This is a genomic window from Cupriavidus sp. WKF15 (genome assembly GCF_029278605.1).
Lineage (GTDB): Bacteria > Pseudomonadota > Gammaproteobacteria > Burkholderiales > Burkholderiaceae > Cupriavidus.
In genome coordinates this window covers 1007090-1062423 of sequence record NZ_CP119572.1, presented here as the reverse complement: position 1 = coordinate 1062423, position 55334 = coordinate 1007090, and the positions used below count along the sequence as shown (strand labels likewise).

The following is a 55334-nucleotide window of genomic DNA, read 5'->3' as shown; positions in this document are numbered from 1 at the left end:
TCGCCGAAACGGGACTCCAGCTCCAGATCGGCGTCCACATCCACTTCGTGGACGATAAACGGGAATTCGCGCTGGAGCGGCTCCAGCGCGACCCGCATATCCTCACACAGATGGCAATACGTCCTGCCGTACAACGTGAGCTGCAGCATGTCGGACGATCAGCGGGCGGCAGTGGCTCCCGGACGCAGCGTCAGGACCTGGGTCGCATCGCCACGGCGCACGAACACGGCGGCAATACGATTCTTGTCCAGCCCTTTGACCAGATCGTTGAACTGGCGCGCGCCGGTCACATCGGTATCGCCCAGGCGCAGGATGATATCGCCCGGACGAATACCGGCACGCATGGCCGGGCCATCCGCGACTTCGACCTCCACCCCCGACTTCACCTTCAATTCCTTCAGGCGGGCATCCGGAATGTCGTTGACGATCAGCCCCAGCGCATTGGGCTTGGGCGCCTGGGCGATACTCTCGTCCTTGGACGACGGCGTGCTGCGGGCCTTCGCGCGGGTTTCCGGCTCCAGCTCCGTCACCGTGATCGTTACGTCGCGCGTAGCGCCCTTGCGCCACAGCTGCAACGGCACCTTCGTACCCGGCTTGGTATCGCCGACCATGCGCGGCAGGTCGGACGCCTTTTCGATCTCGCGGCCGTTGAACTTCAGGATGATGTCGCCCGGCTCGATGCCGGCTTTCTCCGCCGGACCGCCCGGCTCGACGCTGCCGACCAGCGCGCCGCGCGCACGGCCGAGGCCAAGCGAATCAGCCACCTCCTTGGTCACATCGCCGATCGCCACGGCAATCCGCCCGCGCGTGACGCGACCCGAGAGCTTCAGCTGTTCGGTGACGCGCATCGCCTCGTCGATCGGAATGGCGAACGAAATGCCCATGTAGCCGCCGCTGCGGCTGTAGATCTGCGAGTTGATGCCAATGACCTCGCCACGCAGATTGATCAGCGGCCCACCCGAGTTGCCGGGGTTGACCGCCACGTCAGTCTGGATGAACGGCAGGTAATCGCCGGTATCCCGGCCCTTTGCCGACACAATGCCGGCCGTCACGCTGTTATCCAGACCGAACGGCGACCCGATCGCAAGTACCCACTCGCCCGCGCGAACCTTGTCGGAGTCTCCCAGTACCAGCCGAGGCAGACCCGTCGCATCGATCTTGAGCAGTGCGACGTCCGTGCGCTTGTCGGCGCCGATCAGCTTGGCCTTGAATTCGCGCTTGTCGGGCAGCGTGACGTAAATGGTTTCCGCATCCGCCACCACGTGAGCATTGGTCATCACGTAGCCGTCCTGGCTGATGATGAAGCCTGAACCGACACCGCGGCTCTGCTCCTCGCCCTGCGGCGGCTGACCCTGCGGCGGCTGGCCGCGCCGTGGCGCGCCCGGCGCCGGGGCACCTGGCATCGGAACGCCAAAGAAGCGCCGGAAGAACTCGGCCATCTCATCGTCTTCACTGCCCTGGCCGCCGCGCGAGCGCACGCGTTCGGTGGTCCGGATATTGACCACGGCCGGGCTGGCCTTTTCCACAAGGTCGGTGAAGTCGGGCAGGTTGTAGTTGGAAGCCGCGGCCTGGGCGTGGCCCACTTCGGCAACGGCCGGGCCGAGAATCAACATGGCAGCCATGACCACGGCACGCGCCAGGGCTGGGGATCTGAACGTCATCGACAACTCCCGGGATTCAGCAAATGATGAGGTACTGATTGGGACAAGAAGCCGGGAGCCGCCCACTAGGCGGGCCGAAGCGAGGGCGAGAGAAGCCCCGCATCCGGCACTTGTACGCACTCAGTGTAACGCCTTGGGAGGGCGATATTCCACGGCCGACGCGAACTGCCGTACCGTGCTGGCGGGCACCTCGCCCACCACAGTGATCCAGTAATCCGAAATACGGCGCACCACAACCTGCGTGGCGCCAAGCGACGCGACCCCTTCACGGCGTACGCGCTGCTCGGACACGGGTTCGATGAACACTGACAATCCGGTCAGCCCGTCGCTGTACACCACCTGAAGCACCTCGAATACCTGCCCGCGCCCGTTACCCTGCGCAGGCGCGCGCAGTTCGCCGAGCGGACGGCGCACTTCGCGGATCTTCTGAAAGCCCTTCAATGGCACAGTGATGTTCCAGCCTTCGTCCGCTACGTTGGTCGGCTGATAATTGACCTCATAGTGATTCCAGGAGCTGGAATTCTTGATCGCCCCCAGAATGCGCTGCTTGTCGGATGGCACGCCGATATCGACCTGCGAAAAGGCAACCTGCTCCAGCACCTTGCCGCCTTCGCCGATGGTCTGCGCGCGCATCAGCAGGCCCGAATTCTTCTCGGCCCACAAGCGTACGGCATAGCGTGCCGTGTCGTGCGGCTCCAGCGAAAACACCTCGCATTCCACCCCGGCCACACGTTCGCCGGGCAGCTTGCGCATGTCGTAGAGATCGAGCACATCGCTCTTGTTGGTGGCCAGCAGCGCCGGGAAGCGGTCCTTCGCCTCCTGCTTCTCCACCACCACCAGCTTGGCTTCGGGAATCAGGCTGTGGACCACGTCATTCTGCCGCAGCACTTCGCGCGGCTTGCCGTCCAGCGTTTCCAGGCGTTCATACTCGTTGTGCACGAGATCGCTGTAGTGCTGGATCTTGGACGCATGCATCACGCTGCCGCGCTGGTAGATCAGCGTGCCAACATAGTTCTCGCGCTGCGCGGCGCGGTGAATCTTGCTGAGCCAGGCGGAGGCATCGCGCCGGTTCAGCGAACTGTCCGAGGGCTGGGCCGTTGCCGCCGCCGCGCTCAGACACAAGGCCAGAAAAAAGGACCTACGCAGGGCCCTCATTCTCGGTGCGCCCGCTACGTTGGCGGGCGACCATCCTTTGTGCATGTCCGGCATTATTCCTGCGAATTGTCCTGAGAGAAGTTGGCGCCGTTGGCGACCGTACGCATGGTCGGCACGAACGCCTCTGTTGCGACCGAGGTGCGATGGGCACGCAGGTATTCGTCCAGCCGGGGATCGCGGATCATCTGGGTGCTTTCCGCCGCGACGGTAACGAGGTTCGCGGGCTTGGCGGCCGCAGGCTGGTCGGCTCGCGCGACCACGGCATCAGGCGTGCCCAGGTCAGCCGGTCCGCGCAGTTGCGGCACCACGACCCAGCTTACTGCCGCCACCGCCGCGGCGATGGCCGTGCCGGGCATGACACGACGCACCCAGGACGGACGCACCAACAGGCGCTGACGTATGCCCGCGGCCTGGGCCACAGCCGGCACTAGCACATGAGGTTCGTCGTCCAGACGCGAGGAGAAGCGGGCAAGGAAATCGTCGGTCGAACCCGCATGACTCAGTTCTTCCGAGCGCAGCGTATCGCCGATCATCTGGAACACCGTCCAGTTCGCCATGCCGGTTTCGCTCTTGGCGAGCGCCACCACGGCATCGACCTCATGCGGCGACAGCTCGCCATCCATCAGGACGGAGATCTGCTCCGCCGCTTCGACTACATGAACCGACTGCTTATGAGCCTGACCCATTTCCCACCCCAAGACATTCCAATTCCATTGAACACCGATAATCCCGTCACTTGCTGTCGCTTATCGATGCAGGAACAGGCTGCAACGCTGGCCGCACGACATTCTTCTCACTACCATCGCTTGCCCTCTGCCGTTCCCAGCAGCGGGCGCAATTTCTCGGCAATCGCCTCGCGCGCACGGAAGATGCGCGACCGCACCGTCCCGATCGGGCAACCCATCGCCTCGGCGATTTCCTCATAGCTGAGGCCTTCGATCTCGCGCAGGGTGATGGCGGTACGCAATTCTTCCGGTAGTGCCTCCATGGCGCGGTTCACCGTCTCGGCAACCTGGCGCGTGTGAAGCATCGACTCCGGCGTATTGATATCCCTTAGTTGCTCACCGTCCGCAAAAGTTTCAGCCTCTTCCGTATCGATGTCGCTGGACGCCTCGGGCCGCCGGCCCTGGATAGCCAGGTAGTTCTTCGCCGTGTTCACGGCGATCCGGTACAGCCACGTGTAGAAGGCGGATTCTCCGCGGAACTGGGGCAAGGCACGGTACGCCTTGATGAAGGCATCCTGCGCCACATCCTCGACCTCGGCGGGATCCCTCACGAGGCGCGAAATCAGGCGGATGATCTTCCGGTGGTACTTTGCCACCAGCAGCTCAAAGGCCCGCTTGTCGCCCTGCTGGACGCGTTCAACTAGGAGCTGATCGGCTTCGCGTTCGCTCACGTATGGCTCACCTGCAGTGTATCTCTTGGTTTGGTCGTCACGACGAACGTTGTATTTTACCTACGAACCACCGAGCGTCCGGTGCTTCAAAGTGCATCCTGTGACCGCTGCCTAACAATAACGTTCCCGATCACTTTGCGCAGGCTGCACCGCTCGCGCACTCGCCAACGCCAGCCTGGCCATGCGCACCACACGCGACGAGCGCGCCTGAAAAGGCAATACCAGCAGCCCGCGGCGTCTGCCGGGGCCGTATGCCAGGCACAGCAAAAGAATGCCGCCGATATTCCAGCTGCCCGTCACGATGGCGGTTTCGCTACCGGCACCGGGCCTGCGCACTACGACGCGGGGCATGCCGTACCGCTGTGGCGACGGCAATACTGCGGAACATGACTGCCCGGTCCATGACCACCAGCCGCGCGAAGCCCGGATCAGCAGGACGAGCGCGCCCAGCCACGCCACACAAATCAAGAGGGAGAAAACGCCGCCCGGCCCGTAGCGGCCTGGCTCGCCCAGGCACAGCCGTGCCATCAGGCTCAGTGCAACTGCCTCGCCGGCCCAAAAAACAAGCAAGGCCCACTGCAAGCGAGTGAGCCCGCCAGGTCGAAGGCCGGCGAGGCGCTTCCGTAGCACCGGATCAGGCGCGGCGGAAGACAAGCGTGCCGTTGGTGCCACCGAAGCCGAAGTTGTTCTTCACGGCTACATCGATCTTCATTTCACGTGCCGTGTTGGCCACGTAATCCAGGTCGCATTCCGGATCCTGGTTATCGATGTTGATGGTCGGCGGCGACACCTGATGATGCAGGGCCAGCACGGTAAAGACCGATTCCAGGCCGCCGGCGCCGCCCAACAGGTGGCCGGTCATCGACTTGGTCGAATTCACAACCATCTTGTAGGCTTGGTCGCCAAAGGCCGCCTTGATGGCGTCGGATTCGTTCTTGTCGCCAAGCGGGGTCGACGTGCCGTGCGCGTTCAGGTACTGGACCTGGTCCGCATTGATGCCGGCATCCCGGAGCGCGTTGACCATGCAGCGGCGCGGGCCGTCCATGTTCGGCGCGGTCATGTGGAAAGCGTCTCCGCTCATGCCGAAGCCCACGAGTTCGGCATAGATACGCGCACCGCGCGCCTTAGCCGATTCGTACTCTTCCAGCATCATGACGCCAGCGCCCTCGCCCAGCACGAAGCCGTCGCGATCCTTGTCCCACGGACGCGAAGCCGCAGCCGGATCGTCGTTGCGCGTCGACAGGGCTCGCGCGGCAGCGAAGCCGCCAATGCCCAGCGGCGACACCGTCGACTCGGCGCCGCCAGCCAGCATGGCGTCGGCATCGCCGGCCTGAATCAGGCGGGCGGCCAGGCCGATGCTGTGCAGGCCGGTCGTGCACGCCGTCACCACGGCGAGGTTCGGACCCTTCAGCCCGTGCATGATCGACAGGTGACCCGAGATCATATTGATGATCGAGCCCGGCACGAAGAACGGCGAGATGCGGCGCGGACCCCGCTCGGTCAGCGTGGCATGCGTGTCCTCGATCATCGGCAGGCCACCAATGCCCGAGCCCACCAGCACGCCGACGCGCTCGGCGTTGGCCTCGGTCACTTCCAGGCCGCTATCCTTCAGCGCCTGTGCGCCGGCCGCGATGCCGAAGTGGATGAAGGTATCCATATTGCGGGCTTCCTTGGCGGGGATGTAATCCTCGGCATTGAAGCCCTTCACTTCACCGGCAAAGTGCACGGAAAGCGCGGAATGATCGAACTTGGTGACGGTGGCGATGCCGGACTTGCCGGCAACCAGGTTGGCCCAGCCTTCGGCAACCGTGTTTCCGACCGGAGACACAAGGCCAAGCCCAGTGACAACGACGCGACGACGGCTCACTATGATTTCCTACGGGTGCGTGATGCAGGATCAGAAACAAATGCTGGCGGCAACTCTGACCAGCAGGTCAGCGCCGCGCAGCGCGCTTCTTGATTCTGCGTCTTCGAACAGACGAAAGCCACAGAAAACAGCAAGGCGCCACCGCAATGGTGCGCCCACCCGCCTTCTGTGGCTCGGAATTCAGATACGACTGGCTCAGGCCTTGACGTGCGCGGTGGCGTAGTCGATAGCCTGCTGCACGGTCGTGATCTTCTCGGCTTCCTCATCAGGAATTTCCATGCCGAATTCATCTTCCAACGCCATCACGAGTTCAACCGTGTCGAGCGAGTCCGCACCGAGATCGTTCACGAACGACGATTCGTTCTTGATGTCTGCCTCGGCCACGCCAAGCTGTTCTGCCACGATTTTCTTGACGCGTTGTTCGATATTGTCCATGTAACCCTCCAGGGAAGTTCGACAAAAAGTGGGCGCATTTTAGCAGGTTTGAGGCGTCAGAAATGCCGCCTGCCAAGCTTTGCAAGGATCGCGCCCGATTGGTTCGGAAAACTACTACTTCAGGCAGCTTCTTCCTTCTTCTTCTCCGAAAAAGCCGCCCAAAAATCCATTAATTCATGTACATGCCGCCGTTCACATGCAGCGTGGTGCCGGTGATATAGGCCGCCTGCGGACCCGCCAGGAAGGCCACCGCATTGGCGATATCTTCCGGCTGCCCCAGGCGGCCGAGCGGAATCTGCTGCTTGAGCGAAGCATGCTGCTCTTCGGACAGCGCCTTGGTCATGTCGGTATCGATAAAGCCCGGCGCGACGCAATTGACCGTCACGTTTCGGCTGCCGATTTCGGCGGCCAACGACCGGGTCATGCCCGCCACGCCTGCCTTGGCAGCCGAGTAGTTCATCTGGCCCGGGTTGCCCACGGAGCCCACTACCGAAGTGATATTGATGATGCGGCCCTGGCGCGCCTTCATCATCGGGCGCAGCACTGCGCGCGACAGGCGGAAAACCGAGGTCAGGTTGGTCTGGATGACCGCCAGCCAGTCCTCGTCCTTCATGCGCATGGCGAGCTGGTCCTGCGTGATACCGGCATTGTTGACCAGCACGCTGATGCCGCCGTGGCCCTTCACGATCTCGTCGATCAGGGCATCGCAGGCGGCAGCGTCATTCACATTCAGCACCGCGCCCTTGCCCTTCAGTCCTTCGGCGCCAAGGTATTCGGTGATGCCCGCAGCACCAGACTCGCTGGTGGCGGTGCCGATCACAGTGGCACCCTGGCGGGCCAGCTCCAGCGCGATGGCGCGGCCGATGCCACGCGAGGCGCCAGTGACGAGCGCGATCTGGTTGTCGAGGAGTTTGGTCATGCGAATTGTCCTTTCTTGCGATCGCTTACTTCAGCAGCGCCAGGGTTTCCTGCAGCGAGGCAGGATCGAAGATCGCGCCGCCAACCAGGTTGCCGTCGATGCGCTTGGTCATGCCAGCCAGCACCTTGCCCGGACCGCATTCGATCACGTGCGTGACGCCTTCGGCGGCCATCTTCTGCACGCATTCCACCCAGCGCACCGGCGCGGCGGCCTGGCGCACCAGCGCGTCCTTGATGGCGTCCGGATCGTTGACGATGGCGACATCCACGTTGTTGACCAGCGGAATGGCAGGGGCCGAGAACGTCAGGCCGGCCATGCGCTCACGCAGGCGGTCCGACGCCGGCTTGAGCAGCGACGAATGGAACGGTGCCGACACAGGCAGCGGCAGCGCACGCTTGGCGCCCTTGGCCTTGGCGACTTCGCACGCCTTCTCGACGCCTGCCTTGCTGCCGGCAATCACGACCTGCGACGGCGCGTTGAAATTGACGGCCTCGACCACGCCGGCGACCGATGCTTCGGCGCACGCCGCGCGCACGTCATCGTCCGACAGGCCCAGGATGGCAGCCATACCACCCTCGCCAACCGGCACGGCCTCCTGCATGGCCTGCGCGCGGAAGCGCACCAGGGGCACGGCATCCGCAAACGGGATCACGCCTGCCGCCACCAACGCCGAGTACTCGCCCAGGCTGTGCCCGGCCACCAGGGCAGGCACCGGGCCACCGGCGTCGAGCCAGGCGCGGTAAATCGCCACGGCGGCCGTCAGCATGACCGGCTGCGTGTTCGTGGTCAGGTTCAGTTCTTCAGCCGGACCTTCGGCGATCATGCGGCCGATGTCCTGACCCAGGGCGGTCGAGGCTTCCTCCAGGGTCGCACGCACCACCGCGTTATCGGCGAACGCATTGAGCATGCCGACCGATTGCGAGCCCTGGCCAGGAAATACGAAAGCAAATTTCATCGAAGTGCTATCCCAGAATTTGAATACCGGTAGCCGCGCGGCCGGCCTTGCCTGCCGCGCCAGCCGTTGTTACATGCGCAGCAGCGCAGCACCCCAGGTGAATCCACCACCCACGCCTTCCAGCAATACGGTATGTCCCGGGCGGATGCGGCCGTCCCGTACGGCGGCATCAAGCGCCAGCGGAATCGATGCCGCGGAGGTATTGCCGTGCTCGTGGACGACAGCCACCATGCGTTCGGCGGGCAAGCCGAGCTTGCGCGCGGTGCCCTGCATGATGCGGATATTGGCCTGGTGGGGAATCAGCCAGTCGACCTGCTCGGGCTGGATCTCCGCCGCGGCCATCGCCTCGCGCGCCACCTTGTCCAGCACGTTCACGGCAAGCTTGAACACTGCCTGGCCGTCCATGTGCAGGAAAGCATTCCCGGTGACGGCGCCGCCGGCGACGTTGCCCGGCACGCACAGGATGCCCACGTGGCTGCCGTCAGAGTGCATGGCCGTCGACAGGATGCCCGGTTCGTCAGAGGCCGTCAGCACGACCGCGCCTGCACCATCGCCGAACAGCACACATGTCGTGCGGTCGTTGAAGTCGAGAATCCGCGAGAATACTTCTGTGCCGATCACCAGCACATTGCGATGCGAGCCACTCCGGATGAACTTGTCAGCGGTGGCCAGCGCATACACGAAGCCCGAGCAGACCGCCTGCAGGTCGAATGCTGCGCACTGGTTGTCGATACCAAGCTTGTTCTGCACGATGCACGCAGTGCTCGGGAACACGAAGTCAGGCGTCGACGTCGCCACGAGGATCAGGTCGATGCTCTGGCGGTCAATGCCAGCCGCCTCGATCGCCTTCTCGGCAGCCTTGACGGCCAGGTCGCTGCTTGCCACGTCGGGCTCGGCCCAATGCCGGGCCGAAATGCCGCTGCGCGAGAAAATCCACTCGTCGCTGGTCTCGATGCCCTTTTCGGCCAACTGCACCGCCAGATCATGGTTGGTCACGCGCCGCGGAGGCAAGTAGCTCCCGGTACCGATGATTTTTGCGTACTTGGTCATGTAGTGTCGGATCGATTTGTCCGTATGACAGCCTCAGGCGCCGGCCCGGTCCATCAGGCGGCGCGGGTGCTGGGGTGCGGGGTCGGTGTGGTCTCCGGGCTGGCCGGCGCAGCGCCCGCAGCGCTGGTCTTGTCGGCAAATGCCCTTGCTATGCGTTCGATGACGCCGTTCTTGGCGGCATCATACCCGCGTTTGATCGCCCATTCAAAAGAATGGGCATCGGCCGACCCGTGACTCTTGATCACCAGCCCGCGCAGGCCGAGCAGCGAGGCGCCGTTGTAGCGCGCGGGATCCAGCCGCTTGGCCAGGCGGGACAGCACAGGCATGGCAATGCCCGCCAGCAGCTTGGTGAACCAGGACCGGGTGAATTCTTCTTTGATCATGCCACCGATCATCTTCGCCAGGCCCTCGGTGCTCTTGAGCGCTACGTTGCCGACGAAGCCATCGCATACGACGATATCGGTCGTACCCTTGAAGATGTCGTTGCCTTCCACGTTGCCATGGAAATTCAGCCCCGAGGCACGCAGCAGTTCACCCGCGCGCTTGACTACCTCGTTGCCCTTGATCACTTCCTCGCCGATATTGAGCAGGCCTACCGTCGGGTGTTCCTTATGGTCCACCACAGCGACCATGGCCTCCGCCATGCGCGCGAACTGCAGCAGGTGCTCCGGTTCGCAATCGGCGTTGGCGCCGAGGTCCAGCACCGTGGTGCCCCAGCCCTTCTCGTTGGGAATGGTGGTGGCAATGGCCGGGCGCTCGATGCCTTCGAGCGTCTTGAGCACGTAGCGCGACACCGCCATCAGCGCGCCGGTATTGCCGGCGGAAATGCAGGCACCCGCCAGGCCTTCCTTGACCTGGGTCACCGCGACCCGCATCGAGGAATCCTTCTTCTTGCGAAGCGCCACCTCCACCGGGTCATCCATGGTGATGACCTCGGTCGCCGGCACGATGCTGACGCGCGCATGGTCCTGTGCGTGCAGCTTCTTCAGCTGCGCCTGGATGGCATCGGGCAAGCCGACCAGCACCACCTCGGCATCGTCGTGGCTGGAAAGAAAACTGATCGCCGCCGGGACAGTCACGGATACGCCGTGGTCGCCGCCCATGCAGTCGATAGCGATTTTGATCGTCATTGTTCCGGGTACGGATTACGCATCGGCGCCGGCGACAAGCCGGTTCGCATCGCAAGCGCCCAACAAAAAAGCGGCAACGATCTTGCCGCTTTTTTGTTTCTGACCTACAGGCATGCGCGAGCGAGACGCAACGTCACGCCGAACGAAGCGATCAGTCGTTCTTGGTCTTGATGACCTTGCGACCACGGTAGTAGCCGTTCGGGCTCACGTGGTGGCGCAGGTGGGTTTCGCCGGTGGTCGGCTCGACTGCCAGCGGGGCGACCGACAGGTGGTCGTGCGAGCGATGCATGCCGCGCTTGGACGGCGACTTCTTGTTCTGTTGAACAGCCATGATGACTCCTTCGAGAATTTTTCAATATTAACACACGCACCCTGCACTAGGCGTAGCCGGGGCCCGGCCGGATGCTTCAACCACTACCCGCAAGACTTTGCGTGACACCGCCGCGCGGCATCAATGCTTGGTCTTCAGGCCGGCCAGCGCCGCAAAGGGCGACGGCCGCTTTTCCTCTTCTTCCGGTGCAGCCTCAGGCTCCACCTCGCCGTCGGCGCCAGTCACGAGACTCTCGTGCACTACCGGACAGACGGCATGCTTGGGTGCCGCAGGCAGCGCCAGCAACACCTCATCTTCAATCAGTTCAAGCAACGAAAAGCGCTTGGAGCCGACAATCGCGTCAAGCTCGTCATCGTCCATCGGCGCGCTGTCGGCCGCCACATCGCTGACGAACACCTCAAAGCGCATGGACGTAGCGACGGGTTCCGCATAAACCTCCAGGCAACGCTGGCAGTTCAGCCAGACGTGGCCATTCACGGCAAGGTCCAGGAACAGGCGCTGCGCCACCGGCGCACCGGGCTCGGAAGCCTCTTCGCGCGCAAACCCGGTAGCCGTATAGGCGAAAACCTCACCTGCCGCCGAAGCTGGCGCTTGCGCGGCCGTCTCGGCTAAGATGCGCGGCAAATCCCGCACCGCCACCTCGCCAGCTGCGCTACCGCCCTTGCGGCAGAAAGCAAAGAGATCTAGCTCGCGCAGGTCGATCGACTGGGTCATATGGCTGCTCATGCTTGGCTCGCCACATCCTGGACCAACTGGCCCTCGGGCGGCATGGCAAGCCATGCTCGGATGCAGCGAAACGCGGGATTATAAGATGAAAATTGCTCCCTGGTCAAAGACCTTGAGTGCGTTACCCTTTGAATTCCTGTTCCGCTTCAATCACTTATGCACTCACAACCGCTTCCCAGACTGATCCTGGGCTCCAGTTCGCCCTATCGTCGCGAGTTGCTGGAGCGGCTGCGCCTGCCTTTCGAGGTGGCGGTACCCGACATCGACGAAACCGCGCTGGACAGCGAAACGCCGGAGGCTACCGCTCTGCGCCTGTCGCTCAACAAGGCCCAGGCCATCGCGCAACGCCAGCCCGGAGCCCTGATCATCGGTTCGGACCAGGTGCTGACACTCGACGGCCGACAGATGGGCAAGCCCGGTTCCCACGACAAGGCGCGGGAGCAACTGCGCCTGATGCGGGGCCGTACCGCCACTTTCCACTCCGCGCTCTGCCTGCTCGATGGACGCACCGGCCAGTCGCAGCTTGCCGATGTGCAGACGCGCGTCACCATGCGCGACCTCAGCGACGCCGAGATCGATGCCTACCTGCACCTGGAAAGGCCGTACGATGTCGCCGGCAGCGCCAAGTCCGAAGGCCTGGGCATTGCGCTGCTGTCGCGGGTTGAGTCCGACGACCCCACCGCGCTGGTCGGCCTGCCGCTGATCGCGCTCACGACGATGCTGCGCCAGGCCGGTTACCCATTCTTTGCCGCATGAGCGGCACCTACACGATGAGCGGCACCCTTTACCTGATCCCCAATACACTCGGCAAGCGCGACGACGCCGATCCGCTGCCCGACGTCATCCCGGCGGGCGTCCAGCAGGTCGCCGCGCGGCTGGACTACCTGGTGGCCGAAAACGCCAAGACCGCACGCGCCTTCCTCAAGAAGCTGGGCGAAACATGCCCGCTGGCGCGGCCGATCCAGCAGATCGAAATTCGTGAACTGAACGTGAACACCCGCGCCGATGCGCTGGCCGAACTGCTCGCGCCGCTGGCCGGCGGCCGTGACGGCGGGCTGCTGTCCGAAGCCGGCGTGCCCGCCGTTGCGGACCCGGGAGCCGAACTGGTGCGGCTGGCCCATGCACGCGGCATCCGCGTACGCCCGCTGGTCGGCCCCAGCTCGATCCTGCTCGCCGTGATGGGCTCCGGGCTGAACGGCCAGAGCTTCGCCTTCAACGGCTATCTGCCGGTGGACCCCGACGAGCGCGCGAAGCGGCTGCGCGAACTGGAACAGCACTCGCGCAAGTTCCGCCAGACCCAAGTCTGGATTGAAACGCCTTATCGCAACGGCGCCCTGCTCGACGCGCTGCGCCAGCACTGTGCCGGCGCCACGCTGCTGTCCGTGGCAGTGGATCTCACACTGCCGACCGAGACTATCGTCACGCTGCCGCTTGCGCAGTGGCGGCCGGACCGGCTGGACCTGCACAAGCGCCCCGCCATCTTTTCCTTGCTCGCCGGCTGAAACGGCGCAAAAACGGGAAGGACCGTGATGGAACGGGCCCGCAGGTTCCTGGCGGGCTCCAGCGCTTGGCGGATACCGGCCGTCCGCGAGTACGCGCTTACCGCATACCCTGCAGACCGGTGCTCCAGAGCATCGTCTTCATCGCTGCCGTGCCCACCGCGGCGCCGAAGCGCTTGGCCACACGTTCGGCGATGTTCTCCTTGACGGTATAGTCCACGATGTCCTCGGCCTTGAACAGGTCGCGCGCCACGTAGTCGGCACCCCCGAGACCATCGGCAAGGCCCAGTTCGACGCTGCGCTCACCCGACCAGAACAGGCCAGAGAACAGCTCCGGATCATCCTTGAGGCGATCGCCGCGCCCTTCCTTCACGACGTCGATGAACTGCTGGTGGATCTCCTTGAGCATGGTTTCCGCATAGGCTTTCTGCCTGGGCACCTGCGGCGAGAACGGATCCAGCATGCCCTTGTTGGCACCTGCCGTGTACAGGCGGCGCTCCACGCCCAGCTTGTCCATCAGCCCCGTGAAGCCGAATCCATCCATCAGCACACCGATCGAGCCGACAATACTGGCCTTGTCGACGTAGATCTTGTCCGCGGCGGCGGCCACGTAGTAGCCGCCAGACGCGCAGATTTCCTCGACGACCACATAGAACGGCTTGGACGGGTACAGCGTACGCAGACGATGGATCTCGTCATTGATGATGCCCGCCTGGACCGGCGAGCCGCCGGGCGAGTTGATCTTGAGGATCACACCGGCTGCATTGCTGTCGGCAAAGGCCGCCTGCAGCGATGCGTTGATCGATTCCGCACTGGCTGGCGTCCCGGCAGCGATCTCGCCCTCGAGGGAGACCATGGCCGTGTGCTTGCCGGTGCCGATGGCACTCTCGCCCTTGAAATCAAACACGGCAAGGAAGATCACCAGCAGGACCGCCAGCCCGGCAAACCGGAAGAAGATACGCCAGCGGCGGGCGGCACGCTGTTCGCGCAATGTCGCCATCAGCACTTTTTCGAGCACATCGCGCTCCCAGCCAGCACCTCCGCCGACCGGCCCGCTGCCCTTGCTGCCCTCTATGCGCGCCTTGCGCTCGCCGGCCTCACGGCGTGCCGCATCATCGGAGGCACGCAGTTCTCGCTCGAGCGGATAGTCCGCCTTCTGCGCGGTCTCGAGGCGTTCCGCCTCGCCCGTACCGCTCGCCGGACCTGGCGCCGCGGCAGGGCCGGCACCCCCTTGTTCATCCGGCTGACCCGATTCGCCCAAAGGCGGCTTTTGCTGTTCTGTCATGCAAGTGGCTCGTGGAAAGGCTCTTGGAAGGGGCGGATGTCAGGCAATGATCAAGGTGACCCGTTTACGCATTATCCGCCGGCTCCGCCAGGCGGTATGGCGCGTCCGGCACCCAGAATACCTTGCCGTCGCGCTCTTCGATACGCAGCTTGGCCAGGGAGGCACCCCGGCACGGGCCGCCGACGCACAGGCCGCTGTCGGGCTCGTACATCGCCCCATGTGTCGCGCAGATCAAGTATAGGCCCGAGGACTCAAAAAACTGTCCCTCCTGCCAGTCCAGCTCCATGGGCACGTGGGCGCACTGGTTCAGGTAGCCGTGCACCGCGCCATCAAAGCGCACCGCAAAGGCTGCCAACCGGCGGGCATTGAACTCGACGGTGAAACGCACGCCGGCACCGCCGTCGACCAATGTCTCTGCGGAGCACAGGAACTGCGCAGCGATGCCGTCAATCATGGCCTCAGGCATTGGCCAGCAGCCATTCCGTCAGGTCGCCGATCGAACCCGCGCAGTGGACGGGAGCCATGGCACGCAGCGAATCCCCGGGATGCGCCCCGTACGACACACCAATGCCGTAGGCGCCGGCATTGGCAGCCATCTGCAAGTCGTGCGTGGTATCGCCGATCATGACCGTGCGACCCATGTCCTGACCCAGTTCCCGGGTCAGTTCCTGCAACATTGCCGGATGCGGCTTGGAAAAGCTCTCGTCCGCGCAGCGCGTGGCGTCGAATCGCTGCGTCAGGCCGCTGGCGGCCAGCGCACGCTGCAGGCCGACGCGAGTCTTGCCGGTCGCCACACCGAGGAAATAGTGCTCCCCGTGCAGCGCCTCGAGCATCTCGCGCACACCATCGAACAGCACCAGCTCGGCGTCTCGCGTGAGGAAGTGGAAGCGGTAGCGCTCGGCCAGGCGGGGATAATCGGCCGGATCCAGGGTCGGGACAGCATAGGACAGGGCATCTTTCAGGCCCAGGCCGATGACATGGCTGGCAGCGCTGTCGTCCGGTACCGGCAGCCCCAGATCCCGGCTGGCCAGCTGGATGCACTTGGCGATGGTCGGGGTGGAATCCATCAGGGTTCCGTCCCAGTCGAAGACGATCAGGTCAAATCGTTGCCTGGCCATTGGTTTCCTTGTTGGCGTGACGGCCGCCCGACTCCGGGGCGTCCTGGTTTTTCTGGCTGCGCAATTGTTGCAGGAATCCGGTGCAATCGTCCGGCAGCGGCGCCACCACCACAAGGGGCTCGCCCGTCGCCGGATGGACAAACGTCAGCTTGTGCGCGTGCAGGAACATGCGCTTGATGCCCGGCCGCGCACCCGCCCGGGCCAACTGCTTGTTGAGCGTAAAGTCTCCGTACTTCTCGTCGCCGACGATGGGAAAGCCGGAATGCGCCAGGTGCACGCGAATCTGGTGCGTGCGCCCGGTCTTCAGTTCGGCCTCCAGCAGCGTGAAGCCGGGGAATGCCTCGACCCGGCTGAATACCGTGTGCGACGCCAGGCCGTCCGCCTGCACGCGCACGCGACGCTCGCCGTCCGGCGTGCTGTATTTATATAGTGGCAACCGGACATGCTGGCGGTTATTGGGGAACGCCCCGGCCACGCAAGCGAAGTAGCGCTTGTCCATGCTGTTGCCGCGGATCTGCTCGTGCAGGTCGACCAGCGCCGAACGCTTCTTGGCCAGCACCAGGATGCCGGAGGTCTCGCGGTCCAGGCGATGGACCAGCTCCAGGAACTTGGCCTGCGGCCGCGCCTTGCGAAGTTGCTCGATCACGCCGAAGGCCACGCCGGATCCACCATGTACGGCCACGCCCGCCGGCTTGTTGATGACAAGCAGGTGCGCGTCCTCGAACAGCACCGGGAAATCGGCCGCCGGGACGGGCTGCCGGCCGGCCGCCTGTGAAGATTCCGCCACCCGCATCGGGGGAATGCGTACCACGTCGCCAATCTGCAGGCGATAAGTGGCGTCGACGCGCCCTTTATTGACACGCACCTCGCCAGAGCGCAGCACCCGGTAGAGATGGCTCTTCGGCACCCCCTTGGAAATCTTCAGCAGGAAGTTGTCGATGCGCTGCCCTTCGGCGCCTTCGTCGATCGTGACATACGCCACCTGGGGACTCGCCGGCGCAGACTTTGCCCCTGTTTCAATTTGATGGCGTAACTCATTCATTTTCAATATAATTTCCTCGCTGTTTCGGCCAATGACCGGCAGCACAAGGCCTGTGTAAGCGATTTATCGCATTTTACACTTGGGGTCGCCGTCAGCCCTTCCGTCTCCCGCTTATTCGCGTAACCCGCAGGCGCCAGACGGGCAAATGGCGGCAAAGCAGCACGCGCGCAATTGCCGGCGCGCAGGAAGTCGCCCATAGGTGGCTTCGGCAAGGCCGGCAATTTCGTGGGAACAAAGTGTTCAGGTAATACAGAATTTGAAGGCGGATGCCAGGTGGCATCCGCTTCGGTGAGAGAAAGTCCCGCCGCACCAGGAAACGGTGCCGGCCGGCAGGCGAGCCTGCCACCTGACTAGAAATACCGGCGCCCGGTCGCAGAACTCCAAGAAGTAGTAGGTGCGCCCGCCAGGAGATGTCAGGTAGCAATGGATCGCCGTGCCGCGTCCGAAAAACTTGCTCTTTGACGCGTCTAGGCCTTCCGTGGCCGGCCGCGATGCCGCCGGCGCCCGTTGCGCCGGCCCCGCATCGCCACCGGCATCCGGGAACACGCCGGATTTCTGCGACAAGAGCAGCAGCCGGTGTTCTCTCCCGCCATGCGGACGTCCTCGCAGGCGTCGTCGCCTTTCTTTCACCCGCGCCCAGCCGGTTGCGTCTTGACGCAATCTGGCGCTTTTCGGCAATTCTCGCGCCTCGCTTCGCTCCCTTGCGTGCTTCATCGATCGCCGCGGACACCGCTTGACGGTGCCATCCGCGACACTGGAGTGAGGTATTGCGATGAAACGCATGCTGTTCAACGCGACGCAACAGGAGGAGTTGCGCGTCGCCATCGTCGACGGTCAGAAACTGATCGATATCGACATCGAAACCGCCGGGCGCGAACAGCGCAAGGGCAACATCTACAAGGGTGTCATCACCCGCATCGAACCCTCGCTGGAAGCCTGCTTCGTCAATTATGGCGAGGAACGCCACGGCTTCCTGCCCTTCAAGGAAGTCGCCCGCGCCTTCTTCAAGGAAGGCATCGACGTGCGCAATGCGCGCATCCAGGATGCCCTGCATGAAGGCCAGGAACTGATCGTCCAGGTCGAGAAGGAAGAGCGCGGCAACAAGGGCGCTGCCCTGACCACGTTCATCTCGCTGGCCGGCCGCTACCTGGTACTGATGCCGAACAACCCGCGCGGCGGCGGCGTGTCGCGCCGTATCGAAGGCGAAGACCGCCAGGAACTGCGCGAAACCATGGCGCAGCTGACCGTGCCCGATGGCATGAGCATCATCGCCCGTACCGCCGGCATCGGCCGCTCGGCCGAGGAACTGCAGTGGGACCTGAACTACCTGCTGCAACTATGGAAGGCCATCGACGGCGCCGCCGGCGACAACAAGGCCCCGCTGCTGATCTACCTGGAATCGAGCCTTGTCATCCGCGCGATCCGCGATTACTTCCAGCCGGATATCGGCGAGATTCTGATCGATACCGACGAGATCTACGAACAGGCCCGCGCCTTCATGAGCGTGGTGATGCCTGACAACATGAACCGCGTGAAGAAGTACCGGGACGACGTGCCCCTCTTCTCGCGTTTCCAGATCGAGCACCAGATCGAGTCGGCCTATTCCCGCATGGTGATGCTGCCGTCCGGCGGCGCCATCGTGATCGACCACACCGAGGCCCTGGTCTCGGTCGACGTGAACTCGGCCCGTGCCACCAAGGGCGCCGACATCGAGGAAACCGCGCTGCGCACCAACCTCGAGGCTGCCGACGAGATCGCCCGCCAGCTGCGCCTGCGCGACCTGGGCGGCCTGATCGTGATCGACTTCATCGACATGGAGTCGGGCAAGGCCCAGAAGGATGTAGAAACCCGCCTGAAGGATGCGCTGCGCCACGACCGCGCACGCGTGCAGATGGGCAAGATCAGCCGTTTCGGCCTGATGGAGCTGTCGCGCCAGCGCCTGCGTCCGTCCCTGTCCGAGGGCTCGCACATCACCTGCCCGCGCTGCAACGGCACCGGCCATATCCGCGATACCGAATCGTCCGCCCTGCAGGTGCTGCGCATCATCCAGGAAGAGGCGATGAAGGAAAACACCGCCGCCATCCACTGCCAGGTGCCGGTCGAGGTTGCCGCTTTCCTGCTGAACGAGAAGCGCCAGGAAATCAACCTGATCGAGCTGCGCTTCAAGGTCAATGTGCTGCTGATTCCGAACAAGCACCTGGAAACGCCGCACTACAAGCTGGAACGTCTGCGCCACGACGATCCGCGCCTGGAAGAAGGCATGGCCAGCTACCGCATGGCGGAAGCCGCCGCCAAGGAGTTGGAAGCCGACACCAGCTACAGCAGCCGCAAGAAGGAAGACGCCAAGCCGCGCCAGGAAGCCGCGGTCAAGGGCATTACGCCGGAACAACCGGCACCGGTGTCGGTACCGCGCCCCGAGCGCGCCCCGCGCCCGGAAGCCGCTCCCGCAGCCCCGCCTGTCCCGGCAACCAGGCCGGTGGAAGGTGGCGGCTTCATCGCCTGGCTGAAGGGCCTGTTTGGTGCCCGCCCGGCGGCACCGGTGGTGGTCGAGCCGGCCAAGCCTGTTGCCAGTGAAACGCGCAGCGCCGATGGGCGTCGTGAACGTGGCCAGCGCGGTGAAGGCCGCGGCCAGGGTCAGCGTGGCGAACGCGCCGACCGTGGTGAACGCGGCGAGCGCGGTGAGCGTGGTGAGCGCCAGCGTGGCGAACGCGGTCCGCGCGGCGAACGTGCAGAGCGCCAGACCGGCGAGCGTCCTGAGCAACGCGAGCCGCGCGGCGAACGTCAGGGCCGCCAGCCGCGCCAGGGTGACGCACAAGCCACCCCCGCAGTAGCCCGCCAGGCCGACGCCGCTCAAGGCGAACGCACGGAAGGCCGCCAGGAAGGCCGTCGCGACCGCAACCAGGAGCGCCGTGAACGGCAGCGCGAGCGCCAGCGTGAACGCGGCGACACGCGTGAAGCCGAAGCCGGCGAAGCCGCACCGGCGGAAGCTGTTGCCGCGATCCAGGCCGCCGCCAACCTGCCGCGGGCAGCGCTCGAGGAACCGCAAGCCGAGGCATTGCGCGCCGACCTGCCGGAAGGCGCTGAAGCAGCGACCGAAGGTGGAGACGGCGAAGAACGCCGCCGCCGTAACCGTCGCGGCCGCAACCGCTATCGTCGCGAGCGCGACGATTCGGTGCAGGCCTCGCAGGATGACGCCGAAGCCGCCACGGCCTCGGACATCGCCGCTGAGGCGACCGTGGCCGTCGCCGCCGAGGCTGTCTCCGCGCCGGCTCCGGCCGCTGCGGTAGCCGATGTACGTGAAACGGAAGCCGCCGCGCCGGTCGCTGAAGTGCCCGCCCAGCCCGTCGAACCTGTTGCCGCCGTCGTGGCCGAAGCCGCGGCCGAACCGGTTGTGACGCAGGCGCCTGCCCCTGTGGTTGCAGAGGCTCCGGCCATTGAAGCTACGCCGGCGCCCGTGGTCGTCCAGCCGGTGGCCGTGGCCGCCGAGCCCGTACAGGCCCCGCAAGCCGAGCCGGCCGCGCCGGTCGTGCAAGCCGCCATCGCACCCGCGGTGGTTGAAGCGCCGGTGGCACCCGTAGCCACCGCGGCCGCTGCACCGGCAACCCCGGCTCCTGCCGTGGTGACCAGCCCGTCGGCCGCGTCGCCGCTAGCGATGGAAAGCCTGCAACCGATGCTGGCCACGGCCGGCCTGGAATGGGTCAACACGGACAGCGAAAAGCTGCGCGCAGCCCAGGAGGCCGCCGCACGCATCGTGCCCGCTCCGCGTGTGCCGCGTGAGCGCAAGCCGCTGCCGCCGATGCAGCAAGGCCCGATGATCCTGGTCGAAACCGGCGGTCGCGAAGTCGAAATGGCCGCACAGCAGTAAGCGCCACATTTCCTGCCAGCAGGAATCGAAGGGGACGGCTCAGGCCGTCCCCTTTTTTCATGCATGGTCAATCCGGATGCCGGCAGCCGGCCTCGGATAGAATGGCAACAGAATGCGTCCGGTCCCCGAGCCCCGCTCTCCGGACGCGTCGCCCACCCACAGGCCATGACCGAAACCGTCATTCCGATCTTCGATCTGCGCGATCATCGCTACCGCTCGATGACGCCCAGCATCCCCGAAACGCTGCTTGAGCCTTCCGGGCTGGTCGCCGATACCCGGGCGCGCCCGCTGCACGACCTGCGCATCTCGGTGACAGACCGCTGCAACTTCCGCTGCGTGTATTGCATGCCGAAGGAAGTCTTCGACAAGGACTACACCTTCCTGCCGCATTCGGAGCTGCTCAGCTTCGAGGAAATCGAGCGTACGGCGCGCCTGTTCGTCAGCCTCGGCGTAGAGAAGATCCGCCTGACCGGCGGCGAGCCGCTGCTGCGCAAGAACATCGAAAAGCTGGTGGAAATGCTGGCGCGCATCGAAACCGCCTCTCGCAAGCCGCTGGACCTGACGCTGACCACCAATGCCTCGCTGCTGGCGCGCAAGGCGCGCTCGCTGCGCGATGCCGGCCTGAGCCGCGTGAGCGTGAGCCTTGACGCCATCGACGACGCCACCTTCCGCCGCATGAACGACGTGGACTTCGCCGTGGCAGACGTGCTGCACGGCATCGAGACCGCCCAGGCCGTGGGGCTCGCGCCGATCAAGGTCAATATGGTGGTCAAGCGCGGCACCAACGATGCCGAGATCGTACCGATGGCCCGCCACTTCCGCGGCAGCGGCATCATCGTGCGCTATATCGAGTTCATGGATGTCGGCGCCAGCAATCACTGGCAGATGGACGAAGTGCTGCCGTCCGCCGAAGTCGTGCGCCGCATCGACGAGGCCTTTCCGCTGGAGCCGGTACAGGCCAACTACGCCGGCGAAACCGCCGAGCGCTGGCGCTATCGCGACGGCGGCGGCGAGATCGGCGTGATCTCCAGCGTGACCCACGCCTTCTGCGGCGACTGCAGCCGCATCCGGCTGTCGACCGAAGGCCGCCTCTACCTGTGCCTGTTCGCGACCGAGGGTTATGACCTGCGCGCCCTGCTGCGCGGCGGCTACAGCGACCTGCAGGTGTCGAACGCCATCGCGCAGGTATGGCAGGGCCGCACCGACAACTACTCCGAGCAGCGCAGCAACCCCGCGGTGCGGCAGGCGCGCGCCGAACGCAAGATCGAAATGTCATACATCGGCGGATGACACCCCGCCGGACCCAATCCTTCCGATGATTGCACGCGACGACATTACCGGCCTGGTCCTGGCAGGCGGCAGGGGCAGCCGCATGGGCGGCACCGACAAGGGCCTGCAGCCCCTGCACGGCACGCCCATGGCCATGCACACCATGATGCGGCTGACGCCGCAGACCGGCGCGCTGATGATCAATGCCAACCGGAACCTGTCGGCCTACGAATCGTTCGGCGTGCCGGTGGTGACCGATTCGGTGCCCGACTTTGCCGGGCCGCTGGCCGGTATGCTGGCCGGGCTCGAGCAATGCCAAACCGGCTGGATGGTCACCGCGCCCTGCGATTCACCGTTCCTGCCCACCGATCTGGTGCAGCGGCTCGGCGACGCCATCGAGGTTGAAGGCGCCGAACTGGCGATCCCGGTCACGCTCGACGAGACCGGCCGCCGCCAGCTCCAGCCGGTCTTCTGCCTGATGCCGGTCAGCATGCTGGACAGCATGGTCGCCTACCTGAACGGCGGCGGCCGCAAGATCGAAACCTGGGCGACCTCGCACCGGCTCGCGGAAGTCCTGTTCGATGACGCCGGCGCCTTTGCCAATATCAACACCCTCGACGAGCTGCGCACGCACGAAGCCCGCTAACGGCCCGTTCCCACCATGCCATCCCTGCAAACCGTCATTTCCTGTCTCTCCGACTACGACCCCACTGCCCTGCCCGTGGCCCACGCCAACCGCATCATCGGCGAGGTGGTGGAACCGGTGCGCGGCATCGAGCAAGTGCCCATCCGCAGCGCGCTGGATCGCGTGCTGGCCGAGGACATCATCTCGCCGATCGATGTCCCCTCGCACGACAACTCGGCGATGGACGGCTACGCCTTCGCCAGCAGCGCACTGCAGTCGGCTGCGGGGCACGTGGAACTCGAAATCGCAGGGACCGCATTCGCAGGGGGCGGCGCCAGCAGCCAGCCGGGCGCGGGCAAGGCGGTGCGCATCATGACCGGCGCGGTCATGCCAGAGGGCTGCGACACCGTGGTGCCGCAGGAGTTTGTGGAAGCGTCAGCCGACGGCAGCCGCATCCGCTTTGCCGCCGACACGGTACGCGCCGGTGACAACCGCCGCCTGCGCGGCGAAGACCTGGCGCGCGGCCAGGCCGCGCTGTCGGCCGGACGCATCATCCAGCCGGCGGACCTGGGCTTGCTGGCCTCGCTGGGTTTTGCCGAAGTACGGGTGCGCCGCCGCCTGCGCGTGGCCTTCTTCTCCACCGGCGACGAGCTGCGCTCCATCGGCGAGCCGCTCGATGCCGGCTGCGTCTACGACTCGAACCGCTACACCCTGCACGGTATGCTGCGACGCCTGAACGTCGAGCTGATCGACATGGGCGTGGTGCGCGACGACCCCGCTGCACTGGAAGCCGCGTTCCGCTCGGCCTGCGAGAACGCCGACGCGGTCATCACCTCGGGCGGCGTTTCGGTCGGCGAAGCGGACTACACCAAGCAGATCATGGCCAGCCTGGGCGACGTCACGTTCTGGAAAATCGCGATGCGTCCCGGGCGGCCAATGGCTTTCGGGCGCATCGCCTCGGGCGGGCGCGATGCGCTGCTGTTCGGCCTGCCGGGCAATCCGGTGGCCGTCATGGTGACCTTCTACCACTTCGTGCGCGCCGCGCTGCACCGTCAAATGGGGGCTAGCGTGCCGCCGCTGCCGCTGATGCGCGTGCGCAGCGCCCAGGCGATCCGCAAGAAGCCGGGCCGGACCGAATACCAGCGCGGCATCCTGGCGCCGGGCCAGGGTGGCGACTGGGAGGTGCGGATTACGGGACAGCAAGGCTCGGGCGTGCTGCGCTCGATGAGCGAAGCCAACTGCTTCATCGTGCTGGCCCATGAGCAGGATTCGGTCCGCGCCGGGGACATGGTCGACGTGATGCTGTTCGACGGACTGGTCTGAGCCCCTGCCAACGGGTGGCCCGGGCGGCGCCAATGTGTCGTTTTTGCGCTGCATATTGGCGGCTGGCATGGGCCTGCTGCGTGTGAAATGCACGCCACGCCGCTGTCGGGCTATGCGTCGGTCCGGGCAGTCGCTACACTTGCCGCACGATTTTGAAACATTGCCCTCCCCAGTCATGAATCAGGAGATTGCCTACCTCCACCCGGTCAAGACCGCGCGCGCGCTGGTGCTGGTCTACCTGTGCTTTTCGGTACCGATCGTCTCGCTGGGCCTGTTTGTCGCGTTCGTGCGCTACGGCGACCTGCCCGGCATCACCGTATTCACTGCGCTGATCCTGAACGCGCTGATCGGATTCGGGCTGCTGTGGCTGGCCTGCAAGGCCTATAACTGGGTTGCCGCGCGCTTCGGCGGTATCGAAGTCCACGTGCGCGAACTGGCTCCCGAAGAGCCGAACTGATCCAATTTCGGGCTGGCGCGCGCTGCGCCGCCAGCTTCAGCCAACCCCGTCTTCCGACACTTCCGGCACTTCCGGCACTTCCGGCACTTCCGGCACACCAGTGCCCAGCAACTGCCGTGCCGCCTCGCCGGGCAACGCTTCCACTGTTCGCAGCTTGCGCGCCATCTGGCGCGTGCGAACCTCGGCCTGCTCGATATTGCGTGCCGCGCGCTCGAGCGTGTCGCGGGTCTTGGCCAGCACTTCCCCGAATTTCCCGAATTCTGTCTTGACGGCGCCCAGCACCTCCCAGACCTCGCTGGAACGCTTTTCCAGTGCCAGCGTGCGAAAGCCCATCTGCAAGCTGTTGAGCAGTGCCGTCAGCGTGGTCGGCCCGGCCACCGTGACGCGGTAGTTCCGCTGCATCACGTCGGTCAGGCCCGGCCGGCGCAATGCCTCGGCGTAGAGCCCCTCCGTCGGCAGGAACAGGATGGCGAAATCGGTGGTGGCAGGCGGCGACAGGTATTTCTCCGAGATGGTCTGCGCCTCGCGCCGCAACGCCATTTCCAGTTCGCGGCCAAACGCGGCCACGCCGTCGACGTCGCCACGCTCCTGGGCGTCGAGCAGCCGCTCGTATTGCTCCTTGGGGAACTTGGCATCGATCGGCAGCCAAACCGCACCCTGGGCGGCATCCTTGCCTGGCAGGCGGATGGCGAACTCCACGCGCGCGCCCGAATTGCGCACGGTTTCCACGTTCTTGCCGTACTGGTCTGGCGTCAGCATCTGCTCGAGCAGCATCTCGAGCTGCACCTCGCCCCAGGTGCCGCGCGACTTCACATTGGTAAGCACCTTCTTCAGGTCGCCCACGCCCTGCGCCAGCATCTGCATTTCGCCGAGTCCGCGATGCACCTGCTCCAGCCGGTCGGAGACCAGCCGGAACGACTCGCCCAGACGCTGCTCCAGCGTGGCGTGCAGCTTCTCGTCGACGGTGCGGCGCATCTCGTCGAGCTTGGCGGCGTTGTTGGCCTCGATGTCGCGCAGCTTCTGCTCCAGCGTGGCGCGCACCTCGGCCAGCCGGCGCTCGTTGGCCTCCGACATCTGCGCAAGCTGTTGCTGCAGGCCGTCGCCGAAGCGCCGCAATGACACGGCCTGCTCGTCGCGCGCCTGCTGGCCCTGCAGCAGCAGGTTCTGCCTGACATGTTCGAGCTGCTGCGTATTCGATTCGGTCAGCTTGGCCAGTTGCTGGGCAAAGGTGTCGATCTGGTTGTTCTGCAGCGTGGCGATGCTCGTGAGCTGCGACGACAGCGTCTGCTGGAAGCGCAGCATCTGCTGGGCCGACTCCGAACGGCTGCCGCGCGCGGTCTCGGCCACTTCGTTGCGCAGTTCGCGCTCGAGCCGCTCCATGCCGCGCAGGTTTTCGTTGCGGAAATCGGCAAGCTGGCGATACAGGTCGCCGGTGGCGGCGGGAGAAGCCTGCTGGCGCAGTACCAGAACAAGCAACAGGGCGAGCGCCAGCAGCGCAACGCCCAGCGTGAGCAAGGGAATCCAGGTCATGGGAAACGTTTCAGCGGCGATGCCCCATCACCGCGGGATTGATGACCGACAACGGATGTCCGGCGCTGGGCCCGGCATCGAGCGCCGCGATCAGGTTGTCGGCGGCCAGCATGGCCATGGCGCGGCGCGTCTTCTCCGATGCGCTGGCGATGTGCGGCGTCAGCACCACGTTGGGCACGGTCAGCAGGTCCGGGTGGACATCGGGCTCACCTTCGAACACGTCGAGGCCTGCGGCAAAGATACGGCGTGCCTTGAGCGCCTGCGCCAATGCGGCGTCATCGACGATACCGCCGCGCGCCAGGTTGATCAGCGTGGCCGTGGACTTCATCTGATTCAGTTCGGCGGCACCGATGGCATGGTGGCTATGCGGGCCGTACGGCAACACCAGCACCAAATGATCCGACTGCTGCAGTAACTCGGCCTTGCTGACATAGCGCGCATTGAGCGACTGCTCCGTGGACTCCGGCAGCCGGCTGCGGTTGTGGTATAGCACCGTCATGCCAAACCCGGCCGCGCGACGAGCCAGCGCCTGGCCGATGCGGCCCATGCCCAGGATACCCAGCGTGCTGCCGTACACGTCCATGCCGACCATCATGTCGTAGCTCCAGCGCTGCCACCTGCCATCGCGCAGGTAGTGCTCGGACTCGGTCACGCGGCGCGCGGTCGCCATCAGCAGCGCCCAGCCGAAGTCGGCCGTGGTCTCGGTCAGTACGTCGGGCGTGTTGGTTGCAACAATGCCCGCCGCCGTCAGCGCCGGAATGTCGAGGTTGTTATAGCCGACCGCCATATTGCAGACGGCTCGCAGGCCAGGCAGGGCGGCGATCAGGCCAGCATCGATACGGTCCGCGGCATTGGTCAGCACGCCCGCCTTGCCGGCCAGGCGTGACCTGAGCGCGGCGGCGTCGAGCACGGCATCCTGCTGGTTGTCATCGACGTCGAAGTACCGGGAAAGATGTTCAATGACGTCGGGAAAAATGGCGCGGGTGACAAGGACAGACGGCTTCATGGCATCACACATGGAAAAAGAGGAACGTCATCACCAGGAACAGCGGCAACAGGATCGAGACAGACCATAGCATGTAGCCGAAGAAACTGGGCATGCGCAGGCCCCGGTTTTCAGCGATAGCCTTCACCATCAGGTTCGGCGCATTGCCAATGTACGTATTGGCGCCCATGAAGACCGCGCCGGCAGAGATGGCCGCGAGCGTCGACGCGTCACGCGTCATCAGCGTGGCGGCATCTCCGCCTGCTGTATTGAAAAACACCAGGTAGGTCGGGGCATTGTCCAGGAAGGACGAAAGCAGGCCGGTCGCCCAGAAGTACATGCTGTCGACGGGCTGGCCGTTGGCGTCGCTCACAGCCCGGACCACGACCGCGAACGCGCCATCGGTGCCCGCCTTGAGCATCGCGATGACCGGGATGATGGTCAGGAAGATGCCGGCGAAAAGCTTGCCAACCTCCAGGATCGGTTCCCAGCTGAACTCGTTGCCGCTGCGCGCCGAATGCGGCGTCACGAGCAGCGAGACGATGGCCACCGCCACCAGCATCGCGTCGCGCACGGCTGCCTGCAATGGCACGTCGGTGCCAAGCACATCGAACGAAATGCCCGGCTTCCACAATCCGCTCATCAGGACCAGCCCCACCACTGCGAGCAACAGGACGAAGTTGATCTTTCCTTCGATGCGGATGCCGCGCGTGTCCGGCGTGGGATCGCCGCGCGCCGGCAGTTCCTCCTCCTTGTTGTAGTAGTAGTGCCGGTCCAGCACGTAGAAGATGGCCAGCAGCGCCACGCAGATGAACAAGGTCTCGGGCAGGATCTTGCGCATGGTCCAGAAGAAGTCCACGCCCTGCAGGAAGCCGAGGAACAGCGGCGGGTCGCCGAGCGGCGTCAGCGCGCCGCCGGCATTGGCCACCAGGAAGATGAAGAACACCACCACGTGGGCCACATGGCGGCGGTTGTCGTTGGCGCGCAGCAGCGGCCGGATCAGCAGCATGGCCGCGCCCGTCGTGCCCATGAAGCTGGCCAGAGCGGTGCCCAGTGCCAGGATGCCGGTATTGAGCCGCGGCGTTCCATGCAGGTTGCCGCGCACGCAGATGCCGCCCGCGACGATGTAGAGGGCTGCGATCAGCGCGATGAACGGAATGTACTCGGCCAGCAACGCATGCACCGCTCCTGCCAGCGCCGCGTGCACGCCAAACGCCGCCGCGAATGGCAGCAGGAACAGCAGGCCCCAGCCCGCCGCGATCTTGCCGTAGTGGTGATGCCAGAAACGCGGCACGAGCAGCGGCAACAGCGCAATCGACAGCAATACGCCGGCGAATGGCAACCCCCACCATGCGGCAAGGGCTGCGCCATCGATGTCGGCGGCGTGGGACAGCGAAGGAAAAACAGCCAGCATGGCCGGCAGCGGCAACAGCATGCGGGCGCGTTGCATCAGACGGACTCTCCTTGGACAGTGTGCGCAGTGGCGGGACGGACAGACCCGCCGCACAGGTATGAGACTCGCAGCAAGGCTCCGTGCCTCGCGCGGTAAGCGTGCCAGTGTAATGCAGGCGCCGCAGCGTCCCGCGCGGCGACGACCGGAACGCGCGGTCAGGCCTGGTCGACCAGGATGACGTGGACGCGGTACGGCCCGTGTGCCCCCAGCACGATGGTCTGCTCGATGTCGCCGGTACGCGACGGGCCGCTGATGATATTGGTCGCGCGCGGCAGTTCGCCGCATTCGCTGCGCACCAGCGCAAAGGCATCTTCGAGGCTGTCGACGATGCGCGATACCGGCACCACCGCGATATGCGTCTCGGGCAACAGCGCTGCCGACGCGAACGTTTCCGGCCCCGACAGCAGCATCAGCGAACCGGTCTCGGCAATGGCGCAGAAACATCCCGTGATGCCGACCAGGTCGCCGTGCTCGCGGTCGGCCTGCGGATCGCGCACGGGAGGCCGGCACTCGACGGCCATGCCGCAGTCCTGCCAGGACAGCGCGCCCAATGCATCCCAGGCGACGGCTCGATGCTCGAGATTCAGGCTGTCCAGGTAGCGCACCGCTGCAGCAGGCACATCCGCCAGCCGCGCAACGCGATCGACCGTAGACGCCATGCGCTGCGCCTGGGCCATGAAGGCTTCGGTACGGTCCGGCTGGGCGCCTGGACGGGGCCCCTGCGGATGACGCGCAAGGTAGTCGGCCACGGCTTCGCGCTCGCCGCTGGTCACCTTGGGCGAACGCCCCTGCGCGGCGCGGATACGGGCAAAGATGCGGTCACGGGCTTGGTTGGTTTCCATAGGGCCTGGCGTCACGAAAATGCGGGGCAATGCACGCCATTATAGTGGCGCACCCTGCTCCGCTCCCGCCGCGAATACGTTGAAAATTGCTACGCAGGCGCGTGAACCTCGAACACCTGGCGCAGGTAGGCCAGGTAGCCGGCATCGTCGCACATGGTCTTTTCCGGCGTATCCGACAGCTTGGCCACCGGCTGCCCGTTGCAGCGGACCATCTTGATGACGATCTGCAGCGGTGTATAGCCAAGGTCGTTGGTCAGGTTCGTGCCCACGCCAAAGGCCAGCCGGCAGCGGCCGTGAAAGCGTTCATACAGTTCAATGACGCGCGGGATATCGAGGCTGTCGCTGAAGATCAGCGTCTTGCCAAGCGGATCGACGCGGTTGGCCGCATAGTGCGCCAGCATCCGCTCACCCCACAGGAAGGGGTCGCCGGAATCGTGCCGCACGCCGTCGAACAGCTTGCAGAAATACAGGTCGAAATCGCGCAGGAACGCGTCGAAGCCATAGGTGTCCGACAGCGCAATGCCCAGGTCACCGCGGTATTCGCGCGCCCAGTTCTCAAGCGCAAAGACCTGCGAGTCGCGCAGGCGCGGGCCCAGCGCCTGGCACGCCTGCACGTATTCATGGGCCATGGTGCCCAGCGGCACCATATTGTGCAGCCGCGCGAAATGTACGTTGCTCGTGCCAGCCAGTTGCGGCCCCAGCGTGTTGCGTATCGCCAGCAAAATCTCTTCCTGCCAGTCACGCGAGAAGCGCCGGCGGGTGCCATAGTCCGCAATCACGCAGTCGCGGTACTCCGGCGCCAGCAGCAGCGCGAGCTTCTGCTCCAGCCGGCGCCGGCCTTCGGCAAAGTCAGGCTTGGGCTGCGTGCGGCGGAAATACACCTCGTTGACGATGGCCAGCAGCGGCACCTCGAACAGGATGGTGTGCAGCCACGGCCCACGGATCGCGATCTCGATCTCGCCGTTGCCCTGTGGCGCGGGCTCGACCGACACGTACCTCTGGTTCAGGTGGAACAGCGCGAGGAAATCGACGAAATCGCTCTTGATGAAGCGCATGCCGCGCAGGTAGGCGAGTTCCTCTTCCGTGAAGCGCAGGCTGCACAACTGCGCCACCTCCGCGCGGATCTCCTCGATATACGGGGTCAGGTCGACGCCAGCGTTGCGGCACTTGAAGCGATACTCGACCTGCGCCTGCGGAAAATGGTGCAGTACCACCTGCATCATCGTGAACTTGTACAGGTCGGTGTCGAGCAGGGATGGGATGATCATAACGGGCCAGACGGCGATGCCGGTTCAGGCACACATGCTAACCGATGTTCGCCCTTGCCGGCGGGCGGGCGAGAGCCCGCTCAGCCACCATCGAGAAAAGGCTGCGGGCGCCGCAGTGCCCGGATGCCCTGCACACACCACAAGGGACGGCCATCGCCGGCCCGACACGATACGAGCGTGGCGGCCGCGCGCGGCACTTGCACCGGCAACGGGTCGGCAAAGGCGCCGTTCTGCGCCATGATGCGCTCGGCGTAGACATCGCGTCCCGCACGCTGGAAGCTCAGCACCTGCACCATCTGGCCGGCTTCGGGCTGCAGTTCCGGGCCGCAAGGCAGCAGCCCGGCACGGCCGCAGTTGGCCATGGCGTCTCCGGCCGGGGCCCGGGTGACGCTGAAGCTCTCCCAATCGAAACCAGTCAGTGCCGCCAGCGTCACAGGCTGGTCGGACCGCGTGCGCCATGCCACCAGGCGGGACACCACGCTGTCGGCCATGGCGGGCTCCGACAGCATCTGCGCGCTCGCGCCAACGGGCAAGAGAGCCGCCAGCATGTGCAGTCCGAACAGCCCCAGCAGCCCGGACAGCGCTCGGCGCCGCGCCCGCCTGCCGAAATCCCACGGACCAAAGCGCAGCTGGCACGGCATGGCGATCTCCTCATGGTTGGTCGAAGGCGGCGGGTCCTGCGACGGAAAGTGCGTCCGGCACATCGCATCGTGCCATTGCCGGCCCGAATGGCACAGACCTGTTCGCAATCAAATATACATAAAGAAATAAGAAAACTATCTGATCTGGCTATATAGACCCGCTATCCTTGCCAGAAGGCTCAGATACAATATCGGTTTCTGAAAGGCCACGGCCCGCGCTCGCCCCCTGCAGACCGCCATTGACGGAAATGCTCGTTGCGGCGCAGGCAAACAAGTGTCCGAAACCAGTTTCCCATCAAAAGCCGACCCGTTTTCCTGGAACCGAAATGACTCACGTTGTCACCGAATCCTGCATCCGTTGCCGCTACACAGACTGCGTTGACGTATGTCCGGTGGATTGTTTCCGTGAAGGCCCGAATTTCCTGGCCATTGACCCGGATGAGTGTATCGACTGCGCGGTGTGCGTGGCCGAATGCCCGGTGAACGCCATTTACGCCGAGGAAGACGTTCCGGGCGACCAGCAGCAGTTCATTGACCTGAATGCCGAGCTGGCGCGCAACTGGCCGTCCATCACCAAGACCAAGGCCCCGCTGGCCGAGGCCGAAGAGTGGAAGGACGCGACCGACAAGCTGCAGTACCTGCAGCGCTGAACCGACTAGAAAGCCGTCCCCACGCGCTTTCCGCAATGCCGGGCACGCGATGCCCACAACGTATCAGGACGAATATGGACTTGAGCATTCCCAATCCCGTTGCCGACACGACCAAAGCCGCCGCCAGCAACACCGCCGGCGGCCAGCCGCTGGAAATCGATGCACTGATCGTCGGTGCCGGCCCGGTCGGCCTGTTCCAGGTGTTCGAGCTGGGCCTGCTCGAAATCAAGGCGCACGTCATCGACTCCCTCAAGGTAGTTGGCGGCCAGTGCGTGGAGCTGTATCCGGACAAGCCCATCTACGACATCCCGGCGGTGCCCAGCTGCACTGGCCAGGAACTGACCGACAACCTGCTCAAGCAGATCGAGCCGTTCGAGCCGACCTTCCACCTGGGCCAGGAAGTCTCCGTGGTCGAGCGCCGTGAAGATGGCCGCTTCTTCGTCGAGACCTCGCTCGGAACCCGCTTCATCACCAAGACCATCTTCATCGCCGCCGGCGTGGGCTCGTTCCAGCCGCGCACGCTGAAGGTCGATGGCATCGACAAGTTCGACGGCAAGCAGCTGTTCTACCGCGTCAAGGATCCGAGCCGCTTCCACGGCCGCAACCTGGTGATCGTGGGCGGCGGCGACTCGGCGCTGGACTGGACGCTGGACCTGGTCGGCAAGGCCGAGTCGGTGGTGATGATCCACCGCCGCGATGGCTTCCGCGCGGCTCCGGCCTCGGTCGCCAAGATGAAGGACCTGTGCGAACAGATGGAAATGCAGTTCCTGGTCGGCCAGATTGGCGGCTATGAAGAAAAGGATGGCGTGCTCACCGAGATCAAGGTGACGGGCGCCGACGGCGTGACCCGCCGCCTGCCGGTGGACGACCTGCTGGTGTTCTTCGGCCTGTCGCCCAAGCTCGGCCCGATCGCCGAATGGGGCCTGGACCTCGAGCGCAAGCAGATCAAGGTGGACACCGAGAAGTTCCAGACCAATATCCCTGGCATCTTCGCGGTGGGCGACATCAACACCTACCCCGGCAAGAAGAAGCTGATCCTGTCTGGCTTCCACGAGGCCGCGCTGGCCGCGTTCGGTGCTGCGCCGTATATCTTCCCCGAGAAGAAGATCCACATGCAGTACACCACCACCTCGCCGAAGCTGCACAAGGTGCTCGGCGTGGAGTCGCCGGTGTTCGACTGATCATCGTCCGGACAATAGCGATCGAATGAAAAGCCGCCGGAATGGCGGCTTTTTCTTGGTTCTTCGCCAGACTGCGGGGGATGGGGAAGATGGGGTTGTCGTGCCTGGCAGGCGCTGCTGTTTCGCCGGCGTAGCCGGCGAGTCACTTTTTGTCCGAGCTACAAAAAGTAACCAAAAAGCGCGTTTACTTGCCCTAGCGGGCGAATATTGATCGTAGTGTACTGCGGGTGTTGTACGGGGATGGGCTTCAGAGTCTGCCTGGCTGCCTGCCGCGTGGTGCGCGTCCGCCGGTAGGCTTTCAAGCAATGATTGAACGAGCCCCGAAACTGTCCGTGGTCCCTGCTGCTACCGACATCGTGTAATCGCCTTCGGCTGCGCTACGCGCAGAGCCCTAGTCTGAGCCCCCGGGCCGCAGGCAAACCGCGCCGCAGCGAAGCAGAGAAACCGAATCATTGGCACTGGCGATGATGATGCCCGTCGCAGACCGACTAGGACGTGCGCGCAGCGCAGCCGAAGGCGTCCCACCACTGACGCTGTTGGAACGCTGTACCCGAGCCCTACATGGGGATCGTACACAAGCCGGTTATCGCAGGCACTGGTTCTGAATCACTATGCGTAGCAGGCCCGAACGGGCAACCAAGCCTCGCGAGACCAAAGCCTCTTGAATACAAGGAGCGTATCTATTCGGCCTCCCTGTTGAACGCCAAGCCCCGGAGCGCCACCAGTCAGTTCGTGCCTGCTACGCAGCCCACGGCAGCCAGCCGCTTCGCCAGACTCGCCGGCAGCAATAAAATTGGCGGAGGGTATTGACGAGGAATCGAGAAGCTGGCTATAATTTCCTTCTCTGCTGTTCCCCGATAGCTCAGTCGGTAGAGCGCCGGACTGTTAATCCGTAGGTCCCTGGTTCGAGCCCAGGTCGGGGAGCCATCCGATACAAGACGAAGGCCGATGCGCAAGCATCGGCCTTTTTCTTTTTCTCGCTCCGGCATTGTCTTTGCGCGGCAGCGCCCAGGCTTGGCCTGGCGGCCCGGATGTAATGCGGCAATGCCAGGCCCAAGCCTTGAATCCACATCACGGTGGTACGGCTCAGAACGTCTTGCTGATTGACGCCCAGGCCGTAGCCTTGCCCATGTAGCGTCCCTTTGCGTTGGTGTAGACCGCCTTGTCGGCATTGGTGTCGATGTAGGCCACCGATACTGCGAAACCCTTGCCGATGTCCTTGGTCAGGCCCAGCTTCCAGTCCGTGTAGGAGGCATCGGTGAACTGCACCTTCTGGTAGCCCACGTGCGCGTTCAACGTCAGGCCCCAGACATTGAGCGGCACGTTCGCCGACAGGTCGGCATACCAGCTGTTCTTGCTGTCGGCAAAGCCGAACAGGTTGGTCGGCGCATAGGAGTACTTCAGGAACACCGGCCCATAGCCGATGCCCGCATACAACTCCGTGGTATAGGGCCGCACATAGCCAGCCGGATAGTCGCCCGGATAGTAGTACTGCAGCACGCCGACGTCGTAGTTCCAGTCACCGCCACCGAAGGTGTTCTTGAACCCGCTATAGAAGTCCATCTCGATCGGCGCCGAGACATCAGGATTGCTGTCACCGAGCCAGCTGATATTCGAGTTCCAGTTGCCCAGGTAGAAGCCCGATTCGTGACTGACGTCGAAGCCGCCCTGGATTGCCGGACGGCGGTTGGTCTGCATCAGGCCGCGGTAGCGGTACTCGGTGGCCAGCGCCACATTCGCGGTGACCGTCCACGCCGATGCGGGCCCGTCCGCTGATTCAGGCGCGGACTGGGCGAGCACCGGACTCGCGCTGAAGAAGGCGAAGGAAGGAATCGCGGCCGCAATCCACGCGGCCGGTTTGCGCAAAGCTGTCATTGTTATCGAGGCAGAGTTGAGGAACTGCCCGCGGAACCCCGCGGGACTGTCTGCCACGATAAGGACCAGCACCTAAATTCGGTATCAAGAAACTTGCGCGTGATGAGGGAATTGGAATAAAGATTCCGCCCTGCCCCGCGCCTTACCCTGCAAAGCGGTAGCCGAGCCCGACTTCAGTGAGCAGATGCACGGGCTGCGCGGGATCTGCTTCGAGCTTGTGCCGCAAGTGGCCCATATAGACCCGCAGATACTGGCTGCTCTCGGAATGCGAAGGCCCCCATACCTCGCGCAGCAGTTCGCGATGGGTCATCACCTTGCCCCGATGCGCGATCAGCACCGACAGCAGGCGATACTCGATCGGCGTCAGGTGCACGGTCTCCCCGGCGCGCGTGACCATGCGGTTGGCCAGGTCGACCTGCACCTCGCCGAAGGCAATCTGCGTCGACCCATGCGGATTCGATCGCGCATGCCGGCGCAGCAGCACGCGCAGGCGCGCCACCAGTTCACCCACGCCGAACGGCTTGGTCAGGTAGTCGTCGGCACCGGCATCGAGCGCGCCGATCTTGTCCTCCTCGCCGCTGCGCGCGGACAGCACCAGGATCGGCACCTCGGTCCAGGTGCGCACTTCGCGGATCAGGTTGACGCCGTCGCCGTCGGGCAGGCCAAGGTCAAGCACCACCAGGTCCGGCTGGCGCGTGCCCGCTTCGATCAGGCCGCGCTTGAGCGTTTCCGCCTCGTGCACGGTGCAGCCTTCGGCCTGCAGGGCCGTGCGCACGAAGCGGCGGATATGGGGTTCGTCCTCGACCAGCAGCACCGTGGGCGAAAACTCGAAAGGCATCTGTTGCTCTCCGTCTGAATGGGATTACGCGGGGATGTCCGCCGCCTCCGGCTCGATCACCGGCGGATTGCCGCGCGGCAGGGCCACCACGAAGCGCGCACCGATGCCTGCGCCCGCCATGGCCGCTTCGCGCACTGGTTCGACCCAGATGCGTCCGCCATGGGCCTGCACGATCGCATCGCAGACCGCGAGCCCAAGGCCCACGCCCGTCGTCACCGATTCGCGCTCGCCCCGCGTGAATTTCTCGAAAATCTGCCGTTCGCTGCCGGCCGGCACGCCGGGGCCATCGTCTTCCACCACTAGGCGCAATTCGTCATCCATGGCCTGGGCGCGGATGCGGATCTCGGTCCCGGCCGGCGCGTACTTGGCAGCATTCTCCAGCAGGTTGCACAGCACGCGATCCATCAGCACGGCATCGCATTCCACCAGCGGCATCGCGGACAGGTCGGCCACCATGACACGATGCCCGGCAAGCGCATCACGCAAGGCACCCAGCGCCGCGCCGACCAGCTCCTCGAAGGACTGCCACTCCTTCTGCACGCGCACGTCGCGTCCCTGCAGCCGCGCCATGTCGAGCAGGTTGACCACCATGGTGCTCATGCGCCTGGCCTGGTCGCGCATCGCGGCGACCGTATCGGCAATACGCGGCGCGAGCGGCGGATCGCCGCGCTGCAAGGTCTCGGCCATGCCGATCAGGCTGGTCAGCGGCGTGCGCAGGTCGTGCGAGACCGCGGCCAGCAACGAGCTGCGCAGCCGCTCCGATTCCATCGACAGCAGGGCCTGCTGGGCGACGTCCACATAATGCAGCCGCTCGATGGTGATGGCGATCAGCGTCGCGAACACGTCGACCTGGCGCCGCAGTGCCGGCTGGGCGAACGCGCGCCACGCGCGCGGTTCCACCGCGAGCACGCCGCGCGTCTGCATCGGCGCCTTGAGCGGCAGGTACAGCACGGTGCCGGCGGGCAGCGTGTGCGTGCCGGTGCCCGCCGGCTGGCCGTGGTCGAACACCCATTGTGCAAGCACGCGGTCGATCGCGTCACTGTGCGCGTCGGTTTGCCCCTGCTCGACTGCGGGCGGCAGCAGGCGGCCATCGGGCCCTACCAGAAAGAAGGCGGAGCGCGCGTCGAAGGCCGCGCGCAGGAAGCGGCTGCCGATCGAGACGATCTGCTCGGGCATCAATGTCGACGACAGCTCGCGCGCGAGCTCGTAGAGCGTGCGCGCATCGGTCTCGCGCTGCACCGCCACTTCTGCCTGCTCGCGCAGGCCGGCGGTGAGCTGGCCGATCACCAGCCCGACCGAGAGCAGCACCAGGAAGGTCAGCAGGTACTGCACATCGCTCACGGCAAAGGAGAGCCTGGGCGGCACGAAGAAGAAGTCGAAGGCAGCGACGGCAACCACCGAGGCCAGCGCCGCCGCCGCGCGGCCGTGGCGCAAGGCCACGCCAACCACCGCCACGAGAAACAGCATGGCGATATTGACCAGGTCGAACCACGGCCGGGCCAGCGTCGATACCGCCGTCGCGCCGGCGCACCAGGCCACCGCCCACAGGTAGGACTGCATGCGCACACGGCGCTCCTGCGCCTGCACGGCCTCGCTTTCCTCGGCCGGTGCCGATACGCTCGCGGGCTTGACGTCCATGCGCGTGGTATCCGCGGCCACGCGTATGACGTCGATCTCCGGGCACGCGGCCGATAGCGCATCGGCAAAGCTCTTGCGCCCGAACAGCCAGGCCCGCGCGCCAAGAAACGGCGAAAGCGCCCAGACCAGCAACGACCGCCCCTGACTCACGAGCGACTCGTCCATGCGCCGCCATCGCGTCGGCGTGCGGCCCAGCACCACCTTGGTCAGGTTATGGCGCCGGACATAACCGGCAACGGCCTGCACCATGTCGCTGCCGGCCAGTGTCTCGGTGCGCGCGCCCAGTTCCTCGGCCAGGCGCATCGCCGACTCCAGCCGCGCGCGTTCGCCATCGGGCACGGACGCAAGCCGCGGCGCGGCCACGGTGATCACGTGGCAGTCGCAATCGAGCTGGCCGGCCAGGCGGCGCGCGCTCCTGACGACCTGCTCGGCATCGCTGCCTGTGCCGATGCAGGCCAGCACGGCCTCGCGCGTGCGCCAGACCGACTGGATCGACTCGGCGCGGCGATAGGCGCGCACATCATCGTCGACCCGGTCCGCGGTGCGCCGCAGGGCCAGTTCGCGCAGCGCGATCAGGTTGCCCTTGCGGAAGAAATTGCGCACTGCGTGGCGCGCCTGCTCCGGCAGGTAGACCTTGCCTTCGCGCAGGCGCCGCAGCAGCTCATCGGCGGGCAGGTCGACCAGGATCACCTCATCGGCGCTGTCGAAGACGGCGTCCGGCACGGTTTCCCAGACACGGATGCCGGTGATGCCGCCCACCGCCTCGTTGAGGCTGTCCAGGTGCTGCACATTGACGGTCGTCCAGACATCGATGCCGGACGATTGCAGCTCCTGGATGTCCTGCCAGCGCTTGGGGTGCCGGCTGCCCGGCGCATTCGAATGGGCGAGTTCGTCGACCAGCACCAGTGCCGGTCGCCGTGCCAGCGCGCCGTCGAGGTCGAACTCCGTGAGCACGCGGTCCCGATACGGCACGTCCTTCATCGGCAGGCGCTCGATGCCGTCGATCAGTGCCTCGGTCTCGGCGCGGCCATGCGTCTCGACCACGCCGATGACCACGTCCGCGCCCTGCTCCCTCAGTGACCGTGCGGCGGTCAGCATCGCGAAGGTCTTGCCCACGCCGGCCGAGGCGCCGAAGTAGACGCGCAGCTTGCCCCGCGCGGCACGCGCGCCCTCCTCCTGCATGCGCTGCAGCAGGCTGTCCGGGTCGGGACGTTCAGTGGGAGATCGCAATTCGGGCATGGTCAGCGGCGCCGCCCGGCGCAGGGGCAGGCGCTGTCAGATTGTGCCACGCGCGCGGCGCCGCACGCCCGCCCGGCCTGCCTATTTACCAGATACCGCATCCAGCGCCAGGTTCAGCTTGAGCACATTGACGCCAGGGTCGCCCAGCACGGCCAGCGACGGCGATTCGGTGTTCGCCTGGATCAGCTCCTGCACCTTCTCCGGCGGCAGCCCGCGCAACCGCGCCACGCGTGGCGCCTGGTAGTCGGCCGCCGCGATGCTGATGTGCGGATCCAGCCCGCTGCCGGAAGCCGTGACCAGGTCCACCGGCACCGCCGCCTTGTTGTCCGGGCCCGCCGCGCGCAGTGCCTCGATGCGCGCGCGCGCCGCATCGCTCAGCGCCGGGTTGCTTGGCCCAAGGTTGGAACCAGCCGATGCCGCCGCGTTATAGGGCATGGGCGCCGTGGCCGACAGGCGGCCCCAGAAATACTTCGGGTCCGAGAACGGCTGCCCGATCAGGGCAGAGCCCACGACCTTGCCGTCCCTGACGATCAGCGAGCCCGCTGCCTGCTGTGGAAACACCGCCTTCGAAATTGCGGTGATCACGCCGGGATAGAGCAAACCCGTCAGCAGCGACAGCGCGGCAAAGACGACCAGCGCCGGCCGCAGCAGCCCGCCCTGCTGCGGCACGATGGGTGCGGATTGCGTGGATTGCACTTGCGTATTCATGATTGCCATCTCTATGCGGAGGTACGGTCAGACCCAGCCCAGCAGGGCCAGCGCCATGTCGATCAGCTTGATCCCGGCAAACGGCACCAGGATGCCGCCCAGGCCGTAGACCAGCAGGTTGCGCCGCAGCAGCACCGCCGCGCCGAGCGGCCGGTAGGCCACGCCCTTGAGCGCCAGCGGTATCAGCGCCACGATGATCAGCGCGTTGAAGATCACCGCCGACATGATGGCCGACGCCGGCGTGCTCAACCCCATCACGTTCAGCAGGTTCAGCTGCGGGTAGGTGGTGGCAAACGCGGCCGGGATGATGGCGAAGTACTTGGCCACGTCGTTGGCCACGCTGAACGTCGTGAGCGATCCGCGCGTCATCAGCATCTGCTTGCCGATCTCGACGATCTCGATGAGCTTGGTCGGGTTGCTGTCCAGGTCGACCATGTTGCCGGCCTCTTTCGCCGCCTGCGTGCCACTGTTCATCGCCACCGCGACATCGGCCTGGGCCAGCGCCGGCGCATCGTTGGTGCCGTCGCCAGTCATCGCCACGAGGCGGCCCTCGCCCTGGAACTGGCGAATCAGCTTGAGCTTGGCTTCCGGCGTCGCTTCGGCCAGGAAGTCATCGACGCCGGCTTCGGCCGCGATGGTCGCCGCGGTGAGCCGGTTGTCGCCGGTGATCATCACGGTCTTGATGCCCATCTTGCGCAGCTCCGTGAAGCGCTCGCGGATACCGGTCTTGACGATGTCCTTGAGTTCCACCACGCCGAGCACGCGCACGCTGCCGTCGGCTTCCTCCGCCACCACCAGCGGCGTGCTGCCCGCACGGGCCACGTCATCCACCGCCTGCATCACGGCCTCGGGAAACTTGCCGGCGCGTTCGGCCACGAAGCGCCGCACCGCATCGGCCGCACCCTTGCGCACGATGCGCTCGCCTTCGCCGTTGCGCAGGTCCACGCCGCTCATGCGCGTCTGCGCCGTGAACGGGATGAACACCGGCCGCAGCGCCGCCATGTCCGGTGCCGCGACACCCTGCTGCTGGCGCGCCAGCGTCACGATGCTGCGCCCTTCGGGCGTCTCGTCGGCCAGCGACGACAGCCATGCCGCCTGTGCGAGCTGCTGGGCCGGAATGCCCGGCGCGGGCACGAAGCGCGAGGCCTGGCGGTTGCCGTGGGTGATGGTGCCGGTCTTGTCGAGCAGCAGCACATCCACGTCGCCCGCGGCTTCCACCGCGCGGCCCGAGGTGGCAATGACGTTCGCCTCCATCATGCGGCTCATGCCAGCCACGCCGATGGCCGACAGCAGTCCGCCGATGGTGGTCGGGATCAGGCACACCAGCAGCGCCACCAGCACCGTGATGGTCACCGGAAGCCCGGCCTTGGTGACGAGCACGCTGTAGAGCGAGAACGGCAGCAGCGTGGCGGTCGCCAGCAGCAGCACGATGGTCAGGCCCACCAGCAGGATCGTCAGCGCCAGCTCATTGGGCGTCTTCTGCCGCTTGGCGCCCTCGACCATGCTGATCATGCGGTCGATGAAGCTTTCGCCCGGATTGGTGGTGATGCGTATCACGATCCAGTCCGACAGCACGCGCGTGCCGCCGGTGACCGACGAAAAGTCGCCACCCGATTCGCGGATCACCGGTGCGGATTCGCCCGTGATCGCGCTCTCGTCGACCGACGCCACGCCTTCGATGACTTCGCCGTCGCCGGGGATCATGTCACCGGCCTGGGCCAGCACGATATCGCCGCGCCGCAGGGTGGTGGCCGCCCGCGTTTCCGTCGCGCCACCGCGCCTGCCGTCGAGCAGCACGCGCGCCGTGGCGGTCGTCTTCAGTCCCCGCAGCGATTCCGCCTGCTGCTTGCTGCGGCCTTCCGCGAGCGCTTCGGCAAAGTTGGCGAACAGCACCGTGAACCACAGCCAGACCGAAACGGCCAGGATGAAGCCGGCGCTCTCTCCGCCTGCAGCCTTGGGCGCAGCCAGGGCCTTGAGGAACAGGATGGAAGTGAGGATGCTACCCACGTACACCACAAACATCACCGGATTGCGTACCTGCTCGCGTGGTGACAGCTTCTTCAGCGCGGCCAGCAGGGCCGGCTTGACGAGTTCGGGCGCGAACATGCCGCTGCGTGGCGAGCGATGGTGGTGCTCATGCGCACGGGGCGCACCGCCCGACGTCGTGGCGGCATTCGCCGTCGATGCATCGGTTCTGGATGCAGCGCCGCCAGCCTTGCTGCGCGTCGCCATGGATTCTTGTTGCATGCGTTTCTCCGCAATACGCTTACTTGGCAATCGCCGTCACCGCGCCCTGCAGCTGCTCGGCAACGGGGCCCAGCGCCAGAGCCGGGACATAGGTCAGTGCGCCGACCAGCAGCACCGAGCCGACCAGCAGCACCACGAACAGCGCGCCGTGAGTAGGCATGGTGCCGCCCGTAACCGGCAGCCGCTTTTTCGCCGCCAGCGAGCCGGCCAGCGCGAGGACCGGGATGATGATCCAGAAGCGTCCGAACCACATGGCGGCCGCCAGCAGGGTGTTGTAGAACGGCGTGTTGGCGGACAGGCCGGCAAAGGCGCTGCCGTTGTTGTTGGCCGCCGAGGACAGCGCATAGAGGATCTCGGAGAAGCCGTGCGTGCCCGGGTTGAACACGCCCGCCCTGCCCGCTTCCGTCATCACCGCGATGGAAGTGCCGACCAGCACGAGCAGCGGCGTCACTAGGATGGCCACCGCGGTCATCTTCATTTCGTACGCCTCGATCTTCTTGCCCAGGTACTCCGGCGTGCGCCCGATCATCAGGCCGGCGATGAACACTGCCAGCACCGCGTACACGAGCATGCCGTAGAGACCGGAACCGACGCCGCCGAACACGACTTCACCAAGCTGGATCAGCAGCATCGGCACCAGCCCGCCGATAGCCGTGAAGGAGTCATGCATCGCATTGACCGCGCCGCATGAGGCCGCCGTGGTAATGGTCGCGAACAGCGCCGATGCCGCCGTGCCGAAGCGCGTCTCCTTGCCTTCCATGTTGCCGCCGGCCTGCAACGCGGAAGCGGCATGATCGATCGGCAGTCCGGCCAACGCGGCGCTGGCCTGCAACTCGGACAGCGAGGCGACGCACGCCATGCCGACGAAGATCACCGTCATCGAGGCGAGCACCGCCACGCCCTGGCGCCGGTCCTTCACCATCTCGCCGAACGTGAAGCACAGCGCGGCCGGAATCAGGAAGATGGCCAGCATCTCGATCATGTTGGCGAGCGCGGTCGGGTTCTCGTAAGGGTGCGCCGAGTTCGCGTTAAAGAAGCCGCCGCCGTTGGTGCCCAGCATCTTGATGGCTTCCTGCGAAGCCACCGGGCCCATGGCCAGCGTCTGCTTGTCCGTCTTCAGGTCTTCGGTGACCGGCTTGCCCTGGGCATCAAGCACCGGCTGGCCCGCCGCGTCGACCTTGGGCTGGCTGTACTCCACCGGCGTGACCAGGCTGACTTCCTTGTAGCTGTCGAAGTTCTGGATCACACCCTGGCTGACCAGCGCCAGCGCGATCACGGTGGCAATCGGCGCCAGCACGTACAGGGTGCTGCGCGTCATGTCGACCCAGAAGTTGCCGATGGTCGCACTGCTCTGGCGCGCGAAGCCGCGGATCAGTGCGAACACCACTGCGATGCCGGTCGCCGCGGAAAAGAAGTTCTGCACTGTGAGCGCCAGCATCTGCGTCAGGTAGCCCATGGTTGACTCGCCCGCGTAGCCTTGCCAGTTGGTGTTGGTGACAAAGCTGATAGCCGTATTGAAGGCCGAGTCCGGCGTCACCGCGCCAAACCCCTGCGGATTGAGCGGCAGGTAGCTCTGCAGCCGCTGCAGCGCGTAGACCACCACCACACCCAGCAGATTGAACGCCAGCACGGCGACCGTGTACTGCTTCCAGCCCATTTCGGCATCGGCGCGCACGCCGGCAAGCTTGTAGAGCACGCGTTCGAGCGGACGCCCCCACGCGGTCAGCTTGTAGGTGCCATCCTCCATCGCGCGCCGCATGTAACGGCTCAGGAACGGCGCCATGGCAAACAGGATTGCCAGGTACAGGGCCAGCAGGCCCAGGAATTGGGTCGACATCAGAATTTCTCCGGGCGGAACAGCGCAATCAGGAGGTAGATGAAAATCAGCGCGGCCAGGGCGGCGCTCAGCAGGTCAGCCCAATCCATCACAACCCCTTGTCGGCAGCGCTGTGCTTGCCAAGCGCGGCGTCGTTGTGCAGGCCGCCGTGCTCCGCGGCGGCTCCCGGCCCGTTGGCGCCCAAGGCGGCGCACAGCCATAGCAATGCCGCGCTGGCGGCGGCGAATACGATCAAGACGATCAGGAAGACCCCGTCCATGACAATCGATCCAAGAGTGACTGACACCGGGAAGCTTATGGATCGACCGCTAAAAACGGGGTAGAAAGAGACCGAGGGCAGATAAAGAAGATATAAAAACGGCGCCAGCTCCGGAGACGCAGCAGCTACAGGCCCGATATGGCCGCGACATCAATTTCGTGTACATTCACATCCTCGAACTCGCGGGCCGCTCTGAACCTGGCACCGCGACTCCGGAGCGATTGGGGCTCCACTTTTGCTGGCAACGTACCGCCCGACGCATTCCGAATCACGGCACATTCTTGACATTTGCGTCGTATACGTGCCATAGTTACGGGCGTATAGCTTTTTACGGAAACCGGTACTGCCAGGCCCCTTGTACAAGGAACCCGGCGCTATCACCCCTGACACTGGTTGCACGGACTCATCGGTCCACATCTTTCAGGTTCGCGGGGGTGCACTCAGGGCAGTGTCTGCCTTGTGTGCAATACCAGCCGCTTCGGCGGCCGCAGTTTCCCCCTCGTTTGAACCAGCCGCTTGCGCGGCAGCAATCCCCTAAAGGACTGAATTGACCAAGATCGTCTTGAAACCCGGTGAGCCGGTTGAAGTTGCAATGCGTCGCTTCCGTCGCTCGATCCTGCAGACTGGCCTGATCGTCGAACTGAAGAGCCGCACCGCCTACGAAAAGCCCACGACCGAGCGCAAGCGCAAGAAGAAGGCTGCCGAAGCGCGCCTGCGCAAGCGCCTGCGCATGCAGATGCTGCCGAAGAAGCTCTACTGATTCGGTTCGCACCGCATAAAAAACCGCCAGCATGCTGGCGGTTTTTTTATGCGCCGCTTTCTTTATGCGCCACATTTCGCGTTACCCGCACTGAAGCGCCGCCCGGGTCATAGTGCAGTGCACCACAGGTCATGCGCGGCGATGACCGGCATAATGGCGGATATTGCGCCCGCCGGCGCGCCAACCGTCTTCCTGCCTTGACTGCCATCCTCGAGTTGCGCAAGGTGCGCAAGCAATATGGTGATACGGTCGTCGTCAACGACCTGGACCTGCAGGTGCACCGGGGCCAATGCTTCGGGCTGCTCGGGCCAAACGGTGCTGGCAAGACCACCACGCTGCGGCTGCTGCTGGGCCTGACCACGCCGGCAGGCGGCTCGCTGACGCTCTGCGGCGAGCCCATTCCCGAGCGCGCACCGCAGGCACGCATGCGCGTGGGCGTGGTGCCGCAATTCGACAACCTCGACCCGGATTTCTCGGTCATCGAGAACCTGCGCATCTTCGGCCGTTACTTCGGCCTGTCCTCGGCGGTGATCGAGCAGCGGGTGCCGGCCCTGCTTGAATTCGCGCGGCTCGAGAGCCGTGCCAATGCGCAGGTGCGCGACTTGTCCGGCGGCATGCGCCGGCGCCTGACCGTGGCGCGCGCGCTGATCAACGACCCCGACCTGCTGATCATGGACGAGCCCACCACCGGGCTCGACCCGCAGGCCCGTCACCTGATCTGGGAACGGCTCAAGTCGCTGATGGCCAGCGGCAAGACCATCCTGCTGACCACGCACTTCATGGAAGAGGCCGAGCGCCTGTGCAACTACCTGTGCGTGATCGACGGCGGCCGCAAGATTGCCGAAGGCAAGCCGCACGAGTTGATCGACAGCCAGATCGGGTGCGACGTGGTCGAGGTCTACGGCGATGAGCTGGACACGCTGCGCGACAGCCTGACACCGCTGGCCGAGCGTACCGAGATGAGCGGCGAGACGCTCTTCTGCTATGTGCGCGAGCCCGCCCCGCTGCTGGCCGCCCTGCACGGCAAGAGCGGCGTACGTTACCTGCACCGGCCGGCCAACCTCGAGGATGTGTTCCTCAAGCTGACCGGCCGCGAGATGAGGGACTGAGATGAGCGAACAGGATCCGCGCCCGGAAGCGGCCACCGCAGAGACCGGCCACGCCCGCGGGCAGGCCGGCGGCATCGAACTGCGCCAGCACTATCCGCAGCCGCTGCTGCCGCGCAACGTGCGCAACTGGATGATGGTCTGGTACCGCAACTACATGGTGTGGAAGAAGCTGGCCATCCCGTCGATGATCGGCAACCTGGCCGACCCGATGATCTACCTGTTCGGCCTTGGCCTCGGGCTCGGCCTGCTGGTCGGGCAGGTGCACGGCGTCTCGTACATCGCCTTCCTTGCGGCCGGCACCACGGCATCGAGCGTGATGATGTCGGCCAGCTTCGAGTCGATGTACTCGGCGTTCTCGCGCATGCACGTGCAGCGCACCTGGGAGGCGATCATGCATGCGCCGCTGACGCTCGGCGACGTGGTGCTCGGGGAGATCCTGTGGGCGGCCAGCAAGGCCGTGCTGTCGGGGCTGGCCATCATGCTGGTGGCGGGCGCGCTCGGCTATGCGCACATGCCGGGCGCGCTGCTGGCGCTGCCGGTGATCGTGCTGGCGGGCATCGCCTTCGCCAGCCTGGCGATGATCGTGACGGCGCTGGCCCCTGGCTATGACTTCTTCATGTTCTACCAGACGCTGGTCATGACGCCGATGCTGCTGCTCTCAGGCGTTTTCTTTCCACTGGAGCAATTGCCGGACGGTGCGCGTGCTGCCACCAATGTCCTGCCTCTGGCGCATGCGGTGGCGCTGATCCGGCCGCTCATGCTGGGCCGTCCGGTTGACAGCATCGGCCTGCATCTCGCCGTGCTGGCCGCCTACGCCATTGTCGCGCTGGTACTTTCGCTGGTACTGTTGCGGCGCCGCTTGCTGCGCTGAGAAACGCGGGCGGCCGGTTGCCCGGGCCCGTTGACCTGGCGCTTATCCATATGCCCGCCGGGCAATCCTGCATGCCGTTTTCGTTTTCCGGTTTTTCCCGATCTTCACGTCAGGCTGTCCGCCTGTCCGGCGCCCTCCTGGCCAGCGCGATACTTGCAGGTTGCAGCGTCGTCGGGGCAACCGTGGCCGTTGGCAGTGCTGCCGTATCGACCGTGGCGACGGTGGGTTCTGCCGCCGTCAGCGTTGCGTCGACGGCGGTCGAAGCCACCTATGACGTGACCAAGGCCGGCGTCAAGGCCGTGGCCGGCAGCGACAGCGAGACACCGGCCCAGACACCCTGAGCCGGCACCGCGCCTTCGTCTTACTCGCCCAATCCGCGCAGCAGGTCGGCCTTCAGGTCGGCCACCGACTCCAGCCCCACGGCCAGTCGAATCAGTCCTTCGCCAACTCCCGCAGCCGCCTTGGCCTCGGGAGTGACGCGAGCGTGCGTGGTCGTGTACGGATGCGTGATCGTGGTGCGCGTGTCGCCGAGGTTGCCGGTGATCGAGCACAGCCGCGTGTTGTCGATCACGCGCCATGCATTCGCGCGCTGCTGCTCGGGCGTGGCGCCCTTGAGTTCGAACGACACGATGGCGCCACCGCCGCTCTGCTGGCGCATGGCGATCTCATGCTGCGGATGCGACTTGAGCGCGGGGTGGAATACACGCGCCACGGCGGGGTGCGATTCCAGGAATTCGGCCAGCGCGAGCGCGTTGGCCGAATGCCGCTCCATGCGGATGGCCAGCGTTTCCATGCCCTTGAGCAGCACCCAGGCATTGAACGCCGACAGCGTCGGGCCGGCGGTACGCACGAACGGGAATACCTTGCCCATGATGAAGTCGCGCGAACCGACTACGGCACCGCCGAGCACGCGGCCCTGCCCGTCGATATGCTTGGTCGCCGAATGCACCACGATATCGGCGCCGAACTTCATCGGCTGCTGCAGCGCCGGCGAACAGAAGCAGTTGTCGACGACGAGCTGCGCGCCGGCATCGTGCGCGATCTCGGCCACGGCGGCAATGTCGGCCACTTCGGTGAGCGGGTTGGACGGCGTCTCCAGGAAGAACATCTTCGTGGTCGGGCGCACTGCCGCGCGCCATGCATTCAGGTCGCCCGGATCGACAAAGGTGGTCTCGACGCCGAACTTCGAGAAAATGTTCCCGAACAGCGTCATGGTCGAGCCGAAGATCGCGCGCGAGCTCACCAGGTGATCGCCCGCCTGCAGCAGCGACATCACCACCGACAGGATCGCGCTCATGCCCGAAGCGGTCGCCATGCAGGACTCCGCGCCTTCCAGTGCCGCCAGGCGCGACTGGAACATCGACACCGTGGGGTTGGTAAAGCGCGAATAGGTGAAACCCTCTTCCGAGTTGGCGAAGCGTTCGGCGGCTTCCGCGGCGCTGTTGAAGCAGAAGCTCGAGGTCAGGTACATCGCCTCGGAGTGCTCCATGTATTCGCTGCGCAGCGTGCCGGCGCGCACGCCGAGGGTATCGATGCCAAGCGATTCAGGATTGAGCGGTTCGTTCATGCTGGTGGCGCGGTCGTACCCGCGTGAATGCAGTGGTTCCAACAAGCCGGCAGCAAGCGGCCGGCCATGAAAAAAGCCCGTGCGATCGGGTGGTCGGATCGACGGGCTTGCGTGTTCTGCGGATACCTTGGGAGCCTTGGGAGCCCTGGGACGGCGCGGCAGCAGCCGGTTGTTTCCCTTTGGCAATCTCCTGACGGCTATCTCCTGACGGCAATCTCCTGACGGCAATCTCTTTAGCTGTTTCGGGCAGGACCCGCGTCCGCAAGCTGACGATCAAATCGACGCCCGGCCATGTTACGGCCGGGCCCCGCGTTCGTCAACGCACGCGGGGCCGGCGCGGCTTACTCGTTGCCGCCCGAACGCTGCAGGTGCAGTTGCGAGCGCTCCATATCGCCGGTGCCTTCGCGGTCGGCCTGGCTGCGCGCCGTTTCCAGGCGCTCCAGGTAGGCCTCGTCGATATCGCCGGTGATGTAGCGGCCGTCGAAGCATGAAGCGTCGAAGTCCTTCAGCGCGGGATTGATGTCGCGTACGGCCTGCTTCATCGCTTCCACGTCCTGGTACACCAGCTTGTCGGCGCCGATGATCTTCGCGATCTCTTCGTGCGTGCGGCCATGCGCCACCAGTTCGCTGCGCGTCGGCATGTCGATGCCGTACACGTTCGGGTACTTCACCGGCGGAGCGGCCGAGGCGAAGATCACCTTGTTGGCGCCCGCGTCGCGCGCCATCTGCACGATCTCGAACGAGGTGGTGCCGCGCACGATCGAGTCGTCGACGATCAGCACGTTCTTGCCCTTGAACTCCACGCCCATGGCGTTGAGCTTCTGGCGCACCGACTTCTTGCGCACGGCCTGGCCCGGCATGATGAAGGTGCGGCCCACGTAGCGGTTCTTGAAGAAGCCCTCGCGGTAGCCCACGCCCAGACGGTTGGCCACCTGCATGGCCGCCGGGCGGCTGGAATCGGGAATCGGCATGACCACGTCGATGTCGCCGGCCGATACTTCCTGGCGGATCTTCTCGGCCAGGTAATCGCCCATGCGCAGGCGGGCATCATAGACGGGCACGCCATCGATGCATGAATCCGGGCGCGCCAGGTAGACGTACTCGAAAATGCAGGGCGTGAGCTCCGGATTGTCGGCGCACTGCTTGCTGTACAGCTTGCCGTCCAGGTCGATGAAGATAGCCTCGCCCGGCGCGACGTCGCGTTCCATGCGGTAGCCGATGCCTTCGAGCGCCACCGACTCCGACGCCACCATCCACTCCTTGCCGGTGGGCGTATCGATGCTGCCCAGGCACAGCGGACGGATGCCGAACGGGTCGCGCACGGCCAGCATGCCATAGTCGGCGATCTGCGCGGCAATCGCGTACGAACCCTTCACGCGGCGGTGCATGCCGGCCACGGCGGTGAAGATCGTTTCGGGATCAAGCGCCATGCCGTGGCTGGCACGTTGCAGCTCGTCAGCCAGCACGTTCAGCAGCACTTCGGTGTCGGAGTGCGTGTTGATGTGGCGGCGATCGCGGCGGAACATTTCTTCGCGCAGCTGCTGCCAGTTGGTCAGGTTGCCGTTGTGCGCCAGGATGATGCCGTACGGCGCGTTGACGTAGAACGGCTGCGCCTCTTCCTCGCTGGAGGCCGAGCCCGCAGTCGGGTAGCGCACCTGGCCGATGCCGGCCGTGCCCGGCAGGCCACGCATATTGCGCGTGCGGAACACGTCGCGCACGAGGCCGTTGGCCTTGTGCATGTGGAAGGTACTGCCGTTGGCGGTGGCGATGCCGGCAGCATCCTGTCCGCGGTGTTGCAACAACAGCAGGCTGTCGTAAATCAGTTGGTTGACAGGCGAGGTTGAGACCACGCCGACGATACCGCACATGCCAAGCTCCCAGGAAAGGCTTTGATTCAGGGGCGCAGCCCGGTCCTTAGGACAAGGCCTGCGTTTCGTACCGGCCAGGCATGGCTGCCGGGCCTCAGTGTCATGTCTTGACGTATTTCGCCAGCTCCGGTGGCAGCCATGGCTTGAGCGATTCCATGGCCTGCATCACATAGGGGCGGCTCACCGCGTCGCGCCAGAATTCCTCTTCCGGCAATTTCGTCAATCCGGCCAGCGTCACCAGCAGCATCACGAGCAGCGCGCCACGCAGCAGCCCGAACACCAGCCCCAGTCCGCGGTCCGCCGGCTTCAGCCCGGTGCTTTCCAGCAACTGGCCGATCACCGTGCCCGCCAGCGCCGCACCGATCACGGTGCCGATCAGCAAGGTGACGAAACCGAGCGCATGACGCGCGATCTCGCCGCCGGGCAGCGACTGCGGCATCCAGCCGGCGGCCACGCCGCCGAAACGGTAGGCAACCCAGAACGCCACGACCCAGCCCATCAGCGACAGCACCTCGCGGACCAGTCCGCGCAGCACGCCGATCAGGCCGGAAGCGAGCAGGATGAAGACGACAGCGTAGTCGAAGAAAGTCGGCTGCATCGTTGCAAGCGGGCCGCGTCACGCGCGGCCGCGCGGGCTCACTGTTCCACCACCTTCGAAGTCAGACCGGCCGCGCGCACGCGCTTGTCGGCGGCATCGGCGGCATCGCGGTCACTGAAGGGGCCCGCGCGCAGCAGGATACGCTCGCCATCGGCCAGGACTTTCTTTTCCACATACGCCGGCACCTTGCTCGCCTTGAGCTTGGCCAGCCAGTTCTTCGCCCGCTCTTCCGAAGAGAAGGCGCCGATCAGGATCAGGTACTTGCCGCTGCCTTGCTGCTTGGCATCCGCCGTCTTGCTCTCGGCGGGCCTGGTTTCCGCGCGGGCAGCGGGCTTGTCCGCCACGGCGGCAGGCTTGGCCGGCGTGCTCACCAGTTCCTCGCCGGCATCGAGCGCTTCGGCGCTGTCGCCGCGGGCCTGCTGGGACTGCGGGGCCGGCGGCAGAGGATCCGCCTTGCGCGCCTCGACCTTCGGCTTCTGCGTGCCCTGCCCGCCCGCCACCTTGACCGACACGTCCTCGGACACCGGACGCGGCTTGGTCTCAAAGATGATCGGCAGCACGATGACCGCGGCCACCACCAGCACCACGGCGCCGATCAGGCGGCGGCGTGCGCGCTGCTTCTGGGGGAATTCTGGATCCAGCGTGTCATCGGCATATTCCTCCGCCAGCCGGCGCGACGAGGCGATGCCCGCACCAGGGTCGGTACGCTGGCGGCGCGTACGCTCGGGTGCCGGGTCGTTGCCCTTGCGGGAAGAAAACAGCGAAAGCAGGCCCATAGATTGGTTCGGTGCGGCGGCCGTCCGTTTGCGTCGGTGTCGACCGCTGGTTTGTCGCTCGGTTGCCGCACGACCGCCGCGCTATCACGTGGTCGTACCGGCGGCGGTACCGCTGGTTTGCTGGCTAGTTTGCCTGCGTGGCGCGGTAAGCCATCACGCCGGCAACGGTATAGAACGATCCGAAGACCAGAATTCTATCATTCTCGGTCGCTCTCTCGATGGCATCCCTGTAAGCCGCCTCCGGGCTGGAAAAGCAGGCAGCCGTGGCATCCGGCCCGGGCTGGAAACCACCCTCTTCCAGCTTCTGCAGCAGGTCGGCGGCAGAGGCGGCGCGCTCGGTCGGCAGGTCGCACAGGCACCAGTGGTCGATCTTGTCGGCCACCTGGCTCAGCACACCCGCAATGTCCTTGTCCTGCATGGCGCCGAAGACCGCGTAGGTGTAGCGGAAGAAGCCCATGTTCTCCAGGTTCTGCCCGAGCGTGGCCGCCGCATGCGGGTTATGCGCCACGTCCAGGATCACGGCCGGACGTCCAGGCAGTACCTGGAAGCGCCCCGGCAGTTCCACGAACGCCAGGCCGTTGCGCACTTCCTGGGCGCTCACAGGCAGTCGCGAACGCATCGCCTGCAGCGCAGCCAGCGCCGCCGATGCATTCAGCAACTGGTTGGCGCCGCGCAGCGCCGGATAGCCTAGGCCGTTGAGCTTGCGCTCGCGCCCGCTCCAGTCCCACTGCTGGCGTTCCTGCCCCTTGGCGGCCTGGTGCCGGAAATCGCGCCCGACAAGCCACAGGTCGGCGCCGATCGTCTCGGCATGGTCCACCAGCGACTGCGGCGGCACCGGGTCGCCGCAGATCGCCGGCACGCCCGGACGGAAGATGCCGGCCTTCTCGAAGCCGATCTTCTCGCGCGTGTCGCCCAGGTACTGCGTGTGATCGATATCGACGCTGGTGACGACCGCGCAGTCCGTATCGATCACGTTGACGGCATCGAGCCGCCCGCCCAGCCCCACTTCGAGCACCATGGCATCCAGCCCGGCCGCCGCGAACATGTGGATGATCGCGAGCGTGGTGAACTCGAAGTACGTCAGGCTGAACGGATCGGCAAAGCTCGTGCGGGCACGTTCCACCGCCTCGAAGTGCGGCAGCAGCTGGGCGTCCGTGGCGAACTCGCCATTGATGCGGGCGCGCTCGTTGAACGACACCAGGTGCGGCGACGTATGGCAGCCCACCTTGTAGCCCGCTTCCAGCAGGATGCGCTCCAGCATGGCGCAAGTCGAGCCCTTGCCATTAGTGCCGCCGACCGTGAACACCACGGCATCAATACGCAGGCCCAGCGCTTCCTTGACGCGCGTGATACGGGTCAGGCCCATGTCGATGCCCACGGGATGGGCGGTTTCGAGATGGGCAAGCCATTCGGGAAGGGTGTGGAAGACAGGCATGAGGGGGTGAAAAAGCTTTGCTACTAGATTTGGCCAGCCGGCCCGAAAGTCAAGCTCGCTGTTGGCGCGGCGGCGCCAGCAAAAGCAAAAGGCGCGTCAACCGCCCGCGCCCTTGCTTGTACCACCGTTGCGGTCCTACGCGACCGCGTCAGCCGGCTGCTTCTGCAGCAGCGCCAGCAGCTGCGCCAGCTCGGCGCGCAGCTTGCGGCGGTCGACGATCATGTCGATGGCGCCCTTCTGCAGCAGGAATTCCGACCGCTGGAAGCCTTCCGGCAGCTTTTCGCGCACCGTCTGCTCGATCACGCGCGGGCCGGCAAAGCCGACCAGCGCCTTCGGTTCGGCGATCACCACGTCGCCCAGGAACGCGAAGCTCGCGGACACGCCGCCCATGGTCGGATCGGTAAGCACGCTGATGAACGGCAGCTTGGATGCGGAGAGCTGGTTCAGCATGGCCGTGGTCTTGGCCATCTGCAGCAGCGACAGCAGGCTTTCCTGCATGCGCGCACCGCCCGTGGCGGTAAAGCAGATGAACGGCACCTTCTGCTCCAGCGCGGCCTGGGCGCCGCGCACGAAGCGCTCGCCGACCACGGAGCCCATCGAGCCGCCCATGAACTCGAACTCGAAGCAGCTCGCCACCACCGGGATGGTGTGGATCGCACCACCCATCACGACCATCGCATCGGTCTCGCCGGTGTCATCCATGGCGGCCTTGATGCGATCGGGGTACTTCTTGCTGTCCTTGAACTTGAGCGCGTCGACCGGCACGATCTCCTGGCCGATCTCGTAGCGGCCCTCGGCGTCGAGCAGCGCGTCCAGGCGCGCGCGCGCGCTGATGCGCATGTGGTGGTCGCACTTCGGGCAGACGTGCAGGTTGGCCTCGACGTCGGTCCGGTACAGGGTGGACTCGCACGACGGGCACTTGACCCACAGCCCCTCGGGAATGCCCTTGCGGGTACGGGGGTCGGTCTGTTGAATCTTGGGGGGCAGGAGTTTATCCAACCAGCTCATGAAAGCTCCTTTCGGATGACTGCCGTTCGGCTTGCGCTACGCATCGATCCGGTGAAACCGGAGGGAACGGCAGGGAATCAAGCTGCGAATTTACCACGCCGGCAAGGTTCGGCCGAAGCAGAACGCACACCGCGCGCACGCTTCGGCACTTTTCGACGGTTTTTAGGCCGATTAATCATCACTTCAGGCGTCCAGCGCCTGGCGAATCCCGGCGATGAACGAGCGCAGCGATGCGACCGCCTGGTCGCGCGGCGCATCTTCGAGCAGTTGCACCAGCCGGCTGCCAATCACCACCGCATCGGACACACCGCTGATGGCCCGGGCGGTCTGCGCATCGCGGATGCCGAAGCCCACGCCAACAGGCAGGTTCACATGCTGCTTGATCAGCGGCATGCGCGCCGCCACGCTGTCCAGGTCCAGTGTGGCCGAACCGGTCACGCCCTTGAGCGAGACGTAGTAGACATAGCCGCTCGCCACCTTGCCCACGGCCGCGATGCGGTCGTCGGTGGAAGTCGGCGCCAGCAGGAAGATCGGGTCGATGCCGTTGTCGCGCATCAGCGCGGCGAACGACTCGCACTCTTCGGGCGGATAGTCGACCACCAGCACGCCGTCCACGCCGGCCTCGCGTGCGGCCGTGGAAAACGCCGCTTCGCCCATGCGCTCGATCGGGTTGGCATAGCCCATCAGCACGACCGGCGTGTCGGCATCGGTCTGGCGAAATTCGCGCACCCACTGCAGCACCTGCGTGAGCGACACGCCATTGGCCAGGGCACGCTCCGAAGCGCGCTGGATCACCGGGCCATCGGCCATCGGGTCGGAGAACGGCACGCCCAGCTCGATCACGTCGGCGCCGCCCGCGACGAGCGCGTGCATCAGTTCCACGGTCAGCCCAGGCTCCGGGTCGCCTGCGGTGATGAACGGAATCAGGCCCTTCTTGTTCTGCGCGGCCAGCGCCGCGAATGTCTTCTGGATGCGGGACATATCAGGGAATCAGGTGAGGCCGCTGCGCCGACGAATCCTCGTCATTGGCAGCCGGCGATGTTGGGCTTGGGTTCGGGATGGGGTCCGCCTCGGGCCTGGCCAGTTGCACAGCCGCTGCCACGCGTCCGCGCGCCACCTCGACATACTCGGGGTTGATCTCGAAGCCCGCGAAGCGCCGCCCGTGGCGCAGGCACGCCACGGCAGTCGTGCCGCTGCCGGCGAACGGATCCAGCACCAGGCCGCCCGGCGGGCAGCTCGACAGCACCATGCGCTCGACGATCTCCAGCGGCTTCTGCGTGGGATGGTTGGCGCGCTCCGGATCCTGCCGGTGGATGCGCGAGATGCTCCACAGGTCCTTGGGGTTGTAGCCCATCTCGAGCCACTTCTTGCCTTCAAAACGCGGGCGGCTGCGCGCCTTCTTGGTCTCCGGGTCATACGGAATGCGCACCGGGTCCAGGTCGAAGTAGTAATCGCGCGCCTTGGCAAAGAAGCCGATGTTGTCGTGCACCGACGAGTACTTGCGCGTCGTGCCCCCCATGCTCGGCACGCGGCGGTCCCAGATGATCTCGTTGATCATGGTCAGGCGGCGCTTGAGCATCACGAACAGCTCGGGCGAGTACTGCCAGGTGCAGAACAGGTACAGCGTGCCCTTCGGCGACAGCTTGGGGCAGACGGCATCCATCCAGCGCTCGGACCACTCCAGGTAGGCCTGGCCCGAGAGCAGGTCGGAATCGTTGCCGTAGTCCTTGCCCAGCCCGTAGGGCGGATCGGCGACGATGAGGTCGACCGAACCGTCCGGCAGGCGTGCGATGCCCTCGAACATGTCCTCCTGGAACAGCTGCAGCGCGGGTGCGTCCGGCGCGCCGGGCAGGTCCGAAGCCCCGCCCAGGGCCAGTTCCGACGGTGCGGAAGGTGGCAGCGCGCGCATCAGAGCTTGAGCCCCGAGCGTTCGGCCACGGTGTGCATGTCCTTGTCGCCGCGGCCCGACAGGTTCACCAGCAGCAGCTTGTCCTTGGGCAGCGTCGGCGCCAGCTTGCACGCGTAGGCGATGGCGTGGCTCGA

54 protein-coding genes and 1 tRNA gene (2 of these 55 running past the window's edge) are annotated in these 55334 nt (G+C 65.4%); 14 read left to right on the top strand and 41 right to left on the bottom strand.

Annotated elements, in window-relative coordinates; translation table 11 throughout:
• The 14 genes from CupriaWKF_RS05060 to CupriaWKF_RS04995 all read right to left on the bottom strand — a co-directional run.
• Window positions 1-149: the 5' portion of a glutaredoxin family protein gene (locus CupriaWKF_RS05060; RefSeq protein ID WP_276099926.1), read on the bottom strand. The gene continues 136 nt to the left of window position 1, outside the view; 149 of the gene's 285 nt are visible here — the first part of the coding sequence; it begins with the start codon at window positions 147-149; the stop codon falls past the left edge of the window.
• 9 nt (window positions 150-158) lie between these two features.
• Window positions 159-1661 (bottom strand): DegQ family serine endoprotease, encoded by a 1503-nt coding sequence (locus CupriaWKF_RS05055; RefSeq protein ID WP_276099925.1) that lies wholly within the window; start codon window positions 1659-1661, stop codon window positions 159-161.
• Between the two features lie 120 nt (window positions 1662-1781).
• Entirely contained in the window at window positions 1782-2861 is a 1080-nt protein-coding gene (locus CupriaWKF_RS05050; protein ID WP_276099924.1) for a MucB/RseB C-terminal domain-containing protein, read from the bottom strand.
• An 8-nt stretch (window positions 2862-2869) separates the two neighbouring features.
• Window positions 2870-3502, bottom strand: coding sequence for an RseA family anti-sigma factor (locus CupriaWKF_RS05045; protein WP_276099923.1), 633 nt, complete (start codon window positions 3500-3502; stop codon window positions 2870-2872).
• A 110-nt stretch (window positions 3503-3612) separates the two neighbouring features.
• The gene (gene rpoE, locus CupriaWKF_RS05040; protein WP_276099922.1) at window positions 3613-4212 is read right to left on the bottom strand and encodes an RNA polymerase sigma factor RpoE; all 600 of its coding nucleotides are present in this window, start codon (window positions 4210-4212) and stop codon (window positions 3613-3615) included.
• A gap of 111 nt (window positions 4213-4323) precedes the next feature.
• Window positions 4324-4782 carry a hypothetical protein gene (locus CupriaWKF_RS05035; RefSeq protein ID WP_276099921.1) on the bottom strand — a complete coding sequence of 153 codons (459 nt, stop codon included), beginning with the start codon at window positions 4780-4782 and terminating at the stop codon, window positions 4324-4326.
• A 64-nt stretch (window positions 4783-4846) separates the two neighbouring features.
• Window positions 4847-6079 (bottom strand): beta-ketoacyl-ACP synthase II, encoded by a 1233-nt coding sequence (gene fabF / locus CupriaWKF_RS05030; protein WP_276099920.1) that lies wholly within the window; start codon window positions 6077-6079, stop codon window positions 4847-4849.
• Window positions 6080-6274: 195 nt separating this feature from the next.
• Entirely contained in the window at window positions 6275-6514 is a 240-nt protein-coding gene (gene acpP, locus CupriaWKF_RS05025; RefSeq protein ID WP_008644813.1) for an acyl carrier protein, read from the bottom strand.
• Between the two features lie 169 nt (window positions 6515-6683).
• On the bottom strand, window positions 6684-7433 hold the full coding sequence (gene fabG, locus CupriaWKF_RS05020; RefSeq protein WP_276099919.1) for a 3-oxoacyl-ACP reductase FabG: 750 nt from the start codon (window positions 7431-7433) through the stop codon (window positions 6684-6686).
• A gap of 25 nt (window positions 7434-7458) precedes the next feature.
• Window positions 7459-8388, bottom strand: coding sequence for an ACP S-malonyltransferase (gene fabD / locus CupriaWKF_RS05015; protein WP_276099918.1), 930 nt, complete (start codon window positions 8386-8388; stop codon window positions 7459-7461).
• 69 nt (window positions 8389-8457) lie between these two features.
• Entirely contained in the window at window positions 8458-9438 is a 981-nt protein-coding gene (locus tag CupriaWKF_RS05010; protein WP_276099917.1) for a beta-ketoacyl-ACP synthase III, read from the bottom strand.
• Between the two features lie 53 nt (window positions 9439-9491).
• Window positions 9492-10568, bottom strand: coding sequence for a phosphate acyltransferase PlsX (gene plsX, locus CupriaWKF_RS05005; protein WP_276099916.1), 1077 nt, complete (start codon window positions 10566-10568; stop codon window positions 9492-9494).
• 151 nt (window positions 10569-10719) lie between these two features.
• The gene (gene rpmF / locus CupriaWKF_RS05000) at window positions 10720-10899 is read right to left on the bottom strand and encodes a 50S ribosomal protein L32 (RefSeq protein ID WP_008644820.1); all 180 of its coding nucleotides are present in this window, start codon (window positions 10897-10899) and stop codon (window positions 10720-10722) included.
• Window positions 10900-11019: 120 nt separating this feature from the next.
• Entirely contained in the window at window positions 11020-11613 is a 594-nt protein-coding gene (locus CupriaWKF_RS04995; RefSeq protein WP_276099915.1) for a DUF177 domain-containing protein, read from the bottom strand.
• A gap of 168 nt (window positions 11614-11781) precedes the next feature.
• On the opposite strand from CupriaWKF_RS04995, the gene CupriaWKF_RS04990 reads away from it, so the two are divergent.
• Window positions 11782-12381 (top strand): Maf-like protein, encoded by a 600-nt coding sequence (locus tag CupriaWKF_RS04990; protein WP_276099914.1) that lies wholly within the window; start codon window positions 11782-11784, stop codon window positions 12379-12381.
• A 14-nt stretch (window positions 12382-12395) separates the two neighbouring features.
• Window positions 12396-13127 (top strand): SAM-dependent methyltransferase, encoded by a 732-nt coding sequence (locus CupriaWKF_RS04985; RefSeq protein ID WP_276100669.1) that lies wholly within the window; start codon window positions 12396-12398, stop codon window positions 13125-13127.
• Between the two features lie 97 nt (window positions 13128-13224).
• Here CupriaWKF_RS04985 and CupriaWKF_RS04980 read toward each other — a convergent pair whose 3' ends face one another.
• The 4 genes from CupriaWKF_RS04980 to CupriaWKF_RS04965 form a co-directional block, all read right to left on the bottom strand.
• A complete protein-coding gene (locus CupriaWKF_RS04980) occupies window positions 13225-14409 on the bottom strand; it encodes a S49 family peptidase (protein ID WP_276099913.1) in 1185 nt (394 codons plus the stop codon).
• Window positions 14410-14473: 64 nt separating this feature from the next.
• Window positions 14474-14875: a Rieske 2Fe-2S domain-containing protein gene (locus CupriaWKF_RS04975; RefSeq protein ID WP_276099912.1), complete on the bottom strand. Its 402-nt coding sequence runs from the start codon at window positions 14873-14875 to the stop codon at window positions 14474-14476.
• Complete coding sequence (locus tag CupriaWKF_RS04970; RefSeq protein ID WP_276099911.1) at window positions 14868-15527, bottom strand: HAD-IA family hydrolase; 660 nt, start codon at window positions 15525-15527, stop codon at window positions 14868-14870. The genes CupriaWKF_RS04975 and CupriaWKF_RS04970 overlap by 8 nt, the downstream gene beginning before the upstream one ends.
• A complete protein-coding gene (locus CupriaWKF_RS04965) occupies window positions 15508-16569 on the bottom strand; it encodes an RluA family pseudouridine synthase (RefSeq protein WP_276099910.1) in 1062 nt (353 codons plus the stop codon). Before CupriaWKF_RS04965 ends, CupriaWKF_RS04970 begins: the two co-directional genes overlap by 20 nt.
• Window positions 16570-17341: 772 nt before the next feature.
• Between CupriaWKF_RS04965 and CupriaWKF_RS04960 the strand changes: the two genes are divergently transcribed.
• From CupriaWKF_RS04960 to CupriaWKF_RS04940, 5 genes are all read left to right on the top strand, one after another.
• A complete protein-coding gene (locus CupriaWKF_RS04960; protein ID WP_276099909.1) occupies window positions 17342-20434 on the top strand; it encodes an Rne/Rng family ribonuclease in 3093 nt (1030 codons plus the stop codon).
• A gap of 165 nt (window positions 20435-20599) precedes the next feature.
• Window positions 20600-21724 carry a GTP 3',8-cyclase MoaA gene (gene moaA, locus CupriaWKF_RS04955; RefSeq protein WP_276099908.1) on the top strand — a complete coding sequence of 375 codons (1125 nt, stop codon included), beginning with the start codon at window positions 20600-20602 and terminating at the stop codon, window positions 21722-21724.
• A 25-nt stretch (window positions 21725-21749) separates the two neighbouring features.
• Window positions 21750-22349 (top strand): molybdenum cofactor guanylyltransferase MobA, encoded by a 600-nt coding sequence (mobA, locus tag CupriaWKF_RS04950; RefSeq protein WP_276099907.1) that lies wholly within the window; start codon window positions 21750-21752, stop codon window positions 22347-22349.
• Window positions 22350-22364: 15 nt separating this feature from the next.
• Window positions 22365-23651, top strand: coding sequence for a gephyrin-like molybdotransferase Glp (glp, locus tag CupriaWKF_RS04945; RefSeq protein ID WP_276099906.1), 1287 nt, complete (start codon window positions 22365-22367; stop codon window positions 23649-23651).
• Window positions 23652-23826: 175 nt separating this feature from the next.
• A complete protein-coding gene (locus tag CupriaWKF_RS04940; protein WP_276099905.1) occupies window positions 23827-24108 on the top strand; it encodes a hypothetical protein in 282 nt (93 codons plus the stop codon).
• Between the two features lie 36 nt (window positions 24109-24144).
• On the opposite strand, the gene rmuC is transcribed toward CupriaWKF_RS04940, so the two are convergent.
• The 6 genes from rmuC to CupriaWKF_RS04910 all read right to left on the bottom strand — a co-directional run bounded on the left by rmuC (window position 24145) and on the right by CupriaWKF_RS04910 (window position 30827).
• The gene (rmuC, locus tag CupriaWKF_RS04935; protein ID WP_276099904.1) at window positions 24145-25638 is read right to left on the bottom strand and encodes a DNA recombination protein RmuC; all 1494 of its coding nucleotides are present in this window, start codon (window positions 25636-25638) and stop codon (window positions 24145-24147) included.
• A gap of 10 nt (window positions 25639-25648) precedes the next feature.
• Window positions 25649-26644, bottom strand: a complete 996-nt coding sequence (locus CupriaWKF_RS04930) for a D-glycerate dehydrogenase (protein ID WP_276099903.1) — start codon at window positions 26642-26644, stop codon at window positions 25649-25651.
• Window positions 26645-26648: 4 nt separating this feature from the next.
• On the bottom strand, window positions 26649-28073 hold the full coding sequence (locus CupriaWKF_RS04925; protein ID WP_276099902.1) for a sodium:proton antiporter: 1425 nt from the start codon (window positions 28071-28073) through the stop codon (window positions 26649-26651).
• Between the two features lie 158 nt (window positions 28074-28231).
• A complete protein-coding gene (locus CupriaWKF_RS04920; RefSeq protein ID WP_276099901.1) occupies window positions 28232-28918 on the bottom strand; it encodes a lactate utilization protein C in 687 nt (228 codons plus the stop codon).
• Window positions 28919-29007: 89 nt separating this feature from the next.
• Window positions 29008-30186, bottom strand: coding sequence for a nicotinate phosphoribosyltransferase (pncB, locus tag CupriaWKF_RS04915; RefSeq protein WP_276099900.1), 1179 nt, complete (start codon window positions 30184-30186; stop codon window positions 29008-29010).
• Window positions 30187-30266: 80 nt separating this feature from the next.
• Entirely contained in the window at window positions 30267-30827 is a 561-nt protein-coding gene (locus CupriaWKF_RS04910; RefSeq protein WP_276099899.1) for a hypothetical protein, read from the bottom strand.
• Window positions 30828-31153: 326 nt separating this feature from the next.
• Between CupriaWKF_RS04910 and fdxA the strand changes: the two genes are divergently transcribed.
• The 3 genes from fdxA to CupriaWKF_RS04895 all read left to right on the top strand — a co-directional run bounded on the left by fdxA (window position 31154) and on the right by CupriaWKF_RS04895 (window position 33585).
• Window positions 31154-31477: a ferredoxin FdxA gene (fdxA, locus tag CupriaWKF_RS04905; protein WP_010814656.1), complete on the top strand. Its 324-nt coding sequence runs from the start codon at window positions 31154-31156 to the stop codon at window positions 31475-31477.
• A gap of 74 nt (window positions 31478-31551) precedes the next feature.
• Window positions 31552-32658 (top strand): NAD(P)/FAD-dependent oxidoreductase, encoded by a 1107-nt coding sequence (locus tag CupriaWKF_RS04900; protein WP_276099898.1) that lies wholly within the window; start codon window positions 31552-31554, stop codon window positions 32656-32658.
• An 851-nt stretch (window positions 32659-33509) separates the two neighbouring features.
• A tRNA-Asn gene (locus tag CupriaWKF_RS04895) sits at window positions 33510-33585 on the top strand.
• A gap of 159 nt (window positions 33586-33744) precedes the next feature.
• Here the strand turns inward: CupriaWKF_RS04895 and CupriaWKF_RS04890 are convergent.
• The 8 genes from CupriaWKF_RS04890 to CupriaWKF_RS04855 all read right to left on the bottom strand — a co-directional run bounded on the left by CupriaWKF_RS04890 (window position 33745) and on the right by CupriaWKF_RS04855 (window position 43299).
• A complete protein-coding gene (locus CupriaWKF_RS04890; RefSeq protein WP_276099897.1) occupies window positions 33745-34533 on the bottom strand; it encodes a TorF family putative porin in 789 nt (262 codons plus the stop codon).
• 142 nt (window positions 34534-34675) lie between these two features.
• Window positions 34676-35371: a two-component system response regulator KdpE gene (kdpE, locus tag CupriaWKF_RS04885; RefSeq protein WP_276099896.1), complete on the bottom strand. Its 696-nt coding sequence runs from the start codon at window positions 35369-35371 to the stop codon at window positions 34676-34678.
• 24 nt (window positions 35372-35395) lie between these two features.
• Window positions 35396-38248 carry a DUF4118 domain-containing protein gene (locus tag CupriaWKF_RS04880; protein WP_276099895.1) on the bottom strand — a complete coding sequence of 951 codons (2853 nt, stop codon included), beginning with the start codon at window positions 38246-38248 and terminating at the stop codon, window positions 35396-35398.
• An 81-nt stretch (window positions 38249-38329) separates the two neighbouring features.
• Entirely contained in the window at window positions 38330-38956 is a 627-nt protein-coding gene (gene kdpC, locus CupriaWKF_RS04875; RefSeq protein ID WP_276099894.1) for a potassium-transporting ATPase subunit KdpC, read from the bottom strand.
• 27 nt (window positions 38957-38983) lie between these two features.
• Window positions 38984-41203: a potassium-transporting ATPase subunit KdpB gene (gene kdpB / locus CupriaWKF_RS04870; RefSeq protein WP_276099893.1), complete on the bottom strand. Its 2220-nt coding sequence runs from the start codon at window positions 41201-41203 to the stop codon at window positions 38984-38986.
• Window positions 41204-41222: 19 nt separating this feature from the next.
• The gene (gene kdpA, locus CupriaWKF_RS04865; protein WP_276099892.1) at window positions 41223-43040 is read right to left on the bottom strand and encodes a potassium-transporting ATPase subunit KdpA; all 1818 of its coding nucleotides are present in this window, start codon (window positions 43038-43040) and stop codon (window positions 41223-41225) included.
• Window positions 43040-43129, bottom strand: coding sequence for a K(+)-transporting ATPase subunit F (gene kdpF, locus CupriaWKF_RS04860; RefSeq protein WP_276099891.1), 90 nt, complete (start codon window positions 43127-43129; stop codon window positions 43040-43042). Before kdpF ends, kdpA begins: the two co-directional genes overlap by 1 nt.
• The gene (locus tag CupriaWKF_RS04855) at window positions 43129-43299 is read right to left on the bottom strand and encodes a hypothetical protein (RefSeq protein WP_276099890.1); all 171 of its coding nucleotides are present in this window, start codon (window positions 43297-43299) and stop codon (window positions 43129-43131) included. The genes kdpF and CupriaWKF_RS04855 overlap by 1 nt, the downstream gene beginning before the upstream one ends.
• A 547-nt stretch (window positions 43300-43846) precedes the next feature.
• On the opposite strand from CupriaWKF_RS04855, the gene rpsU reads away from it, so the two are divergent.
• From rpsU to CupriaWKF_RS04835, 4 genes are all read left to right on the top strand, one after another.
• Window positions 43847-44059: a 30S ribosomal protein S21 gene (rpsU, locus tag CupriaWKF_RS04850; RefSeq protein ID WP_066731027.1), complete on the top strand. Its 213-nt coding sequence runs from the start codon at window positions 43847-43849 to the stop codon at window positions 44057-44059.
• A 197-nt stretch (window positions 44060-44256) separates the two neighbouring features.
• Complete coding sequence (nodI, locus tag CupriaWKF_RS04845; RefSeq protein WP_276099889.1) at window positions 44257-45168, top strand: nodulation factor ABC transporter ATP-binding protein NodI; 912 nt, start codon at window positions 44257-44259, stop codon at window positions 45166-45168.
• Window position 45169: 1 nt separating this feature from the next.
• A complete protein-coding gene (locus CupriaWKF_RS04840; protein ID WP_276099888.1) occupies window positions 45170-46039 on the top strand; it encodes an ABC transporter permease in 870 nt (289 codons plus the stop codon).
• Window positions 46040-46110: 71 nt separating this feature from the next.
• Window positions 46111-46380 carry a hypothetical protein gene (locus CupriaWKF_RS04835; RefSeq protein WP_276099887.1) on the top strand — a complete coding sequence of 90 codons (270 nt, stop codon included), beginning with the start codon at window positions 46111-46113 and terminating at the stop codon, window positions 46378-46380.
• A gap of 20 nt (window positions 46381-46400) precedes the next feature.
• Here CupriaWKF_RS04835 and CupriaWKF_RS04830 read toward each other — a convergent pair whose 3' ends face one another.
• The 9 genes from CupriaWKF_RS04830 to trpB all read right to left on the bottom strand — a co-directional run.
• A complete protein-coding gene (locus tag CupriaWKF_RS04830; protein WP_276099886.1) occupies window positions 46401-47606 on the bottom strand; it encodes an O-succinylhomoserine sulfhydrylase in 1206 nt (401 codons plus the stop codon).
• Between the two features lie 341 nt (window positions 47607-47947).
• Window positions 47948-49474 (bottom strand): amidophosphoribosyltransferase, encoded by a 1527-nt coding sequence (purF, locus tag CupriaWKF_RS04825; protein WP_276099885.1) that lies wholly within the window; start codon window positions 49472-49474, stop codon window positions 47948-47950.
• A 100-nt stretch (window positions 49475-49574) separates the two neighbouring features.
• A complete protein-coding gene (locus CupriaWKF_RS04820; RefSeq protein ID WP_276099884.1) occupies window positions 49575-50072 on the bottom strand; it encodes a CvpA family protein in 498 nt (165 codons plus the stop codon).
• Between the two features lie 38 nt (window positions 50073-50110).
• Window positions 50111-50848, bottom strand: coding sequence for an SPOR domain-containing protein (locus CupriaWKF_RS04815; protein ID WP_276099883.1), 738 nt, complete (start codon window positions 50846-50848; stop codon window positions 50111-50113).
• A gap of 124 nt (window positions 50849-50972) precedes the next feature.
• Window positions 50973-52283, bottom strand: coding sequence for a bifunctional tetrahydrofolate synthase/dihydrofolate synthase (gene folC / locus CupriaWKF_RS04810; RefSeq protein WP_276099882.1), 1311 nt, complete (start codon window positions 52281-52283; stop codon window positions 50973-50975).
• 135 nt (window positions 52284-52418) lie between these two features.
• Complete coding sequence (gene accD / locus CupriaWKF_RS04805) at window positions 52419-53291, bottom strand: acetyl-CoA carboxylase, carboxyltransferase subunit beta (RefSeq protein WP_276099881.1); 873 nt, start codon at window positions 53289-53291, stop codon at window positions 52419-52421.
• 183 nt (window positions 53292-53474) lie between these two features.
• Window positions 53475-54272 (bottom strand): tryptophan synthase subunit alpha, encoded by a 798-nt coding sequence (gene trpA / locus CupriaWKF_RS04800; RefSeq protein WP_276099880.1) that lies wholly within the window; start codon window positions 54270-54272, stop codon window positions 53475-53477.
• A 1-nt stretch (window position 54273) separates the two neighbouring features.
• Complete coding sequence (locus CupriaWKF_RS04795; protein WP_276100668.1) at window positions 54274-55095, bottom strand: site-specific DNA-methyltransferase; 822 nt, start codon at window positions 55093-55095, stop codon at window positions 54274-54276.
• Window positions 55096-55199: 104 nt separating this feature from the next.
• Window positions 55200-55334, bottom strand: the 3' portion of a protein-coding gene (gene trpB, locus CupriaWKF_RS04790) for a tryptophan synthase subunit beta (protein WP_276099879.1). Its footprint extends 1059 nt past the window's final position; only the last 135 of its 1194 coding nucleotides appear in the window; its start codon lies beyond the right edge, outside the window — the gene reads right to left on this strand; it ends in the stop codon at window positions 55200-55202.

What these genes read in the sequence shown, in the direction of transcription:
- CupriaWKF_RS05055 (WP_276099925.1), bottom strand. Translation starts at nt 1,661, where the DNA reads ATGACGTTCAGATCCCCAGCCCTGGCGCGTGCCGTGGTCATGGCTGCC.
- CupriaWKF_RS05050 (WP_276099924.1), bottom strand. Translation starts at nt 2,861, where the DNA reads ATGCACAAAGGATGGTCGCCCGCCAACGTAGCGGGCGCACCGAGAATG.
- CupriaWKF_RS05045 (WP_276099923.1), bottom strand. Translation starts at nt 3,502, where the DNA reads ATGGGTCAGGCTCATAAGCAGTCGGTTCATGTAGTCGAAGCGGCGGAG.
- acpP (WP_008644813.1), bottom strand. Translation starts at nt 6,514, where the DNA reads ATGGACAATATCGAACAACGCGTCAAGAAAATCGTGGCAGAACAGCTT.
- fabG (WP_276099919.1), bottom strand. Translation starts at nt 7,433, where the DNA reads ATGACCAAACTCCTCGACAACCAGATCGCGCTCGTCACTGGCGCCTCG.
- fabD (WP_276099918.1), bottom strand. Translation starts at nt 8,388, where the DNA reads ATGAAATTTGCTTTCGTATTTCCTGGCCAGGGCTCGCAATCGGTCGGC.
- CupriaWKF_RS05010 (WP_276099917.1), bottom strand. Translation starts at nt 9,438, where the DNA reads ATGACCAAGTACGCAAAAATCATCGGTACCGGGAGCTACTTGCCTCCG.
- plsX (WP_276099916.1), bottom strand. Translation starts at nt 10,568, where the DNA reads ATGACGATCAAAATCGCTATCGACTGCATGGGCGGCGACCACGGCGTA.
- rpmF (WP_008644820.1), bottom strand. Translation starts at nt 10,899, where the DNA reads ATGGCTGTTCAACAGAACAAGAAGTCGCCGTCCAAGCGCGGCATGCAT.
- CupriaWKF_RS04995 (WP_276099915.1), bottom strand. Translation starts at nt 11,613, where the DNA reads ATGACCCAGTCGATCGACCTGCGCGAGCTAGATCTCTTTGCTTTCTGC.
- CupriaWKF_RS04990 (WP_276099914.1), top strand. Translation starts at nt 11,782, where the DNA reads ATGCACTCACAACCGCTTCCCAGACTGATCCTGGGCTCCAGTTCGCCC.
- CupriaWKF_RS04985 (WP_276100669.1), top strand. Translation starts at nt 12,396, where the DNA reads ATGAGCGGCACCCTTTACCTGATCCCCAATACACTCGGCAAGCGCGAC.
- CupriaWKF_RS04980 (WP_276099913.1), bottom strand. Translation starts at nt 14,409, where the DNA reads ATGACAGAACAGCAAAAGCCGCCTTTGGGCGAATCGGGTCAGCCGGAT.
- CupriaWKF_RS04975 (WP_276099912.1), bottom strand. Translation starts at nt 14,875, where the DNA reads ATGCCTGAGGCCATGATTGACGGCATCGCTGCGCAGTTCCTGTGCTCC.
- CupriaWKF_RS04970 (WP_276099911.1), bottom strand. Translation starts at nt 15,527, where the DNA reads ATGGCCAGGCAACGATTTGACCTGATCGTCTTCGACTGGGACGGAACC.
- CupriaWKF_RS04965 (WP_276099910.1), bottom strand. Translation starts at nt 16,569, where the DNA reads ATGAATGAGTTACGCCATCAAATTGAAACAGGGGCAAAGTCTGCGCCG.
- CupriaWKF_RS04960 (WP_276099909.1), top strand. Translation starts at nt 17,342, where the DNA reads ATGAAACGCATGCTGTTCAACGCGACGCAACAGGAGGAGTTGCGCGTC.
- moaA (WP_276099908.1), top strand. Translation starts at nt 20,600, where the DNA reads ATGACCGAAACCGTCATTCCGATCTTCGATCTGCGCGATCATCGCTAC.
- mobA (WP_276099907.1), top strand. Translation starts at nt 21,750, where the DNA reads ATGATTGCACGCGACGACATTACCGGCCTGGTCCTGGCAGGCGGCAGG.
- glp (WP_276099906.1), top strand. Translation starts at nt 22,365, where the DNA reads ATGCCATCCCTGCAAACCGTCATTTCCTGTCTCTCCGACTACGACCCC.
- CupriaWKF_RS04940 (WP_276099905.1), top strand. Translation starts at nt 23,827, where the DNA reads ATGAATCAGGAGATTGCCTACCTCCACCCGGTCAAGACCGCGCGCGCG.
- rmuC (WP_276099904.1), bottom strand. Translation starts at nt 25,638, where the DNA reads ATGACCTGGATTCCCTTGCTCACGCTGGGCGTTGCGCTGCTGGCGCTC.
- CupriaWKF_RS04930 (WP_276099903.1), bottom strand. Translation starts at nt 26,644, where the DNA reads ATGAAGCCGTCTGTCCTTGTCACCCGCGCCATTTTTCCCGACGTCATT.
- CupriaWKF_RS04925 (WP_276099902.1), bottom strand. Translation starts at nt 28,073, where the DNA reads ATGCAACGCGCCCGCATGCTGTTGCCGCTGCCGGCCATGCTGGCTGTT.
- CupriaWKF_RS04920 (WP_276099901.1), bottom strand. Translation starts at nt 28,918, where the DNA reads ATGGAAACCAACCAAGCCCGTGACCGCATCTTTGCCCGTATCCGCGCC.
- pncB (WP_276099900.1), bottom strand. Translation starts at nt 30,186, where the DNA reads ATGATCATCCCATCCCTGCTCGACACCGACCTGTACAAGTTCACGATG.
- CupriaWKF_RS04910 (WP_276099899.1), bottom strand. Translation starts at nt 30,827, where the DNA reads ATGCCGTGCCAGCTGCGCTTTGGTCCGTGGGATTTCGGCAGGCGGGCG.
- fdxA (WP_010814656.1), top strand. Translation starts at nt 31,154, where the DNA reads ATGACTCACGTTGTCACCGAATCCTGCATCCGTTGCCGCTACACAGAC.
- CupriaWKF_RS04900 (WP_276099898.1), top strand. Translation starts at nt 31,552, where the DNA reads ATGGACTTGAGCATTCCCAATCCCGTTGCCGACACGACCAAAGCCGCC.
- CupriaWKF_RS04890 (WP_276099897.1), bottom strand. Translation starts at nt 34,533, where the DNA reads ATGACAGCTTTGCGCAAACCGGCCGCGTGGATTGCGGCCGCGATTCCT.
- kdpE (WP_276099896.1), bottom strand. Translation starts at nt 35,371, where the DNA reads ATGCCTTTCGAGTTTTCGCCCACGGTGCTGCTGGTCGAGGACGAACCC.
- CupriaWKF_RS04880 (WP_276099895.1), bottom strand. Translation starts at nt 38,248, where the DNA reads ATGCCCGAATTGCGATCTCCCACTGAACGTCCCGACCCGGACAGCCTG.
- kdpC (WP_276099894.1), bottom strand. Translation starts at nt 38,956, where the DNA reads ATGAATACGCAAGTGCAATCCACGCAATCCGCACCCATCGTGCCGCAG.
- kdpB (WP_276099893.1), bottom strand. Translation starts at nt 41,203, where the DNA reads ATGCAACAAGAATCCATGGCGACGCGCAGCAAGGCTGGCGGCGCTGCA.
- kdpA (WP_276099892.1), bottom strand. Translation starts at nt 43,040, where the DNA reads ATGTCGACCCAATTCCTGGGCCTGCTGGCCCTGTACCTGGCAATCCTG.
- kdpF (WP_276099891.1), bottom strand. Translation starts at nt 43,129, where the DNA reads ATGGATTGGGCTGACCTGCTGAGCGCCGCCCTGGCCGCGCTGATTTTC.
- CupriaWKF_RS04855 (WP_276099890.1), bottom strand. Translation starts at nt 43,299, where the DNA reads ATGGACGGGGTCTTCCTGATCGTCTTGATCGTATTCGCCGCCGCCAGC.
- CupriaWKF_RS04840 (WP_276099888.1), top strand. Translation starts at nt 45,170, where the DNA reads ATGAGCGAACAGGATCCGCGCCCGGAAGCGGCCACCGCAGAGACCGGC.
- CupriaWKF_RS04835 (WP_276099887.1), top strand. Translation starts at nt 46,111, where the DNA reads ATGCCGTTTTCGTTTTCCGGTTTTTCCCGATCTTCACGTCAGGCTGTC.
- CupriaWKF_RS04830 (WP_276099886.1), bottom strand. Translation starts at nt 47,606, where the DNA reads ATGAACGAACCGCTCAATCCTGAATCGCTTGGCATCGATACCCTCGGC.
- purF (WP_276099885.1), bottom strand. Translation starts at nt 49,474, where the DNA reads ATGTGCGGTATCGTCGGCGTGGTCTCAACCTCGCCTGTCAACCAACTG.
- CupriaWKF_RS04820 (WP_276099884.1), bottom strand. Translation starts at nt 50,072, where the DNA reads ATGCAGCCGACTTTCTTCGACTACGCTGTCGTCTTCATCCTGCTCGCT.
- CupriaWKF_RS04815 (WP_276099883.1), bottom strand. Translation starts at nt 50,848, where the DNA reads ATGGGCCTGCTTTCGCTGTTTTCTTCCCGCAAGGGCAACGACCCGGCA.
- folC (WP_276099882.1), bottom strand. Translation starts at nt 52,283, where the DNA reads ATGCCTGTCTTCCACACCCTTCCCGAATGGCTTGCCCATCTCGAAACC.
- accD (WP_276099881.1), bottom strand. Translation starts at nt 53,291, where the DNA reads ATGAGCTGGTTGGATAAACTCCTGCCCCCCAAGATTCAACAGACCGAC.
- trpA (WP_276099880.1), bottom strand. Translation starts at nt 54,272, where the DNA reads ATGTCCCGCATCCAGAAGACATTCGCGGCGCTGGCCGCGCAGAACAAG.
- CupriaWKF_RS04795 (WP_276100668.1), bottom strand. Translation starts at nt 55,095, where the DNA reads ATGTTCGAGGGCATCGCACGCCTGCCGGACGGTTCGGTCGACCTCATC.